Source organism: Bacillus cereus group sp. MYBK14-1 (genome assembly GCF_051916885.1).
In the GTDB taxonomy this organism is placed as follows: Bacteria; Bacillota; Bacilli; order Bacillales; family Bacillaceae_G; genus Bacillus_A; species Bacillus_A cereus.
In genome coordinates, this window is record NZ_JBQAHM010000001.1 from 1 (window position 1) to 57,671 (window position 57,671).

Sequence of the window (57,671 nt, forward strand, 5' to 3'; positions counted from 1 at the left end):
GCAGATGACAGATGGAGAGCCGGATACATGGAGACGTGTAAGTCCGGTTCGGAGAGGAGCATTTGGAAACCTATCACAGAAACGTGGAAAGGCGCTGGATGCTTACTCTACACATATGCCACAAAGGTAAATGAAAAAACAAAACTTATTGAAGAACTTCTTCGAAATGTACATAGCTCTTCTAAATAAGTTGCAGAATAAAATATAATGATACCGTCAGTTAATAATAATAATAATAGCTAAGAAAAAACTACTTCCTTTCTTAATTCACATAATTTTCAAAAATAAATCCTGTGGATGTTAATATTTGTTATATAATATATTTGTCAAAGCATTACCCCTAAAGTTTCTACAGTCAATCTGTAAGATAGTTTGTTTGGCTCGTATATTCACCTTAAAACAAAAAGAACTTGTAGAGAGTCCTACAAGTTCTTTTTGTTTTAAGGGTTAAATGTGGATTTAAAATATAGTTGCAATTTTTTGAGGGGGAAAAGTAAATGTTTATAAAAACAGAAAGATTATTAATACGGAAATTTGAGTTCAAAGATTGGCAAGCTGTTCATGAGTATACATCAGATATCAATGTTATGAAATACATACCTGAAGGGGTTTTTACTGAAGAAAATACAAGAAACTTTGTGAATGAAAACATTGGTGAAAACGCTAAGAACTTTCCTGTAGTATTAATTCATAAAGATATTCTGATTGGTCATATAGTTTTTCATAAATATTTTGGTGAGCATACATATGAGATTGGTTGGGTGTTCAATCCTAAATATTTCAATAAAGGATATGCTTCTGAAGCAGCACAAGCTACATTGGAATATGGATTTAAGGAAATGAAATTACATAGGATTATAGCTACATGTCAGCCACAAAATACCCCATCATATCGAGTAATGGAGAAGATTGGAATGAGAAGAGAAGGCTATTTCAGGAAGTGTATACCACATGGGAATGAATGGTGGGATGAATATTATTACGCTATTTTAGAAGAAGAGTAGTGTTTCAGAATGCATTATTTAAATTGACACTCTTATTCCTAAATAGGCAAGTTGACTATCTTTATTGGGGATTCTTGCTACTAAAGGCGAAGTTTATTTCCGGTATCGCTGACGTGCAAAACTTTGTATAATCTGATCTTATCTCTAAATCACAACTGTTACCCCATCACCATCAAGTTAAAGTTTCGTTTTATTTTGCTAACTTGATGGTGATGTGACGTAACCTTAATTATTTAAAAATTTTAAAAAGGCCCATTAGTCATGTTAAAGGGACCTTGATCACGCAAATGATCTGTAAACCAATTCATTTTTGATATACAGATCATTTGTATAATAATTTTTATAAATAATTGCTAAATAGTGAATTTACATAAATGCTTTTAGTAGTTCTTGAATTAATGGGATTGCTCCACCTATAAATTTTAAAACTGCCATTGCGATTTCCATATTATTCTCTCCTCTTTTTCGTATTAAGATGTAATAAATCTTTATAACTTTATTATAGTAAGCGCTTACAATAATAACAATACATTTCCGTATGCAATATTGCATATTTATACATTAGATCTCTATTATTCATTTTTTAATGGTACTATAGCGAGGTGAGAGTCTTTAAGGGTTCTCCTTAATAGGAGGAAATATGGAAAGAGTGCAAGCGATTTACAGTAATCAAAAATTTAAGAGTTGGGTTAAACAGGTATTAGCTGTAGGAGGAGTAATAGGGTGCTGTTATTTGGTGTTATATGTTTTCTGTTTCTTAGTTATCATGTAAATAGTATACAACTAAACTAGTAGAGTCTTGCCTAGAGAGGTAAGGCTCTTTTATTGTAGTACCTGGAGATGAGCAAACTACATACAATATCTCTCAGGTTTTTCAAATCACTTTGTACGGTTTCTTGTTTAGAACACTAATTCCTATCATTGAAAACAGAATTCTATGGATAAAAAATATGTTTTTACTAGATACATATTAAAAAGACAAGCATAAATTATATTAGATTTTGACAAAGTCTTTTTGATTTCGAAAAGGATTTAAATCTTACTTATAGATTTGATTCCTTTTTATATAATATAATCCTTATATTGATACGTAAATATAATACAGTAATAATGATTTAAAAGCAAGAATTTTAGTAGCGGTACGTTCACACATCCATCAACTTAAGATTTTAAAGTAGCTCTTAAACAAAAAAAATTCTTTTTTTAATTGATTAATAGTAAACAAGAAAGATTGGCAAATTAACAAATAAAGAGATTTATTCAGGTAAAATCTATCAAAAGGTCCTTTACAAAATTTATACATAATTCAATTACAAAATAATGTAAAAATTATGCATTTTTGTAAAAGAAATTCATTGACACTTGTGTATATAAGTAACTATACTCGTTACATTAAATTGAATGCGTGATAATACGATTTTATTATTATTACAAACATGTAAATATAAAAATAGAAAATTTCAATTTGATAAATACAATGGTAGAGGTGTTTATTTTAATGAAGCATAAATTAATTGCAACAGGTATCCTTGCAGGAGTTATATTATCCTATTCTTCTAATATTTTAGCAGATACTCATAAATTCCCTGATGTTCCTACATGGGCTGATAAATCCGTTAACTATTTAGTTGATAAACAGGTATTAAATGGTTATCCAGATGGAACTTTTGGTTCAAATGATTCCTTAGACAGAGCTTCGGCTACAAAGATTATGACAAAAGTTTTAGGGATACAAATTGACCCTAATGCAAAACCATCTTTTACAGATTCACAAAATCACTGGGCTACTCCTTATATTGCTGCTGCTGAAAAAGCTGGGATTGTTAAAGGTGAAGGTAATGGAATCTTCAATCCATCCGGAAAAGTAACTCGCGCTGCTATGGCTACGATGCTAGTAAATGCATATAAACTACAAAGCACACCAAATCATAATGATCAGGTTAGATTTGAAGATTTAAAAGGTCATTGGGGAGAAAAATATGCCAATATTTTAATAGATTTAAAAATCTCTAATGGTACCGAGAACGGTTGGCAACCAAATAGATTTATAACACGTGCTGAAGCTGCTCAACTTACTGCAAAAACAGATATGTTACAACAAAATTTAAACGATGAAAAAGAGATTACTACTGCTACCTCATATGAAGATTTAAATTTAACAGTGGCTTCGAAAATTACAGCTCAAGAGATTGATAGTTTTATTGCAAAATATCATTCAGATAGTCCCTTAGTTGGACATGGACAAGATTTTATCAATGCGCAAAATCAATATGGCGTGAGTGCTCATTATTTAGCGGCGCATGCGATTTTAGAATCTGGATACGGAAAATCAGAAATTGCATATCAAAAACATAATTTATTCGGTCTACGTGCATATGATGGAGACCCGTTTAAATATGCGAAATATTTACCAAGCTACGGCGATAGCATTGCTTATAACGCTAATTATGTACGAGAAAGATATTTAGAAGAAAGTGGTATGTATTATAACGGGTCAACATTAACTGGCATGAACGTGAAATATGCATCAGATAAAGGCTGGGCTAAGAAAATTGCGGGTATTATGGAACGTATTAAACCGTTTCGTGTAGAAGACTATACATATGCAAAAAAATTACCAAAGAATCCTGAAACATTAGATGTCGACGCGTTATCTAATGAAATTCCATATAAAATGTATGCAGGCGGTTCAAGCTCAAATGTTGTATCATCAGCTACTTACTATCAGGTACCTTATCCATTTAAATTAAAAATTAAAAGTAGACCAGATGTAGCTGTCGAGGAGAATAAAGTTGGTACAGTAACTCCTGGAACAACCATCTTTATTTATCGTGAAGATCCGAATGGATGGGTAGAATTCTCTTTTGAAGCTAATGGAGAAAAATATTGGACATTAAAAAATAAATTAAGTATGTAATTAAAAAGATCTATTTCACTAGTTTTAAAAGTATGGGATTGGACAATTGATTCTCTAGATTGGAAATACAATAAATTACCCGTTGATGTAGCAGCTGCAAAGATTATTCAAAATGTCTTAGCAGGTGCGACATCCGCATACTTTTTCGGGAAAATGTTGCGCAAAGTAGGTTCATTTTCAACACTATCTCCTGGTTCACCGTAATCTTCAATGATGTAATATTCCTTATCTTTAATGTATATATTGAATATACAAATATATTGTGTTATGATGTGAATTAGAAACTCGCGTGTTTCAAATACAACATTTTTATCTTTTTGATGACCTCTTATCTTTCCGTAAGAGGTCCTTTTTTATCCCTCCGTATTGCATAGCCGCTAAAATACTATGAAAAGATACTAGAGACTACTACAATGTGATATTCTCTAGTATTTTTTCTTTATCCATATTATCTATTGTTGGGTAATTGATGAATTATTAATTTTTGTATAATTTTCACAAAATAACTTTGAACCATTATTTATTTCAATATAAAATAATAAAGGTATATATATGAATAGGTATGTCCTTTTTATGTGATGATAATGCGAATTGAAGCGTAATACTGAAACGGTAAACGAGAAGAATCAGGGCCGAAACAGATAGTAAGGAGCAGACAATACTTATAATGAAAACGTTCATAATGGACTGTCTATGGATGGAGAAAAAATACGAAAAGATAAAAGGGGCAAATGAATATGAACAGAGCCTTTAAAGGTACCGTATTAGCAGGGATAAGTGTGGGTTTCTTGCTAGCTGGTTGTACAATAGAAACATATGTCCTAACGCAGTCCAGAATATAAGCAAGTAGATTAAGTATTCTAAGCAGATAAATGAAGACTATAGCGATGAAGAAATTGAAAGACAACTAAGAGGTATAGCATCCTGACTTTCTAAATAACATGAGTGTTTCTATAGAATGAATCCTTAGGAGGGCTATTGTGGAACCTTTAATCAATGCTATTTTATACTTTGTATTTTTATTTGGAGCACTGTTTCTTATACTGGGTACTGCATTGGTTTTATTAATCGTGGCTGCATTACCAGTAATCTGGAAGAAAAATCTATCATTCCTAATGATTAGCTTAGGTATAAATATACTTGTCATTCCATTGTCTTTTTTTATTGGCGGGATGGCAACAGATTCCCCTGGTAGTACGATGCACGATTTTTGGGAAGTATTTTTGTTTATTCAGATATTTCCGTTTCCCCTAGTACTGCTATCTTTAGTTTGGTGGCTTGTGCGTCGAAAAAAAGAAAAAGTTCATGTGTAGCGTTTTTAATGCAAATAAGCTGTCCGTTTGGGCAGCTTATTATATTTATTACTAAGCGTGATTATTTCCAAAATGAATGCAATACCACTATACAGTTAAATTGAAGGTGAACCATATTGAAATCTTATCAAACTTTAGCCCACTTGTATGCATTAGGACTAGGCTGCGGACTTTGGAATAGAGAGGAGGTTATTTCATGGTGCGATAGGTTGATTGAAGCAAATGATCACCCGCCATATGAAATTATGGAGATATCTTTAATGTCTAAAGCAAAGCTGATATATATAGAATCGGCTTTACTGTCATATAGCCGCATAGTTGATGAAAACCCCTCGGTAAACATCCTTCTTTCAGTCTTAAATGAAAAGTTAGTAGCTCAGAAATGGAATATTAAACAAGCTATTACTTGCTCTACTCGATTACTAGTAAATAGAGGCCTGTATTGGGAAGAAGAATATTTTGATTTATACAGCCTTAATGATAGCTATGACTTAGCACAGGAAGGTATCCATTTTAATGAAAAAGATGTGATTTCTGCTTATATCGATACATTAGGTGTTTTTCGCGTCCATTTTAACGAGTTTGAAGATCTCTATTTACAAGTCATGAAACAGAAGTGGCAAGGGTAGAAGGCAGGAAAAAGAATCATTGAATCGTAAGAGTTACTTCCTGTATTTATCACCAAATTTATCTAGCCAAGACAAATCTGTCTTGGCTAGATAAATTTTTGTCTCTTAATAACTTAATGCTATCGTTTTTATTTTTTCCGACAGCAAGCTAAGTTAGCATGTTTAATGCATAATGAGACGCCTGTAAATGAGCATTACTATTTAAATTTTTACCAGAGAGTAATTTAGTTAATTAGTAGAAAAAGGAAGGGGCCTATTTGGCTCCTTCCTTTTTCTCATACATACATAACGCTTGTTGACAACTTATGAAATAATAGCATTCATCGCTATTAAAATATAACATTAAAAGCAATTAATTAGATATGTAATTTTGCATATATTGTACTATTTCATGAATAGGAACAAAACTATTTATCTCTTTCTGTATGGAGACAAATAGATTTAGGTTTACTTAAGTTAAGAAGATCTGATCATTGATTACTGGTTAAACCATATTTCTACGTATTTGAAAAAAATTATATTTGATGACGGATCTATTGTCTTTAAGACGGGAGATAAAGTAACAGAAGAAAAAATTAAGAGATTATATTGGGCAGCCAAGGAAGTAAAAGCACAATATCACCGTGTAATTGGAAATGATAAAGCACTAGAACCGGGTAATGCTGATGATGTACTAACAATAGTAATTTATAATAATCCAGATGAATATCAATTAAATAGACAATTATATGGATATGAAACAAACAACGGTGGAATTTATATTGAAGAGAAGGGGACTTTCTTTACATATGAGCGTACGCCAAAGCAGAGTATTTATAGTTTAGAAGAGTTGTTCCGTCATGAATTCACTCATTATTTACAAGGAAGATATGAGGTTCCTGGTTTATTTGGAAGCGGAGAAATGTATCAAAATGAACGGTTAACTTGGTTCCAAGAAGGGAATGCAGAATTTTTTGCAGGATCTACACGTACAAACAATGTTGTTCCACGTAAAAGTATAATAAGTGGCTTATCATCTGATCCAGCAAGCCGTTATACAGCAAAGCAAACTTTGTTCGCCAAATATGGATCTTGGGACTTTTATAAGTATTCCTTTACACTACAGTCTTATTTGTATAATCATCAATTTGATACATTTGATAAGCTTCAAGATTTAATCCGTGCAAACGATGTGAAAAATTATGATGCGTATCGTGAATTATTAAGCAAAAATACACAATTGAATGCAGAATATCAAGCATATATGCAGCAGTTGACTGATAATCAAGATAAATATAATGTACCTCAAGTAACAAATGATTATTTAATTCAACACGCACCAAAGCCGTTAGCTGAAGTGAAAAACGAAATTGTAGATGTAGCAAATATAAAAGATGCCAAAATTACAAAATATGAGTCACAATTCTTTAATACATTTACCGTGGAAGGCAAGTACACAGGTGGTACATCAAAAGGTGAGTCTGAAGATTGGAAAGCGATGAGTAAACAAGTAAACCAAACTTTAGAGCAGTTATCCCAAAAAGGGTGGAGCGGTTATAAAACAGTTACAGCCTATTTTGTAAACTATCGTGTGAATGCAGCTAATCAATTTGAATATGATATTGTTTTCCATGGTGTTGCGACAGAGGAAAAAGAAAAAACGACTACTATAGTAAATATGAATGGACCATACAGCGGGATAGTAAATGAAGAAATTCAATTCCATAGCAATGGTACAACAAGTGAAAATGGAAAAGTTATTTCTTATCTATGGAACTTTGGGGATGGTATAACAAGTACAAAAGCGAATCCTACCCACATATATGGAGAAAAAGGAACATATACTGTGGAACTAACTGTGAAAGATAGTAGAGGAAAAGAAAGTATAGAACAGACAAAAGTTACTGTAAAACAAGATCCGCAAACAGGCGGGTCCCTTGAAGAAGAGAAGATACTCCCGTTTAATACGCTTGTAAAAGGAAATCTGGTTACTCCTGATCAAACAGATGTTTATACGTTTAATGTTACAGATCCAAAAGAAGTAGAGATTTTTGTGGTAAATGAACAAAATATTGGGATGACATGGGTACTTTATCATGAATCAGATATGCAAAATTATGTAGCTTGTGGTGAAGATGAAGGAAATACTATAAAGGGAAAATTCGTAGCGAAACCAGGGAAATATTATCTGAATGTGTATAAATTTGATGATAAAAATGGTGAATATTCACTATTAGTAAAATAAATTCATTTCCGATATGTATACGAGAGTTGTATTTTAGGAGGAGTCTGTCACGATAGGCTCCCCCTATTTTTTTATTTATAAGGATGAAACTAAGCTTCCAACCTGTGTTCCGATTGGGAGGCATACAGGTGACACTCCAGGATTTAGTACTTTTGCTGAAGTACACTTGACGGAGAACGCATGCTTGTTATCAGGTTTGAGTAATACGAAAAGCGCTAACAGTCAAGATTCTTCTTCCATTTGGTGAAAAGGAAAAAATTTCCACGTAACAATAATTTCTCAAGTAGAATATTTTGTTATGTGGAAAATAAAGTAAAATGAATATTTACGTTATAGAAGAAGCGCTGTAAAATATTGTTTATATTAAGATTTTTTGTATATTTCAATAATTAATTCTATTGGCTTTCATTCCAATCAAAAAACTGTCATAAAAAAAAGAGGGGGAAGACATTGTTTGCTAAAATTTGTTTGTAAAAGCTTTTAACCTGTTAAGAGCAATCCTAAGGTAGACTATTAATTTCTTTAATAATTTTTGCTTTCCTTTAGTACTTGGCATAATGCATTAAAAAGTTTAAATTTTGAAAGGAGAATTTGACATTTTATATATATAGTATTTTTTATTGTATTCCTAACCATTCAAAGAGAAGGGGATGTGATTAAGGTGAATAATACATATAATGAAAAGACGCATACATTGATTAAACAATTATTAAAAAAGTTTTCACCAAAAGTTCCTGGCTTTGCATATATGGCCAGTTTTGATAGCGGAGTAACGTATAAAGGTGCAGTTGGCTTAGCTTCTATAGAGGAAAATCTACCGATAACCACAAAGAGCGTTTTTAATATCGCTTCAGTTTCTAAACAATTTACAGCGTTTTCTATATTACTCTTAGAACAAGAGGGAAGATTGAGTTTAGATGATTCAATTGTAAAGTTTGCCCCTTCTATAGGAACATTTGAGGCATCTAATTCATCATACTGGCGGACTAGTTGATTATATGGAATTGGCTCAAGCAGAAAATATTAAATTTACTGATATATTAACTGTGGAACAATCGCTAAAACACCTTAATGGTCATCAAATTGCAAGGTTCCCTGTTGGCACAAAATTTGAGTATAGCAATACAGGATATTTTTTATTGTCATTGGTGGTAGAGAAGGTAAGCGGGAAGTCTTTACGTCAGTTTGCAAAAGAACGTATTTTTGATTCTTTAAATATGAAAGACACAACAATTGTAGATTGGTACCCAACTACTATATCAATTGCTAGGGGGTATTCAAAGAATGAACAAGGAGCATATATGGTCTATGAAAGCCCTTCGGAACATACAGGTGATGGGGCAGTTCATGCAACAGTCGAAGACCTGGTAAAGTGGGGAGAAAATTTAACTACAGGTACCGTTGGCGGAAAAGAACTTGTTAAAAGAATGAGCGAAATAGGTCCGGAAATTTCTCCAACTGGGGAAACAATTATTGACAATGAAGATTATGCTTTTGGGCTAAGGCTTGCAGAAGGTTTTAACTGTCGATACTTGGAACATTCAGGTAGCTGGGCAAGTTATCGTTCATACTTCATGCGGTTTCCAAAAGAATATTTGACTGTTGTAGTACTAAGTAACTATGATGGATTTGACTCTAAAAAATATGCTAATGAAATAGCGGGAATTATTTTAGAAAAGTAAAAAATAGAGTGTAGGAGAGTATCTGGATTTGGTTAACCACAAGTTGTTTTAGGTGTAATTGATTTTGGGAACGGAAGGCAGGCATATATTTATGCCTGCTTTTTTGTATTAAAATGAACATAGATATTAATTTTTTTGTAAATATGGAACAATGTCATTACTTACAATGTCTATTAAGCGTTGAAACATTTTTTATTTAATAAATTAAGAAAGGAATAATGATTTTTAATTAAGGGAGAAGATTGAATTGAAAAAATTATGGATGCTGTTTTTCATTTGTTTCGCAGTTATGTTGGTAGGATGTAATAAAAACGAACCACCAAAACAAGCATTTGAAGAATATATCAATTTATGGAATGATAGAAAATTTGCAAATATGTATGATCATTTATCAGACCATGCCAAAAAATCGATTTCTAAAAAAGAATTCACAGAAAAATATCAAAAAATCTATGAGGGGATTGGAGCTAATAATTTAAAAGTTAAAATGAAAGGAGAGAATACGAAAGATAAAGAACTTTTTCTTTTTGAAGTTAAGATGGATACGGATGTAGGACCAGTTTCATTCATCCATGAAGCAAAACTTGTGAAAGATAAAGAGTCTTGGGAAATAGATTGGACACCAGACTTCATCTTCCCAGGTATGAAAAAAGATTACAAAGTACGTATGCAAATAGAGCAAGGAAAACGCGGAGAAATATATGATCGAAATGGAAAAGGGCTTGCAACGAATGGTAAAGCGACTGAGGTTGGAATTATTCCAGAGAAACTAGGCGAAACAGCAGCGCAAACGAAAGAAATAGTAGCACAATTACTTGATATGTCTATAGAAGAGGTCGAACAAAAGCTCACAGCGAAATGGATAAAACCAGACTCCTTTGTACCAATTGGCATTTTAAAAGAGGGAACTAGACAGAATGATTATATTGAATTAGAAGGAGTTTCATCTCACCCAGTAAATATTCGTACGTATCCATTAGGTGAAGCAGCGGCACACTTAACTGGATATATAGGAAAGGTGAATGCGGAGGAGTTAAAATCACTTCAAAAACAAGGTTATCAAGCAGATGATTTAGTAGGTAAGACTGGTTTAGAGAAAGTGTTAGAAAATAAATTGCGTGGTGAAAAGGGTGGACGCGTATTTATAGAAGATGAGAAGGGGAAAGAGATTAAAAACGTAGCAAAAAAAGAAGCAAAAGAAGGAGAAAATGTTACGTTAACAATTGATGCTGCAATTCAAGAAAAAATCTTTAATGAGATGAAAACTGAAGCAGGGTCTAGTGCAGCGGTCAATCCTAAAACAGGTGAAACAATCGCACTTGTAAGTAGCCCTGCTTATAATCCAAATATAATAGTTAGAGGAGCATCGAAAGCCCAACGAGAAGCATGGAGTAACGACTCGAAACTACCAATGACGAATCGCTTTACACAAGCATTTGTACCAGGTTCCGTATTTAAAACGATCACAGGTGCAATTGGTTTGGAAACAAACACAATAAATCCGAAGGAAGAATTTAAAATTCAAGGATTGAAGTGGACAAAAGATTCATCTTGGGGAAATTACTATGTAACGCGTGTAAAGGATGCAAGTCCAATTGATTTTGATAAGGCAATGAAGTATTCTGATAATATTTATTTTGCTCAACAAGCTTTGAAAATGGGAAAAGATCAGTATGTAAAGGAATTTAAAAAGTACGGATTTTATGAAAAATTACCAATCGAATACGAATTTCCTATTTCAATCATTGCAAAAGATGGGATAAAAAACGATATTCAACTAGCAGACACAGGCTATGGACAAGGACAAGTATTAATGACACCACTTCATTTAGCATTAACATATGCACCGATTGTGAATGAAGGGAATATTCCGTCGCCACATCTTTTAAAAGAAGCAAAAGTAGCAGGGAATTGGAAAGAAAATGTGGTTTCTAAAAAGAATCAAGAAATATTAAAGAGTGCATTAATCAAAGTCATTAATGACCCTGATGGTGCAGGGAGAATTGCAAAGGTTGATGGTGTAACGCTTGCTGGTAAAACTGGTACAGCAGAACTGAAAGAGTCGAAAGAAGCAGACGGAAAAGAACTGGGATGGTTCGCAGCTTTCGATGCAAATGCGCCAGACATGATTGTTACAATGATGATTGAAGATGTAAAAGGAAGAGGAGGAAGTAACGTTCCAGGTGAAAAAGTAAAACATGTATTTCAGAAATAATACTTAATTATATGGTGAATTTTTTGACTAAATTTATTACAGGTTTGCTTAACTCAAAGATATAAATTGGGGAAAATATAGAACAATTAAATTTCAAAAAAGCATTCTCGATTAGAAAGAATGCTTTTTTGCTGTGATTCTAGAAAAGTTGACATTGTTAATGGCAAATAGAAGGAGATAGCAAATTGAAATGGACAAGTGGAGTGTTACGTTAAATTCAAAAAACAGATTTTCATGAGTAGAATTTTATCATTGTATGCTTTACTTGTTTTTTAGTAGTATTATTCTGCCTGAAAAAAGATAAACAATGGAACAAATGAAACTTGTATTTTGTCTATATATTGAAACCATAATAAAAAAGTGAGGGCAGTTTTATGTTTATTCAAATAAGTTTGAGGTGTGGAAATGGAACAGACGTTTATTGAAAAGTGTAATCATGATGAGCTGGACTATGTTATAAAAGACTATTGGCAAGATGTATGGAATTATTCATTTATTATTACGAAAGATCCACACTTATCAGATGATATCACGCAAGATGTATTTATAAAGGTGTTTAAAAATTGGAATTCATTTCGAAAGGAGTCATCTATTAAAACGTGGATTTTAAAAATCACAAGAAATACGGCAATAAACTATTTGAAATCCTCCTATTTTAAAAGGATATCTTTAATAGGATTTTTTAGTGACGATAAGCAATCCTTGTCAGCAGAACAAGAATTTTTTAAGCAAGAAGAAATGAATGATGTGTGGAAGGTGGTATTAGAACTACCTAAAAAGCACCGTGAAATAATTATATTGGATGCAAAATATGAATTATCTTATGAAGAAATGGCTGAAACATTAGGAGTATCCATTGGAACTGTAAAATCGAGATTAAGTAGAGCGAGAAGTAAGGTTTCAAAATTAATAGGGGAGGGTAGTAGTGATGAACAATAAACAAAATCCTGACTGGTATAGAAAAATAAAAAAAGGCCCAATGGAGAATCGTAAAGATGAAGAAGAATTTATTTCTAAAATAAAGCAGTCTATATATGAAAATAATGAAGTGGATTTTGAAAAACATAAAAGACCATTTCGTAAAAAAGCATTACCTATTGTAGTTGTTTTGGTTTGTACAATGTTATTTTTCATTGTTCAACAACCTTGGCTTGATGATAATAAATCGCCGGTACAAAGTAGTACTCAAATTAAGCCTAAAACAAAAGATGAGTCTGCTCAAGATCCATCATTAAAACAATTTATGAATGAACTATATCAAAGTACGAACTCAAAAAATGAAAATAACTTGTACAAAGCGTTAAATGATGAAGTTCTATTTAAAGGAAAGAGTTATAGGAAGGATGAACTGAAGTTTGATGAAGATATCTTTCATGAGTTGCAAGTCGCCCTTACAATGGGAGGAGAGTTTGCAAAAGATACAAAGCAAGTATATAAAGTACCAAGTGGATTGACAGAAAGTAACCAACCAAACCAAGCGCATTTTATATATGCAACTGTTACTGGAAATAAAACGAAAATTTTAGCTGAACCAAAGCGAGAATCACAAGTTTTATATGAAGTATCTAATGAAATGGTAAAAGCTTGGATTCCAGAAAAAGTACAGAATAATGGATATATAAAAATATCTACAATTAACGGTAATACTGGATATGTACAGAAAGAGTATGTTTTAACTGATATTAAATATTCATTTATGTTCGAAAAGAATAATGAAGGTATATGGAAAATAATAAATATAGATTCTATATGGTAAAAGAGGAAGGTTCATTAAAGTGAACCTTCCTCTTTATTTTTATTTTCGTTTTGAAGAGTATTCCAGTACTCTAAAATTTCTGATGTAACGAGAGCGGCAATGTTTTTTTCTGAATTACTACCAGGGATAACGACAGAAACGGCAATTTGTGGATCTTCCGTAGGAGCATATGCAATGAAAAGAGAGTGATTTATCATTCTTGCTTGCTCATTTGGAAAACCTGTAATACCTGTTTTACCTGCGACGTCAAAGGGCAACTTTTTAATTTCCTCTATATTTTGACTCATCCCACCTTGCACGACACTCCAAAAGTTCATCGGGTAACGATTTGAACTTTCTAAAATGGGTTTAAACTTTTTGGTTTCCTTACCATCTTGACCAATAATCGCACTTACGATTTGAGGTTTATATTTGTCGCCTTTACTTGCCAAAGTTGCTGCATATTGAGCGAGTTGAAGAGGAGTATGCACTTCATTTCCTCCCCAAGAGGCATTTAATAAAGCTGAAATCCCATTTTCAAATTTATTAGATGGATGGAATTCATATTGTCCGTCTTCTTCAAAGGGTAAATCAATCCCGGTTTTAGAACGTAGGCCGAATTGCATTAAATAATCTGTCCATATATGTGCCACTTTTTCTATATTCCCATTATTTTGGTTGAATAGGGGCAGAGCTACTTTTGCTGTCATAAATGTGTTAGATGAATTAATGATAGCCTGCCTCGGTGTAATCTCACCTGTTGGCGTTCCAGGTGCATTCGTAATGTTATTTTGATTATCATACTGAAAAGTCCCTTTATCTAAATAAGTATCTTCGGGTTGGAAAAGCTTTTCGTTTAATCCAATTAAAATAGTGAGTGGTTTTATAGTAGAAGCCATATTTACATAAGATTCACCATACTTTAATTTTTGAATTGCTTTATTTTGCGAAAGAGAGTTAATGTTTTCTTTTCTAGAAGATACACGTGTATTTAATATATTTGGATCAAAAACTGCCGTGTTGGCCATAGTTAAAATTGCGCCAGTTTTTGCATCGCTTACTACAGCATAACCAGCTTTAGCATCAGGTGTTTTCTTAATTTGCGATCTTAATGCTTCTTCTGCCTTTTGCTGCAACTCAGAGTCTAAAGCTAGCCGTACATCTTTTCCTTTTTGTACTTTTTGAATGTTCCATAAGAACTTTTTATTATTCAATTTAAAAATAAGAGTTTTACCTGGTTTTCCTTTTAAATCATTTTCATATTGCAGCTCAATCCCGCTTTTTCCAACAGCCTTATGCTTTGAATTAAGGTCATTTTCTACATACCCAATTACTTGTGAACCAATTTCGTGTTTAGGATAATATCGAATCCATTCATCTTTAATTATTACATTATTGGGTTTGTTTTTGTTTATGAATGCAAGTTCATTCTCAGTTATATCAGAGTATAACGGTATATCATTCATAGTCTGCTTTTTACAAGATTGTTGTAATTGAGATTTTATGTTCTCTGTAGAAATATCATGTTGAAACTGGCTTGAAAATTGATTAAAAAAAGCTAATGTGTTTGATGTATCTTGTTTCGATAGCTTTTCGTCATTAGAAGTGCAATATAGAGACTTAACTTTTTTATTTGTAGCTAGTATTACACCATTTTGATCAAAAATCTTTCCTCTTTCAGCTGAAGAAGTTGCGATAGTAATTGAAATGAAGTTGATTTTTAATAAAATTAGTAAAATCAAACCTACGATAGAAAAAACCGCAAAAAATCTCCATCTTTTTGTATGTAACATATAACCCTCCCTTATGTAGCCTATTTCATCTTATATTTAATTATTTTTTTTGTAAATGTGGAACAACTGTATTGTTTAGGTTGTCTATTAAGTATTACAGCATGAAGAAAGGAATAATTAGCATGAAAATTTACTAGCAAGTTTATATGTAAGTTTAATAAGAGTCATTATACAGTTTAGCACTTCTCATGCAAGTGGCAAAAAAATAGAGAGAAAACAGGAAGGGAGAGTTATTAATTCCGTAGCTAAACGAAAAGGAATGGTTGCTTACAAGGATTAAGCAAAAAATTGAGGCGATATTTATAACCGATTATCGGTATCTAATATAGAAGGAATGCTTTTAGTATTTGTAGCAATTTCTGAAAGGATTAAATGGAGGATTTATGAAAGAACAAAAAGGCAAGAAGCAGAAGACATATATATCTATTCGATTAAATATAATGTTCCTTTGTATATTTGTACTATTCTCAGCTATTATTATGCAGCTAGGAAAAGTACAAATCGTTGAGGGAGAGGCTTATAAGAACCAAGTGGAAAGTAGTCAAAATGCACTAACTAGTATTCCAGTTCCGCGTGGACAAATTTTAGATCGAGAAGGGAAAACAGTCGTTAATAATAAATCTCTTCGCACAATTACGTATACAAGGGTAAAGGGGATTACGAATGAAGATATTTTAAAAACAGCAAATGACTTGGCGAAAGTACTTGAAATGCCTGAACAAGATATAAATAAATTAACAGATATCGATAAAAAAGATTTTTGGATGCAGTTGAATTCGAAACGTGCGGAGACAAAGATTACTAAGAAAGATATAGAAAAGTTTAAAGAAAAGGGTATAGAGGGGAAAGAGTTAGATAAAAAAATAGAAGACTTAAGACGAGGTCGCGTTACAGAGGTAGAATTAGCAGAATTAACAGCACAAGATTTAAAGGTGTTAGCTATTAAAAGTAAAATGAGTTCAGGTTATCAACTAACACCACAAATTATAAAAAAAGATGTAACAGATGAAGAGTATGCGCGGATAAGCGAAAATCTTGGAGATTTTCCAGGAGTAGATGCCACTGTTGATTGGGAACGTAATTATGTAAATGGTAATTTATTTCGTTCTATATTAGGAAATATTACGAGTAGTGAAGAAGGATTACCGAAAGAAAATTTAGATTCTTATTTAGTACGTGGATATAACCGTAATGATCGTGTTGGAAAAAGTTATATTGAACAACGATATGAAGATGTATTACACGGCACAAAAGAAGAAGTGAAAAATATTACTGATAAATCAGGAAACATTGTTAGCACAGAAGTAATCTCTAAAGGAAAAAGTGGTAATAGTTTAACATTAACGATTGATATGGAATTACAAAAGAAAGTGGAAGAAAGTATAGAGAAAAACTTGAGAGCTTTTAAGAGTTCAGAGCCACTGCTCGATCGAGCTTTTGTTGTCATGACAAATCCAAATAACGGACAAATTTTATCTATGGCAGGCAAAAAGATTGTAGAAAAAGAAGGGAAAATAGAGGTTGAGGATTTGGCGTTAGGTAACATGACAACTTCGTATGAGCTAGGGTCAGCTGTAAAAGGTGCTACTTTATTAACTGGATATGAGACAGGGGCAATACATCCAGGAGATCAATTTTATGACGCGCCGATGAAATTTAAAGGTACACAAGCTAAAAAATCGTGGAATGTATCCGGATTTGGTAATATTAATGATTTACGAGCTTTACAAGTATCTTCGAATGTATACATGTTCCAGACAGCTTTAAAAATTGCGGGAGTTAATTACGTACCAAATGGCTCATTGGATATTAAACAAGGAGCATTTGATACGATGCGCTATTATTTCAAGCAATTTGGTTTAGGTGTCCCAACAGGTATTGATTTACCGAATGAAATAATTGGACAAACGAGAAAAGTAGATAGTCAACCTGGTTTTTTACTAGATTTTTCTATCGGTCAGTATGATACGTATACGCCGTTGCAATTAGCGCAATATATTTCAACGATTGCGAATGGTGGTTATAGAATGCAACCTCAAATTGTACAAGAAATACGAGAACAATCAATAAAAGAAGAGGTTGGCAAAGTTATACGTTCCATAGAGCCTGTCGTATTAAATCGAATTGATATGAAGAAAGAACATATTGATCGGATAAAAGAAGGGTTTAGATGGGTATTCCAAGAAGGTGATGGAACTGGCGTGAAATATTTCAAAAACGCGCCATATAAACCAGCAGGAAAGACAGGAACAGCCCAAACTGTATATGGTGGAGATGACCCGATTGGTAGAAATGCAAAAGGAGAACGTATGGAATGCTACAACTTAACGTTAGTTGGATATGCTCCATATGATAATCCAGAAGTAGCATTTTCCGTAGTAGTTCCATGGCTTCATGATGATAAAAATGGAATTAATTCTATAATTGGAAAGGAAGTTTTAGATGTATACTTTGATTTAAAACAGCAACGTATACATGGTGAAGCTACTAGTACAGGTAGTTCTAAGCAAAATTAAGATACTTTTCTCAGGGAAGAGAACCTGTTTGTATAAAGCCATTTATAAGAAAAAATGAAATGTGAAATAAGAGATAGCGGCGATCATAGCTACTATCTCTTATTTTGTTAATAACTCTCATACTAGCTATAAAATTTTTTTCAGTTTATGGAACAAATTTGGTTCGGTGATTGTCTATTATGTGTACGTATAAAAAGGTACTAAAAATTTGGAAGGAATGATGATTTTGAAAAATAAGAGGATGCTAAAAATAGGAATATGCGTTGGTATATTAGGTTTAAGTATTACAAGCCTAGAAGCTTTTACAGGAGGGGCACTGCAAGTTGAAGCGAAAGAAAAGACTGGACAAGTGAAACATAAAAATCAGGCGACGCATAAAGAGTTCTCTCAACTTGAGAAAAAATTTGATGCTCGATTAGGTGTATATGCGATTGATACTGGTATAAATCAAACAATCTCTTATCGATCTAACGAAAGATTTGCCTTCGCATCAACCTACAAGGCTTTAGCAGCAGGAGTATTACTACAGCAAAACTCAATTGATTCATTAAATGAAGTAATCACATATACGAAAGAAGACTTAGTGGATTATTCACCTGTTACAGAGAAACATGTAGATACTGGAATGAAACTAGGAGAAATTGCTGAGGCAGCTGTTCGTTCAAGTGATAATACTGCAGGGAACATTTTATTTAATAAAATAGGAGGACCTAAAGGATATGAAAAAGCGCTTAGGCATATGGGGGATCGGATTACTATGTCTGATCGCTTTGAAACAGAATTAAACGAAGCTATTCCAGGAGACATTCGTGACACTAGTACAGCGAAAGCTATTGCTACGAATCTTAAAGCTTTTACGGTCGGAAATGCACTTCCTGCTGAAAAACGTAAAATTCTTACAGAGTGGATGAAAGGAAATGCTACAGGAGACAAACTTATTCGTGCAGGCGTACCAACTGACTGGGTAGTTGGAGATAAATCAGGTGCTGGCAGTTACGGGACAAGAAATGATATTGCTATCGTTTGGCCTCCAAATAGAGCACCAATTATCATCGCAATTTTATCTAGTAAAGATGAGAAAGAGGCTACCTATGATAATCAACTCATTGCAGAGGCAACGGAAGTTATAGTTAAGGCTCTTAAGTAATAATCTTTCAATTCTTTATGTAATATAATTAAAAATAAAAACTTGGAAAGCGATTCTTTTTAATGTGAAAAGAATCGCTTTTTTTATAAGCATGTAAACTATTTATACCTATGTATTATAAAGATATAATTAATGTAGAAAAGAGGGTGAATAGTTATGGAGAATGACAATCAAGTCTTTTGGAGAACAGATTGTCTTGTTTTGAGAAGGTTTAGTATGGATGACACTAACTACTTTCATTTTTATCGTTCTAATCCAGAAGTGGCTAAATTTCAGTCATGGGTTAATTATCAATATCATGAGGCTAAAACGTTTGTAAATGAACAAGTTAAAAATAATCCTAATCTACCAGGTACTTGGTTCCAGTTCGCAATTGCTTTAACTGAAAATAACAAAATAATTGGAGATTGTGCACTTCACACACTTGTAAATGAACCTCGCATCGTAGAAATCGGATTTACTCTTTCTCCAGAATATCAGGGAAAAGGCTATGCAACTGAAGCTGTTTGTGCCTTATTGAGTTACATATTTCATTCATTAGGAAAACATAAGGTGATTGCATTTTCGGACGTTCGAAATAATAAGTCTATTTCTGTACTAGAACGAGTGGGGATGAGGAGAGAAGGTCATTTATTGCAGAATTACATGCTAAAAGGCCAGTGGATTGATGAATATCAATATTCAATATTGAAGTCTGAATGGAAGGACGCTACATAATTATAAAATTTAGAAACAATGAAGGAACTTATTCATGAAATTGATGAAAATGCCTTTGTCAATGTATATGATGTTGCGGAAGTACAAGGCGGAAACTTTAAAAAGCATGATATCCATTAAGGGTATTAACTAACTTAAATATTTTATACATAGTTGATTATTGAAAAAGATAAAAACCTCACCACATATAGATATACAACTGATATGTACTAAGTTGTATAACTGCAAGGTACATAGAACTAAAACTAAGATATTCATACGAACTCAAAAAGCTGAAATTCCTTAACTTGGGAATTTCGGCTTTAATGTTATATGATAGAGTTACGATTAGAACAGAACCGGGCATGTTTACTTCAACAGAGTGATATAAGTTCTTCAGTTCCTAAAATTAGAAACTTGTACTTGATTATCGTAGTTAAATCGATTTCACTTTAAAAGAGAACCGTTAGATAAAAAGAATAATCTATTGAAATGTTTTTGAGAATTGTAGTATTGATGAAGATTTTAGGAGGGAATATGAGCAAGAAGATTAAAAGAAGTATATTACTTATTGCTACATTAGTAGGTTGTAGTATCTTTTTATTTTTACAGAACAATTTAATAAGTATAACTGAGATTAAAATAACCTCTAGTAAAATACCATCCTCTTTTAAAGGGTATAAAATTCTACAAATTTCAGACTTACACAATAAAAAATTTGGCGATAATCAAGATGTGTTAATTCAAAAAATGAAAAGTATAGACCCAGATATTATTGCAATTACGGGTGATTTAATTGACAGTAAATCATACGATGCAGAAGTTAGTATGCAATTAATACGAGAAATGGTAAAGAAGTATCCTGTATATTTTGTGACAGGAAACCATGAACAATGGTCTGGAAAGTATAACAGTTTAGAAAAAGAGTTGAAGAAATATGGTGTCAATGTTTTAAGGAATGAACATGTAGGCATTCGAAAGGGTGAGCAAGAGATAAACTTGCTAGGTATTGATGATCCAGAGTTTGGTACTGGAAACCGTGATGAAGGAAATATTATAATAGATGAAATTAAAAAAGCAAAAATTGAAATGCAGCCAGATAGATATAATGTATTATTATCCCACAGGCCTGAATTTATAAAGGAATATACGAATGAGCGGTTGGATTTGGTTTTATCGGGACATGCTCATGGAGGGCAAGTTAGATTGCCATTTATCGGTGGATTAGTTGCTCCAAATCAAGGTGTTTTACCTAAATATACAGCGGGTTTATATGTAGAACAAAATACATCAATGGTAATGAGTAGAGGATTAGGAAATAGTATCATTCCGCAAAGGATTTTGAATAGGCCAGAAATTGTAGTCGTGCAGCTAAATTAAGCTGTACGATTTTTTTTATACAAAAATGAGTAAAGGGGCTTTCTGTATTTTGCAGGAGTAAACATTACAATTTTGTTAAAAATTTTCTACGTTACATAAAGTAACAAAATTTGACCCTCAGTGTTTGTTATAGTGTAAATAATCAAAAAACTTAAAATTTGTCGAGTGAAAATTGTGATAAGTAATTCATATAAAAAACTTAAAGGGGTGTACACATGCATAAAGAATATGAAATTGAAGAATACACGGCGATTGAGGAACAAATCCATTATTATTGTAAATGTTTATTAGTAAGTCATCCTGATCAAATAATAAAGTATTTAGAAAAAAGGTTAGAAAAATATGCAGAAACATTACAATATGCACATTTATATCCTGACACAGTTATTTTACCGTTACAGCAATTAGTTATCGAATATTCTTTAGACGTTGCTAGAATTCGGAAGTATATGAATTTAAAAACGTAAAGTGAAATTTATAGTTTAAATGAAACAGAGTCGACTTTAGGAAATGAAATTCTAATGTCGACTCTGTTTCATTGTTTAATATCGGTGATTGAACATACATACTAATCAACGAAGTTTGACATATAATTAAGCAAGAGTAAAATAAAAGTGAGTACTCACTCATTTTTATTGGAAAAGGAGGATGAAACGTGCAACAACCTTCAATTATTTTACAGACTGTATCAAAAAGTTTTGGAAAAAAAGAAGTGTTACACAATCTTTCATTGCAAGTTGAAAAAGCAGAGATTTTTGGTTTTGTTGGACCTTCTGGATCGGGGAAAACAACGCTCATTAAAATGATTGCAGGTATTAATGAGGCAACGAAAGGTGAAGTGCTTGTTAATAATACTAATATGCCTAATTTAAATGAGATGAAACGAATTGGTTATATGGCCCAGGCGGATGCATTATACGAAGAATTATCAGCATATGAAAATGCAGATTTTATAGCAACGATGTTTGGACTAAAGGGAAAACGTAAAAAGACAAGAATTGCAGAGGTTTTTGAACTTGTACAATTGTCACAGTATATGAAAAAGCAAGTACAACAATTTTCAGGTGGAATGAAAAAACGCTTATCATTAGCAATAGCGCTCCTTCACGAACCAGAAATATTAATTTTAGATGAGCCTACAGTGGGGATAGATCCGCTTCTTAGAAAAACGATTTGGGAAAAATTTTATGATCTTAAAAAGAAAGGCACAACGATTATTGTAACGACGCACATTATGGATGAAGCTGAATTTTGTGAGCGTCTAGGGTTAATTAGAGAAGGGAAACTAGTTGCGGTTGGAACAACTGAAGAATTGAAAAAACGCGTGTCATCTGGACGGATTGAAGATGTCTTTTTGCTAGAAGAGGTGGTGCCATCATGAGAGTTACTGGTGTAATCATACGTATTATTCGTCAATTTTTTCGAGATAAGCGTTCGTTAGCAATGATGTTTGGAGCACCGATGTTATTACTTTGGCTTTTGTCACTAGTGTTTACACAGAAAGACTATATACCGCAAATTGCTGTTGTTGATATGCCCGCTCAAATAGTAAAAGTGATGAAAAATCAAGAAGCGTCAATTTATGAATACAGTAAGGAAAAGGCGATTTCTGAGTTGGAAAAACAAAAGGTAGATGCAGTATTTCGAATAGAGAATGGAAAAATGAAACTTCTGTTGGAAGGTAGTGATTCGTCAAAAAATCGTGCTGTACTTCAAGTATTGCAAAAAAGCACAGAGAAGAATGATGTATCGATTATGAAACCTGAAGTAAATTATTTACATGGCTCTAAAGACTTTACGATGTTTGATGGGCTTGGTCCTGTATTAATTGGTTTCTTTACATTTTTCTTTGTATTTATATTATCAGGTGTATCTTTCGTAAGAGAACGTTTAAGTGGTACGCTAGAAAGGTTATTATCCACCCCAGTAAGAAGATGGGAAATAGTCGCAGGTTATATTATTGGTTTTGGAATCTTTGCCTTTATACAATCCATTATTATCGTAAGTTTTTCCGTTTATATTTTAGATTTATACGTAGCTGGCTCCATATGGCTAACGTTACTTATTACATGTATGCTCTCTTTAACTGCACTAACATTAGGTACGTTTTTATCGGCATACGCAAATAATGAGTTTCAAATGATTCAATTTATACCGCTTGTTATTGTGCCACAAATCTTCTTTTCTGGATTGTTTCCAATGGAATCTATGAACAAGTGGCTACAAATGTTAGGGAAAGTATTTCCACTCACATACGGCGCTGACGCAATGAGACAAGTGATGATTCGGAATCAAGGGTTTACAGAGATTGCATTAGATCTTACTGTGTTATTACTTTTTGCAATATTATTTGCAGTAGGAAATGTATTTGCTTTAAAGAAACATCGCAAAATATAATAATGACAAAAAGGAGCTTTATAAATGCAGAAGGATTGGCTGGAGGAATTAATAGCTGCAGCTAATACGGATAAACGAAATGAACGTCAAATGCGTATATTAGAGGCGGCTGTTGATATGTTTGGAGAAAAAGGATACGCTTCAACTTCAACAAGTGAAATTGCAAAGCGTGCTGGTGTAGCGGAAGGAACCATCTTCCGCTACTATAAAACAAAAAAAGATTTATTACTAGCGGTCGTAATGCCAACTTTAACTAAGTTCGCTGCACCATTTTTCGTACAAACCTTTGCAAAAGAAATATTTAAATCGGATTATGAATCATACGAAGGACTTTTAAGGGTTGTAATTCATAATAGGTTTAAATTTGCTCAAAAACACTTTCCTATGATAAAAATATTAATTCAAGAGGTGCCATTCCAACCAGAACTGAAAAATGAAATACAGCAATTAGTAGAAACAGAACTGTTTTCACATTTCAAAAAGTTGATTGTGAAATTTCAAGAAGAAGGGGAAATTATTGAGATACCACCATCTTCCGTACTACGTCTTACTTTATCAGCTGTATTAGGTTTATTATTAACACGATTTTTATTATTGCCTGAAGAAAAATGGAATGATGAAGCGGAAATTGAAAATACGATTCAATTTATATTGTATGGATTAACTCCACGATTTTAATCGTTGAAGTGTGAATTACATACATTACTTTTAAGTAAAAATAAATCGCCTTTAAAAAGGCGATTTATTTTCATTATATATTTTTGATAAATAAGTACTTGTTTACTAAAAACATTCTAAATCAGCGTGTTTCTTTGTCTCTTCTTCTAAGACCTAATAATCCTGCTAGTCCTAATAAACCAAGCCAAGCCCAATTATTATTTTTATCACGATTATCATTTAAATCATTTGTTGTATTTACATTTCGAGTTCTTACATCATTATTAACTCTGTCTAAGTTATTGTCATTTACTCGAGTTGAAATATCAGTGTTATTAACTCTATTCATATTATTTCCATCGTATTCAGCTTGCGTAGATGTACCTAAAAACATAATAGATAGTGCTAAAACACTTAAAATAGATGATAATTTCTTTTTCATAACAATCCCTCCTTTCTTAATCATTAATTTCTCCGAAGCATGTGTGTATTATTCATTTCACAATATCTAAACCCTCATTAATAGGGCGCACATTTATAGAAAATAGAGTTGAATGATTGTTAATATATCATTGGATATATATTTCTCATAAAAATAACTGAATCAAACTTTGCTTAAAATGTTAATCTTAGTACAATTTATATTATACGGGCTAGCAATAAGGAGGTAATAAGATGCGACAATTTGCAAAACCTACAATCGTCGTAAGTAAATGTTTAGAATTTGATGCTTGTCGTTATAATGGAGAGATGATTCCAGATGTAACAATACGAAATTTGCAGCCATTTGTTACATTTATACCTGTTTGTCCAGAAGTGGAGATTGGATTGGGGACTCCTCGTGAAACGATACGAATTGTAGAAGAAAATGGTGAGAATAGACTTGTGCAACCGTCGACACGAGAAGATGTAACTGAAAAAATGGAGCAGTTTTCAAATGACTTTTTACAAACGATACCGGATGTGGATGGTTTTATTTTAAAGAATCGTTCACCAAGTTGTGGTACGCGTGATGTGAAAATTTATTCTGGTTTTGAAAAAGCGCCAGCAAAGGGAAAAGGAGCTGGCTTATTTGGCGGAGCAGTAGTAAAAAAATTTTCGCATCTTCCTATTGAAGAGGAAGGTAGATTGTCGAATTTTATTATTAGAGAGCATTTCTTTACAAGGTTATTTACAATCGCATATTACAAAATGATTAAACACAATAAAAATATGAAAGAACTTGTATCGTTTCAGTCGGACAATAAATATTTATTTATGGCATATAATCAGGTGAAACAAAAGGAATTAGGTCGTATAATTGCAAATCAAAAAAATGAAAAGATTGAAGTGGTATTTGAAAACTATGAGAAGACTTTATATGAATTATTTATGCGTGCGCCCCGTTATACATCGAATGTAAATGTATGCGAGCACATTTTTGGATATTTTAAAACAAAGTTAAAAAAACAAGAAAAAGATCATTTTATAGAACTGTTACAAAAGTATGCAGAAAAGAAAATACCACTTAGTAGTTTACTTACAATATTAAAATCATGGGCTATTCGATTTGATGAAAAGTATTTATTAAGACAAACGTATTTCGAACCATACCCTGAAGCATTAGTAGAAATTTCTGATTCGGGAAAAGGTAGAGATTATTAAACAATAAATTACATAATTCGACACAAAATCTCCTATGTTGTTGTAGAACAATGTAGGAATTTTTTTGTGCATTAGTACAGAATCTGTTTTAAAATTAAGTTATGACAGAATTGTAGCAATTGTCTAACTAATATTCTTGTCTTTTAAGTTGTTATGTTTGTAGTAGAAACTCGCACGCTGTCGAAACTCAATATTCGATAAGGGGTGTGTAGCGGAATGGAATTTACTCTAACTCGCGAAAAACAAATGATTAAAGAAATGGTACGTGACTTTGCTGAAAAGGAAATCGCACCGAAAGCTGTATATTATGACAAAACTGCAGAGTTTCCATATGAAACATTTCAAAAAATGGGCGAACTAGGATTATTAGGCATCCCATTCCCAGAAGAATATGGAGGTTCAGGTGGCGATACGGTATCGTATGCGTTAGCAGTTGAAGAAATTGGTCGCGCTTGTGGTGGCACCGGTTTAAGCTATGCTGCAACAATTTCATTAGGTGCTTCTCCAATTTATTATTTCGGTACAGAAGAACAAAAACAAAAGTATTTAGTTCCAATGGCGTCAGGTAAAACATTAGGTGCCTTCGGATTAACGGAGCCGAATGCTGGATCAGATGCAGGTGGTACTCAAACGAAAGCGGTATTAGATGGTGATGAGTATGTAATCAGTGGTGAGAAGTGTTGGATTACAAACGCAGAGTATGCAAATACAATTATTGTAACCGCTGTCAACGGTATTGAAGAGAATGGTAGAAAACGTATTTCTGCATTTATCGTGCCTACTACGAGTGAAGGATTAACGATTTCAAGTCCTTACGATAAGATGGGTGTTCGCGCTTCTAATACTTGTGAAATCGTACTTGATGGCGTTCGTGTACCGAAAGAAAATATTCTTGGTGATGTAAATAAAGGCTTTAAACAATTTTTATATACACTTGATGGAGGGCGTATTTCAATCGCAGCATTGGCAGTTGGTATTGCGCAATCAGCCTTTGAACGTGCATTACAATATGCGAAAGAACGTCAACAATTTGGAAAGTCAATCTCTAATTTCCAAGCGATTCAATTTAAATTAGCTGATATGGCGACTGAAGTAGAGCTAGCACGCAATTTAGTACATAAAGCAGCTTGGTTAAAAGATAACGATAAACCTTTCGGCAAAGAAGCGGCAATGGCAAAACTATTTGCATCGGAAGCAGCAAGCCGTATTGCGAATCAAGCAGTACAGATTCATGGTGGATATGGTTATATGCGTGAATATGAAGTTGAACGACATATTCGTGATGCGAAACTATTAGAAATTGGTGAAGGAACTTCTGAAATTCAACGTCTCGTAATTGCTAGACATTTAGGATGTAGATAAAAGGGAGGAATCACTATGTTTCAAAAAATATTAATTGCGAATCGCGGGGAAATCGCTGTTCGTATTATGAAAACTTGTCAAAAACTTGGCATTCGCACTGTTGCTATTTATTCTGAAGCAGATGAAAATGCCCTTCATGTGAAAATGGCAAATGAAGCTTACTTAGTAGGTGGACCGCGTGTTCAAGAAAGCTATTTAAACCTTGAAAAAATTATTGAAATAGCTAAGAAGACAAATGCAGAAGCCATTCATCCGGGTTATGGTTTATTATCAGAGAATCCGTCTTTTCCGGTTCGCTGCAAAGAAGAAGGAATCGTATTTATCGGTCCTTCAGAAGAAATCATTACGAAGATGGGAAGTAAAATTGAATCACGTATCGCAATGCAAGCAGCAGATGTCCCAGTAGTCCCAGGTATTACTACAAATATTGAAACTGCTGAAGAAGCAATTGAAATTGCAAAACAAATTGGTTATCCATTAATGCTTAAGGCATCCGCAGGCGGCGGAGGCATTGGTATGCAGTTGATGGAAACTGAGCAAACGCTCACCAAAGCGTTTGAAAGTAATAAAACAAGAGCGCAAAACTTCTTCGGTAACGGAGAAATGTATTTAGAGCGATATATAGCAGATGCGCATCATATTGAAATTCAGCTTTTAGCAGATACACATGGTAACACAGTGTATTTATGGGAGCGTGAATGTTCGGTACAGCGCCGAAATCAAAAAGTAATCGAAGAAGCACCTTCACCATTTTTAGATGAAGGTACACGAAAGGCGATGGGAGAAGTTGCTGTACAAGCTGCCAAAGCACTTGGCTATACAAATGCAGGTACAGTTGAGTTTCTTGTAGATAATCAGAAAAATTTCTATTTCTTAGAAATGAATACGAGATTACAAGTAGAGCATCCAGTGACAGAAGAAATTACGGGATTAGACCTTGTAGAACAGCAACTCCTTATCGCAAGTGGAGAGAAACTATCATTTACTCAGGATGATGTAAAACGTAGTGGTCATGCCATTGAAGCTCGTATTTATGCAGAGGATCCGAAAACATTCTTCCCGTCACCTGGGAAAATTACAGATTTAACATTACCGTCAAATGTACGAATTGATCACTTCTTAGAAAATCATGTAACGATTACACCTTTCTATGATCCAATGATTGCGAAAGTCATTGCACATGGCGAGACTCGTGAAGAAGCAATTTCGAAATTACATGATGCTCTAGAAGAATTGAAAGTAGAAGGTATTAAAACGAACACGCCAATGCTACTGCAAGTTTTGGAAGACGAAGTGTTCAAAGCGGGTATTTATACAACGGGTTTTGTAACGAAACAACTCGTTAAAAAATAAGATCTAACAATATTAAGGGGGAAAAAATGATGACGAAAGTATACGCATCGATGGCAGGAAACGTTTGGAAGATTGTTGTAGGAGTAGGAGATACAGTAGAGGAAGAGCAGGATGTCGTCATTTTAGAATCTATGAAAATGGAAATTCCAATCATTTCAGAAGAAGCCGGCACAGTTATGAAAATTAATGTGCAAGAAGGCGATTTTGTAAATGAAGGAGATGTATTATTAGAAATTGAATAGGGAGATATAGGGGGAAGCGAATTGAAACTACCTAATTTTGCTGTCATTAAAGAAGTAGGACCACGTGATGGTTTACAAAATGAAAAAAAGATTGTTGGCACAAAAGATAAAGTAAAATGGATTCAACTACTTACAGAAGCAGGATTGTCGTATGTTGAAGTTTCCTCATTCGTTCACCCAAAATGGGTCCCAGCATTAGCGGATGCAAATGATGTGTTTTCTGAGCTGAAAAGAGATCCAAATGTTACATATGCTGCGCTTGTTCCGAACCAAAATGGTTTGGAACGAGCTTTTTTGCAAAATGTAGATGAGGTGAATGTTTTTTTATCAGCAAGTGAATCTCATAATAAAAGTAATATTAATAAATCGATTAAAGAAGCGTTAGTTGTAATCGAAGATATAACAAAACAGGCATTATTCGAAGGGAAAAAGGTAAGAGGCTATGTTTCTACTGTATTTGGATGTCCTTATGAAGGGGATATAAGTGTCACAGCAGTTGACGAATTATGTAATCAACTATTTTCATACGGCATTTATGAAGTTTCTCTTGGGGATACAATCGGTGTAGCGAATCCATTACAAGTAGAACAAGTATTAGAACATCTATTAAAGAAGTATGATGCTTCGCAGTTTGCCATGCATTTTCATAATACGTATGGAATGGCTCTAGCAAATGTAGTTAAATCATTAGAATACGGTATTACAACATTTGATAGTTCTTGTGGTGGACTCGGGGGCTGCCCTTATGCACCAGGAGCATCAGGTAATGTTGCTACTGATGACCTAGTACATATGCTCCATAAATTAGGAGTTCAAACGAATATAGACGAAGAAAAGTTATTGCGAGCTAGTCAATTTATTCAAAGCAAGCTAAATATCCAATTACCGAGTCATGTGTATAGAGCGCTTCAACATAAAACGATAAGTAGGTGAGAAGATGCTACAATTACAAAACATTTCAGTTGATTATGTAACACCTCACGTTGTAAAGATTTCGTTATATCGTGAAAGACAAGCAAACTCATTATCTTTAGCGTTATTAGAAGAGTTACAAAACATATTAACTCAAATAAGTGAAGAGTCCAATACGCGTGTAGTTATTCTAACAGGTGCTGGTGAAAAAGCATTTTGTGCTGGTGCTGATTTAAAAGAACGTGCTGGTATGAATGAGGAACAAGTTCGCCATGCTGTTAGTATGATTCGCACGACTATGGAGATGGTTGAACAATTACCACAGCCAGTTATTGCTGCTATAAATGGAATCGCACTTGGTGGTGGTACGGAATTAAGTTTAGCTTGTGATTTTAGAATTGCTGCTGAATCTGCAAGTCTTGGTCTTACTGAAACGACACTTGCAATTATACCAGGAGCGGGTGGTACACAGCGCTTACCGAGATTAATTGGTGTTGGTAGAGCGAAAGAATTAATTTATACAGGTAGACGTATTTCAGCGCAAGAAGCAAAAGAATATGGTTTAGTAGAATTTGTTGTACCAGCTAATTTACTTGAAGAGAAAGCGATTGAAATAGCAGAGAAAATTGCTAGTAATGGACCTATTGCTGTTCGATTAGCAAAAGAGGCAATTTCAAATGGTATTCAAGTTGATTTACATACCGGATTACAAATGGAAAAACAAGCGTATGAAGGTGTAATCCATACGAAAGATAGATTAGAAGGATTACAAGCATTCAAGGAAAAACGCACACCAACGTATAAGGGGGAGTAAATATGTTAGATCAAAAACAACAATCTAATTCATTTGAAGAACGAGTTGAAACGATTAAACAAGGCGGCGCACCAAAGTATCATGAACAAAATAAAGCAAAAGGAAAATTATTTGTTCGAGATCGTTTAGCGCTTCTATTTGATAATGGCGAATATGTAGAAGATGCATTATTTGCTAACTGTGAACAAACAGGCTTACCTGCGGACGGCGTTGTAACGGCAACGGGTAAAATACATGGTCGTACTGCATGTGTAATGGCCAATGATTCTACTGTAAAAGCTGGATCATGGGGATCACGCACAGTTGAAAAGATTTTACGTATTCAAGAAACAGCTGAAAAACTACGTGTTCCGTTATTTTATTTAGTCGACTCTGCTGGAGCGCGCATTACAGATCAAGTAGAAATGTTCCCAGGGCGCCGTGGTGCAGGAAGAATCTTCTATAATCAAGTGAAATTATCAGGTAAAGTTCCTCAAGTATGCTTATTATTTGGACCTTCTGCAGCTGGTGGTGCCTATATTCCAGCCTTTTGCGACGTTGTAATGATGGTAGAAGGAAATGCATCTATGTATTTAGGATCTCCTCGTATGGCTGAGATGGTTATCGGTGAGAAGGTAACTTTAGAAGAGATGGGCGGAGCTCGTATGCATTGCTCTGTATCAGGATGCGGAGATGTTTTATGCAAGACAGAAGAAGATGCGATTACACAAGCAAGACAATACATTTCATATTTTCCAAATAACTACTTAGAAAAGACTCCATTGGTTACACCTCAAGAACCGAAACAATTCGATAAAACGTTAGAACAAATCATTCCAGAAAATCAAAATGCTCCTTTCAATATGAAAGATCTCATTAATAGAGTTATTGATGAAGGTTCATTCTATGAAGTGAAAAAATTATTTGCTCAAGAGCTAATTACAGGCTTAGCACGTATTGATGGTAAGCCTGTTGGTATTATTGCAAATCAGCCGCGTATGAAGGGCGGCGTATTATTCCATGATTCAGCTGATAAAGCTGCTAAGTTTATTAATTTATGTGATGCATATCATATTCCATTATTATTCCTTGCGGATGTACCAGGATTTATGATTGGAACAAAAGTAGAGCGTGCTGGTATTATTCGCCATGGTGCAAAAATGATTTCTGCAATGAGTGAAGCAACTGTACCGAAGATTTCTATCGTTGTTCGTAAAGCATATGGTGCTGGTTTATATGCGATGGCAGGTCCAGCATTTGAACCAGATTGTTGCCTGGCATTACCGACAGCCTCTATTGCGGTAATGGGTCCAGAAGCTGCGGTTAATGCTGTATATGCAAATAAAATTGCAGCTTTACCAGAAGAAGAGCGTGCTAGCTTCATTGCTGAAAAACGTGAAGAGTATAAGAAAGATATTGATATTTATCATTTAGCATCAGAGATGGTGATTGATGGTATTGTTCATCCAAACAATTTACGTGAAGAATTAAAAGGACGTTTCGAAATGTATATGAGTAAATATCAAGTATTCACGGATCGTAAACATCCTGTATATCCAGTTTAAAAGCCCTATTTAGGGCTTTCTTGCTCAAAAAGTTAAGGAGGGGAAAACATTGAAACAAGCAGTTTGGTTTCCAACAGAAGAGTACAAGGAAAAAACACGTTTATATGGTTGGATGAAATCATTGGGATATGAAGATTATGAAACTTTTTATAATAAATCTATCGAGGAAACAGCTTGGTTTTGGGGAGAGGCAGAAAAGGCAGTAGGCTATCAATGGATGAAACCTTATACAGACGTGTTAGATTTAGAAAATGGTACACCGTTTGCACAGTGGTATAATGGCGGAACATGTAACGTTGTAGAATCAGCTTTATCCCGCTGGCTTGCGGATGAAGAGACGAGAATACAGCCAGCACTTCAGTACGAAGGGGAAAATGGAACTTCAAAATCATTTACATATGAAGAGCTTGACAACTGGGTAAGTCGTGTTGCAAATGGTTTGAAACACGCGGGTATTGAGAAAGGTGACCGTGTAACAATTTATATGCCGATGATTCCAGAAACAGTTGTTGCGATGCTAGCTGTAATGAAAATCGGAGCAATTATTTCACCAATATTCTCAGGCTTTGCGTCTGATGCAGTCATGACACGTGTGCAAGCGGCAGGTTCAAAAATGATTATTACCGCAGATGGATTTTCACGCCGCGGTAAAATTGTTTCTTTAAAAGATGAAGTAGATAAAGCTTGTGAACATTGCCCAACTGTTGAAAAAGTTGTTATCGTTCGTCATGCAGGAAATGATTTTACACCACATAACTATGACTTTTCGTGGAGTACGCTAGAAAAAGAAAAACCATTCATACATGCCGAGGAAATGCAAAGTGATGATCCATTAATGCTCATTTATACATCAGGAACGACTGGTAAGCCGAAAGGAACAGTACACACGCATGCAGGATTTCCTTTGAAAGCAGCTTTTGATGCAGGATTTGGAATGAATATTAAACAAGGTGATCGTGTATTATGGGTAACTGATATGGGCTGGATGATGGGGCCGTTTCTATTATTCGGTTCACTCATTAATGGAGCAACGATGGTTATGTACGAAGGTGTTCCAGACTTCCCAGAAGCAGACCGGTTATGGGAGACAGTTGATAAATATGAGATTACTCATCTAGGTATTTCGCCAACGTTAATCCGAGCATTGATGGCAAAAGGTGATGAGTATGTCAATAAACATTCTTTAAAGAGTTTGGAAGTATTCGCATCAACAGGAGAACCTTGGAATCCTGATCCATGGATGTGGCTGTTTGAAACGGTTGGAAAAGGAAATGTCCCAATCTGTAACTACTCAGGTGGAACTGAAATCTCTGGTGGGATTTTCGGTAATGTTCTTATTAAGCCAATAGCACCGATTAGTTTTAACGCATCTTTACCAGGAATGGCAGCTGTCGTACTGGATGATCAAGGTAAACCAATTCGAGATGAAGTCGGAGAATTATGCTTAGAGAAACCTTGGGTAGGTATGACGAAAAGCTTCTGGGAAGATGATGAACGTTACGTAAACACATATTGGTCGCGTTTTGAAAATAAATGGGTCCACGGTGACTGGGTCATTTACGATGGTGAACAATATATCATCACAGGGCGTTCAGACGATACGTTAAATATTGCAGGTAAACGTATTGGACCTGCTGAATATGAATCTATTCTTGTGAAACATAACGATGTAATCGAAGCTGCTGCAATTGGTGTACCTGACGAAGTAAAAGGTGAAGTTTGTCATTGTTTTGTAGTGTTAAGAGATCATGTAACATTCACAGGAGAATTAAAGAAAGAATTAATGAGTTTAGTAAACTCTCATATTGGAAAAGCGTTGTGTCCTAAAGACATCCACGTTGTAGAAGATTTACCGAAAACACGTAATTCTAAAGTAATGCGCCGTGTTATTAAAGCAGCTTACTTAGGAAAAGAATTAGGTGATTTATCATCGCTTGTAAATCCTGAGGTAGTTCCGTTTATTCAGGGGTTACAGTCTAGTAAATTATAAAGTTAGAAAGGATCTCTATATAAATAGAGATCCTTTTTTTTATGTTTATAAAAAGAAAAGAAGTGAATTTGATGAAGAAGAAAAATTTTACTATTAGTGTTAAGTATGTTTTTTAGTTTTAATCAAAATACGATATTATGGAATGTCTATTCAATGTAGAAATACTAATTTACAACAACAAGGTGATGACAAAGCGTGACTGCTTATATGTCTGTTTAAACCTTTACGTGTTAATATATAAAAAGCTGACTATAAGCAGTCAGCTTTTTATATATTACATTCTAGTATTTGCCGGGCAGTAATGCCCCCATCTAAAAATTCAGCAAAAGCAAGGAAGTAGGTGAGGGATCAACTTTCCGGAAAAGCCCGATTGGTTCCAAAAGACATATTCTTTCCTTTACGTTGACATTAAAAATATTACCAATTTTTTCTTTTACAATGGCAACAAATAAAGAAACATTTACAACGACACTTATTTCGTTTAGAACTCCAATCATCATCACGATGACACTTTTCTTTAGATTTCCACCAATCATCATTACAATGTTTTTCCTGAGAACTCCAATCGTCATCACAATGACACTTTTCTTTAGATTTCCACCAATCATCATTACAATGCTTTTTCTGAGAACTCCAATTATCATCACAATGATGCTTTTCTTTAGATTTCCACCAATCATCACAACAATGCTTTTTCTGAGAACTCCAGCAATCATTTTTCCAGGACATTTATTTCTACCTCCTTTCAATAGTGTTCATATTATTCTATGTTTTAATAAAAAAATGGCTTGTTTATTAACCTACTATTTTATCTTTATATGATAGAGTGTCTTCTACTCGATATAGAATTCATACAAACTATGCTAATTTTTAAGAGAAAGTGGAGAGAACTACTACTAGTTATGGTATTTTTCAATAAACACTTGTTGAAGAAAATGTTCTGATTACAAATAATATCTTATTTTCGAGTACGCTTTTTAAATGTATATTTCACAATGAAAAATGGGAAATCCACAAATAAAGTCTATGTATATGTGAGTTAATGGGGAAATCTAGTGTGTTTTTAAGGGGCGTCTTATTTAAAAGAAAAAAGGTTTGTTTTAGAAAGTGGTGTCTAAACATTAAATGGAGTAGGACTAAATTCACGGCCGCTCATTAAAAAGCTTTTAATTAGGAGAAGTCTGTTTTTATAATGAATAATGAAAAGAAAGTTTGGTACAATTGTTTGTTTTTTTCTTTTTATGTGTTTGCCTCGTACCCTTTTAAGCTAGTGGACATACTTTACTAATAGAAAGGATTAGGGGGTGAGGTATTGGGTTCTCGATTTAATAATTGTAAAAAGAAGTGTACATGTAAACAAGATGATTGTTGGGAAGTATTCGAAGAGTGTAAAAAAGAACAGCATGAGAAATGTGATAATTCTTGTGTACAAGGAATTAGAGATGAACTTAAGAAATTAATTAATCGAACAGTTCAAATTAATACAGAGGGACGTACTTATGTAGGTACTGTTTCGTCTGTAAGTTGTGATGTAGTTAGGCTTGCGGCTATTCCTGGATCGGTTGGAGTAATTATTTCCATTTGCAAAATTGAAGCAATTTTCCCACCGGTTACAACGGTTACTGCTGACTTTGATTTTAATGGTATTGATGTAGCAAACAAAGCATAATTATGCTGCTTTTTTGTAAAGCCATTCACATGAATGGCTTTATTTTAATTTTATATAAAAGGAGAATATATTCTTTATATAGAAATAAGTTTGAGGTTATAAAGCATGATGTACGAAAGGAGCAAGGAAGTGATTAAACTAGAAAGCTTTAAGAAATCTGATTTTAAACAATTAATAAATTGGATTAATTCCGAAGAATTTCTAATACAATGGTCAGGAAATGCATTCACATTTCCTTTAGATGAACAGCAATTAGAGAAGTATATAGAAAGTGCAAATACACTCGCTTTCAAAGTGGTAGATGAAGAGACTTCAGACGTTATTGGACATATTTCGCTTGGCCAAATAGATAATATTAATAAGTCCGCTAGAATTGGAAAAGTATTAGTTGGTAATACGAAGATGAGAGGACGTTCTATAGGAAAACATATGATGAAAGCAGTACTTCATATTGCTTTTGACGAATTAAAACTACATAGAGTAACTCTTGGTGTGTATGATTTTAATACATCGGCCATTTCATGTTACGAAAAAATAGGGTTTGTAAAAGAAGGCTTATTAAGAGAGTCAAAAAGAGTAGGAGAAACGTATTGGAATTTATGGGAAATGAGTATGTTAGAATATGAATGGAAGAAGTAGCAACGATAGTAATTTATAATTATATTATGTTAATAAAGGGGTTTGGTGGGTATAGTGGATAATAAAACAAAAATAATTTCAATTGCAGCTGTTTCGGGAGGAGGTAAAACTACAATTACAGAAAGATTAAAGCATAAGTTTAAAAACTCAAAAGCTCTATATTTTGATAGTTATACATTTGATAACTCTCCTGCTGATATTTGTAAATGGATTGATGATGGGGCGAATTACGACGAGTGGGTATTAACACCATTAATTCATGATATTGAGCAACTTATACAAAATAATACCTTAGACTATATTATTGTAGATTATCCTTTTGCATACTTAAATAGTGAGATGCGAAAATTCATTGATGTAACTATATTTATTGATACGCCTTTAGATATTGCGATGGCTAGAAGGATTTTGCGAGATTTTAAGGAAGGTACAATAGGTGAAATACATAATGATTTGGAACATTACATGACATATGCGAGAAAAGCTTATTTAGAGGCAATTCATACTGTTAAGCCGAATTCAGATATCATATTGGATGGTTCTTTATCTGTAAGTGAAATAATTAATCACGCTGTAGAGGAACTTGGCCGAAGAGAAGTGATTGTCAATGGTTAAATGTATAACAGATGCTGTTAGGTGGATAATTGAAGTAAGAGAGAGATAAATGTGTACACTTTATTTCAATATAATTGGCAAGTAAGAGATGATTGGTTTAAGTGGTGTGAACAACTTTCAGAGGAAGATTTACTTTGCAAACTGGGGGTATTTTAGAAACATTATTTCATATTGTAGATGTAGAGTATAGTTGGATTAGTGCTTTTCAAGAAGAAGATAGAGAACCGCAATTTAAAGATTATCAATCGATTCAAAAAGTGAAAGCGTTATCTGATTTATATAAACGGGAACTTGAAGTTTTTTTGCAGTCATGATCATCTAGCCTAGAATGCTAGCACACTTAAAATAAGCCGTATAAAAAGTTAATCATTGGTGCTTTGATTATATAACGTCGGCGAAATAAATAGTGTGAGGGACAGCTATTCTAACAAGTATTTTATGTAACGTTCGTATATTTAAATTTTCTTGTAATTAATCGAATTCTAATTTTTTAGAAACGGATAATGAGGTATGGGTGGAGCTCTTTTTTATTGAATAAAATGGGTTAATTTTTCGGATTTTCATTACAATATAAAAAATAAAATTTAAATTTTGTTTGTTTTTAAGAAAAGGTGAGAAGAAAATAAAAAAAGAGGGCTAATGCCCTCTTTTTTTATTAATTTGGTAATTAATCACAGATTGGTATCCCAAGCACTCTTAGAGCTAATGCTACTTGAAGGGAAATCTCTAATCTAGCAATTTCAATACCAGCTACTGAAAGAACTAAAAAAGGTTGTCCGTTTACAAATACAACACAACTATCCATAGTTAAGCCTCCTTTCTAGTAATCTACTATAGTATATGAGTAGAACTTTAAAGTGTAATAGTTCGATTGTTGGATTTAATAGAATTAATAGATTAACCCATTTAAACTAAACAAACGAACACAACGAAAGGAAACAGAGATGGATGTATGCCTCAAAAAATATAGGTTTTAAGACATGTAATGGGATATGAAATTCATCATATTGGTCAGTTATCTATATGGGCGAGAGAGTTAAACTTGCAACTAGTTTCAGCAAACTTGATTGGAAGAGGATGATAGAATTAAAAACCGACTTGCATCTCAAGCGCAAGTCGGTTCTATATATAAGAAGATTTCTTAATTGAAATCCTCGGATTTTTTCTGACGTATATGTAAAAACATTAAGGTGGTAATGATTAAAAAAATCATTATAGTTTGTATAATTAAATTTTTAAACTGAAGCAATATTGTCCAAGATGTAAGGGCGTCTTTAAAAGCTTGGAGTGCAGAGTACGAGGAAGGATCAAAACCATACTGTAGCAACTTTTTTGTTTCAATAAATGAAATGTTTTCTTCATCTGCATCTAATATTACTGAAATTAGTCTAGTATCTCCAAGTTTTGCTGTACTGACAAAACTATAATTACCGTTAGTTGAAAAACTAGTTTGTAAGCCATCAACACCTTGAAGTTTAATGTTTTCATTAAGGGAATATATCATTTTATTCGTATTGAAAACCTGGGAATCTTTGAAGGTAAATTGGTAAGAGGTTAGTTTCGTAATATTCAATACATCTGGAAAATCTTTTACTAATCGTGCTGCTAGTTTAGCTGCGTCTATCGCTGTTGTAGTTGATTGTTTATTTGTATTATTATTAATTCCAGTAGAGTTTAGAAATGGAGATGGTTGTAATAACTTTAGTTCTTTTGCTTTTTTATTCATTAATACTGTAAAGTTATCTTCATTTCCAGCAATGTGTTCTGCTAGAGCGAGTGCAGAACGATTATTCCCTGCCAGTAGCAATGCATGAAGTAAATCACGAACCGTTGTTTTATCATTCGATGTTACTTGTATAGGGCTTGTTTCTACTCGGAAAACTTCGTTACTTATTTGTACGAAGTCATCTAACTGTATCTTTTTATCATTTAGTTGCTCCAATACGATATATTCTGTCATTAATTTAGATAAAGCAGCTGATTGTACTGGGGTTTCTTCATTTTTTTTATAAACAATTTCACCTGAATTAGCATTTATTAAAATAGCTGATTTAGCTTGAATAATCGGACCATTTACATAAAGATAAAAATATAAAACGATAAGTGCAGTAATAAAAAAAGATAATAATAAAATAGCGAATTTCTTTAAGAATTGCATAAGCGATCCTCCTATTATGACATCAATAATAGTATTGTAAAAAGGAATGCTTAATTAGGAAGAAAGAAAAGGTAAAGAATTTCTAAAGAATTATAAAGGATTATTAAATTTAGGGTAATTATGGAAAAAGTTCAATTTCTTATATGGTAAGAAATTGAACTTTTTATTTGTAATATTAACATTTGTATGGGAGTAGTTTTACAGTGAATGTTGTTTTTTCGTCATCACTATATACTTCAATTGTTCCTTTATGCAATTCGACTATACTTTTTGCAATTGCTAATCCAAGTCCAGATCCACCAGTGTTTGTAGAGCGAGATTTCTCAACGCGATAAAAACGTTCAAAAATATGAGGTAAATCCGTACTAGGAATAGGTTGTCCGTAATTTGTTATATCAATTGTAATCATATTATTACTTTCATAAGCAGTAAGGTCAATATAGCGACCTTCGCTTCCATAAGCGATAGCGTTTATAATAAGATTTTCAAACACACGCACTAATTTGTCACCATCAGCTAATACCATGAGCTTTTGAGACGGGAAAGAAGGCCGACATTCTATATTAGCTTCTTGAACCTGTATGCGGAATTGAACAGTTAATTGTCCAAGTAACTCTACAATATCAATAGGAACAGAATACAAGCTTAATTCTTTATTTTGAACACGTGTATATTCGAACAAGTCATTCATTAATGCATTAAGACGAGTTACTTTATCGTAAATGACTTGAATATAGTATCGCAATTCCACTTCATCTCTATAATTATCATGATGGATTAAATTTACGTATCCAACTATAGAAGTAAGGGGAGTGCGTAAGTCATGTGATACATTTGTAATAAGTTCACTTTTTGCTTGTTCCGCTTGTCTTTCTTCATCAATTGAGACTTTTAATTGTTCAACAATTTCATTGACCCCGATTGCTAATTCTTCTAGATAATTATGATTTACAATAGAAACTTTATGATTGAAGTTTCCATTTGCAATATAACGAATTTCTTCTATCATTTTTTTTATACAAGTTTCATAATAAAGTTTTTTCTCGTGACGATAAAAAATGTAAAGATAGGATGAAAAAATAGAAAATAAAAACAAATAAGATACAATCATCATCCATAAAGACTCTTTAATCCCTTTATACTTTTCATAACCAAAAATTCGAATGAATTCTTTACCGAGTTCGGTTAGAGTAAGTGAACTTTCAATTACACTCGTAACGAGGCGATAAATAATTAGTTCAGTAATAGGAGTGAGTGTGATAGCTAATAAAAGCCAAAAAATAAGTTTCCATTTAGGAATATCTTTTAATATATCAAATGCTTCATTTCTCAATTTTATAGCCAACTCCCCAAACAGTATGAATAAATTTTTCTCCATTTATTACTGTTTCAAGTTTATCTCGTAAGTTGCTAATATGGACCATTACCGTCTTATTTGAACCATAACCATCTTCATTCCAAACGCGTTCGAAAATTTCTTCTGAACTAAATACTCTTCCTGTATTACTCGCAAGTAAATATAAAATATCGAATTCAATAGAGGTTAGTTTAATGTACTCTCCATTTACTTTAACTGTATGATTATGTTTGTGTATTTCAACAGAGCGAATACGAATAATACCATCTTCATTCTTTTGCGAAGTAGCATTTTGGAAAGAGGATCTTCGTAATAAAGCTTTCACTCTAGCTACTAATTCTAATGGATTGAATGGTTTGATCATATAATCATCAGCACCTGTCATAAGGCCTAATATCTTATCCATATCTTCTGCTTTTGCACTAAGCATTAGAATTGGTACAGTATTATTTTCACGCACTTCCTGACAAACTTCTAATCCGTTTCGTTTTGGCATCATAATATCCAAAATCATAAGGTCAACTTCATATGTAGAAACCTTTTGCAATGCTTCATCGCCATCATAAGCTTTATAAATGTTATAGCCTTCATTTCGCAAATAAACAGCAAGTAATTCAACAATTTCTTTATCATCATCAATAATTAATATATTTTTATTCATTGTGTAGTTCCTTTCCTTACAAATCATCAACATTACTATAATATCAAACATTTATGTACTTGTAGCGATGATTATGTATAAAATTTCATGTAACGTATTAAAAAGGAGTAAAAAGATTAATAACGAATATAAAATAACAAGGATATTTAGATTCTACATTATAATGAAAGTTAGTTATAAGGGGGATTTTCTATGTTATGTAATGATATATATTCATTTACTCCAACTGGAAAAATAGACAATGATATTAAAGCTTTTCTACTAAAATATAATAAAGAGTTTACATATAAACATTCAATTCGTGTGGCAAATGAGGCAAAAAAGATTGCAGAAAAGTTTCACGTAGATAAAGAAAAAGCAGCAATTGCAGGATATTTACATGATATTAGTGGCATTTTTCCAAACGAGGAGCGGATTGCAGTTGCTGAAGAATTTGGTGTAGCAATAGTGGAAGCGGAAAGAAAGTTTCCTATGATTATTCATCAAAAATTATCGAGGGTAATCGCAAAAGAAATATTTAAAGTCGAAGATGAAGAGATTTTAAATGCAATTTGTTGCCATACAACGTTGCGTAAACATGCAACGAAGATGGATTTAGTATTATTTGTTGCAGATAAAATAGAATGGGATCAAAAAGGGACACCACCATATTTAATAGAAATAAAAAAAGAATTGGGAAAATCTTTGGAAAAAGCAGCTTTTGTATATATTTCATATTTGTGGGAAAGGAAAGATACATTGAAAGTTATACATCCGTGGCTAGAAGAAGCATATTGGGATTTAAAAAGAATTGTACAGTAGAAAGGACAAGGAAATGCAATTAAAAGAATATATGAATCAAACATTTCCAGGAGTTACATTAGGATCCTACTTATATTCTCAGTGGGAAAATCATTTACATTTTGATTTCGGAAAAGATAAATATCAAATTGTAGAAGGAACCGACGATTTAAATATGGAATACTTTTCTCAACTTTGAAGACATATTTTCAAAAGAAGATGTAGTGTTTGTAGTGACAAATGTTTATAGATTTAAAAAGGAAAACATAAAAACTTCACAGAAAATAAATATATACAATAAATATATTAAGCAAAGAGATTTAAGATTTTATATAAGATAAGAAACGTTACCGTTTTTATTTGAAGATGAAGAAGCAGATTTATCCCGCTATTTGCCGGGCAGTAAGACCCCCCACTGATTAAAGTTTCACTTTATATTGTACATATCAATTTTCTTTTAAATGTCTTGCGGAAGATATTAAATATGAACCGCTGATACAAGCTGCTAATCATGAGGATTTTTCTGATCTGTATCTTCGATTTGGACGAAAAAAAGAAATCTCTTATCCAGATGTATTTCTCATAAATGCAAAGAAAGATATTGTGATGTTTATGTATGATGATAGAGGATGTGAAGTAATTGCGAAGAATAAAGAAATAATACGAGATTCATATAAGAAATACAAAGAATGGATTCCAGATTATGAACGAGAAAGTATAGATAACTTATTTAAATGACAATAGGGGAAGTGAAGCGTGTAATGAAACGTATTGCAATTGTATCTGCATGGGAACCAGAACTGACGTATTTGCATCAACATTATCCGAGTGAACGTGTTGAAAAAAGAGCAGCTTGGGAATTTCATTTTCATACTATTAATGAGCTGGAAATTATATCAGTTGTTACTGGTGTCGGTAAAGTAAGCTGCGCTAGTTGTGTACAATTGTTAATTAGTGAGTTTCAGCCAGATGAGTTGTTTATGACAGGAATATGCGGAAGTTTATCAAACAAGGTGAAAAACGGTCATATTGTAGTGGCACTAAACGCAATACAACACGATGTTACTGCAGCTGGCTCAGGGGAAGATGTTTTTAATTTATATAACGGTAGAACAGCACCTATTGAAACAACAAAATCACTTGTAAGAAGAATAAAAAAAATACGATCATATGATCCAATACATTTCGGTACATTTTTATCCGGAGATCAACGTATTCATAGTTCAGAAATGAGATATTTACTCCATACCGTATATGGAGCATTGGCAGTTGATCAAGAAGTAGCAGCTTTCGCCTATGTGTGTCAAATAAATAAAAAACCATTTCTCTGTTTAAAAGCTGCTTCAGATCAAGCAAATGATAAAACGAAAGAAGAACAAAAAATCTTTAAAATGCTAGCATGCGAAAGAGCATGTGAGCATTTAATTGCCTTTTTACGTGTTTATGAGATTAATGTAGTAAATAATAGATAGTTAGAGGGTTTTAACATAAGTAATTGGAGGCATAATTATATTATGATTCAATATAAAAGGTGTAGTGATGTAAATATTGATTTAGTATATGAAGCTTTTAAAGTTGGATTTTCAGATTACATTATTAAAATGGAAGTTTCAAAAGGGGATTTTATACAACGTTTTTTGGGACCAGAAGGTAATTTGCTAGAACATTCTTTTCTTGCTTTAGAAGAAGGCAAACCTGTTGGCGTAATACTAGGTGGTATAAAGGATTATGAAAGTATTAAGACTATGCGCTGTGGAACATTAGCGGTTCATCCTAATTACCGCGGTATTGGTGTGAGTCAAAAATTATTTGAACTGCATAAAGAAGAGGCGATTCAACATGGATGTAAGCAACTTTTTCTCGAAGTCATTGTAGGAAATGACCGAGCGATTCATTTTTATAATAAGTTGGGCTATGAAAAAGTGTACGATCTTTCTTATTATAATTTAAATGATTTGACTAAAATAATGAATAAAGATTGTAAGGATATTGAAGTAAAACAATTAGAATTTCCAACTTTTAAAGATGAAATTCAGAAATTGTTAAACTTCCATATAAATTGGCAAAATGATATTGATTATATCAAAAAAACAAATAATGTATTTTATGGTGCATATGTCGATAATGACTTAAAAGGCTCTCTATGTGTAAATAAACAAGGTAAAATTAGTTTTATTTTCGTAGACAAAGATTATAGAAATATTGGTGTTGGGATGAAATTATTACAAATAGCAAGAGAAGAATTAAATTTATCAAGTTTATCAATTGGGTTTCCTAACAATAATTTACTGGAAGGTTTTCTTAAGAAATGTGGATTTGAAAAGAATTCTTTAGCGCAATATGAAATGTATTTATTACTCTAAGAGCGGAAAGATTTATTCTTTTCGCTTTTTATTTTGCTGTTACGTTGGTAAATGCTCCGCAACTATAATTTATAATGAGAGGGATTTTGTTTATCCTTAAGTTATTTTTTAAATTGTCAATTTCATGCTAATAATTTTCTTTGTATAATATTCTAATTTTATGTAGAATAGATACGATGGGAGGGGATGAAATGAATAATGGATTAAAGTTTAAGATTTTTGAATTGCATTGTCTCGTTCAAAAGACTTATTCTGATATTAAAATAGCGTGTGATATTGCTATTTATCAAGAAAACACTTCTAAATATTTAATTTCATTAGGATTTTTAAATAAATCATATATGACTTATATAGAAGCAAAAAGATTCTATCGCGAAAATGAAGAGCTTGTAAGTGTAGAATTTGATAATTTCTTTGATATGTATGATAAATTAGAAAACGAATTAAAACAAGTTATTTCAACTGAAGATAAAAATCCTTCATTGTTACATAGCAGACTTGATCAGTTTCAGCAGAAAGTTGAAAATATAAATGACCTAATAAAAGTATTGCAAAATGCTCGTTAATGAATGCTTTTTTCTGTTCGTATAGAAATTATGTATTAAAAACATTTTAGGGATATTACATATTGAAGAGGTGGCTTTTGTAGATTACAAAAGTCATCTTTTTATGTTAGGAATAGATTGTATACATTTTAGCAGTTTCATATAAATAATAGAAATTTATACGAGGTAAATATCATGGGAAATAAAAAAGAAATAGCTATAGTTGCATTAACAACAGGATTCGTTTTAACAAGTGTAACACCATATGGAGTAGGTCATGCAGAGGAACCTGGTCAAATGCAAGTTGAAATTCAAGAGGATTCGTTCCGTACAGGTGATCTGACACAACCATCAAAAAAGGCACCAGAGAATGTAGTGAAAGATGCACTTAAGGAAAATACGGAGCATGCTTTGTCTCCAAAACAAGTTAGTGCAGAAACAGGAGTAGATTACAAGGTTCTTCAAAAACGTGGTTCTTATGATGGAACTACACTTGTGCGCATGCAACAAATATATGAAGGAAAAGAAGTATATGGCCACCAGTTGACTGCTCACGTAGATAAAAAAGGTATTATTAAAAGCATTTCAGGAGCTAGCGCACAAAATTTAACACAAGAAGATTTAAAGAAACCTATTAATTTATCAAAAGAAGAAGCAAAACAATATATTTATAAAAAGTACGGAAACGATACTAAATTTATTTCTGAGCCAGAAGTTAAGGCAGTTATTTTTGTTGATGAAAATCATGGGCAGGCTAGCAATGCATATCAAGTTACATTTGCTGCTACAACACCAAATTATGTATCTGGAACTTATTTAGTGAATGCTCATAATGGTGAAATGTTAAAAGATATGGTACAAGAATCAAGTTTGAAAATAAGTGAAGAGTATGTTGAATCCGTTAAGGAAAATAAAACTAGCAATTTTACATCATTAACTGGAACAGGAAAAGATGATTTAGGCGTAACTCGTACATTTGGTATTTCTAAACAGACCAGTGGGAATTATGCGCTTGCTGATTACACAAGAGGACAAGGAATTGAGACATATGATGTAAATTATAGAGATATTACAAATGAAGAAAGTTATTATCCTGGTATACTAGCAACTAGTGTTTCAACAACATTTAATGATCCAAAGGCGGTAAGCGCTCATTTCTTAGCAACAAAGGTATACGATTTTTATAAAGAAAAATATAAGCGTAATAGTTTTGATAATAAAGGAAAAAAAGTAGTTTCAGTTGTACATGCATGGGATTCTGGAGGAACAAATGATCCTGAAAATTGGGAGAATGCATTTAGTACTAATATTAATAACATTAGTATGCTTTTATATGGAGATCCCATGGTAAAAGCGTTCGATATAGCCGGTCATGAATTTACACACGCAGTTACATCAAGTGAATCTAACCTTGAATTTTCAGGAGAATCTGGGGCAATTAACGAGGCATTATCTGATATTATGGGAACGGCTATAGAGAAATACATAAATAATGGGGAATTTAACTGGACAATAGGAGAACAAACTGGATCGACTTTTCGTAATATGAAAAATCCAACTGCAATTAATTTTTCAGAAGGACTACCGTATCCGGATGATTATAGTAAATATAATGATTTAAATGGAGAGGATTATGGAGGCGTTCATTTTAACTCAAGTATTATTAATAAAGTTGCGTATTTAATGGCACAAGGTGGTACTCATAACGGTGTAAATGTAAATGGTATTGGTGAAGATAGAATGTTTGATATTTTCTATTATGCAAATACTGATGAATTAAATATGACTTCTAATTTCTCTGAATTGAAATTGGCATGCCTTAAAGTGGCAACTAATAAATATGGAGCGAACTCAATTGAAGTTCAAGCAGTCCAAAATGCTTTTGATGCGGCAAAAATTACAGGAACGGTGAAAGAGAACGAAAAAACAGCAGAAAACCAAGCTCCAGAGTTAACTGTACCGTTTACGATTACACTACGTGTAGGTGATACGTTTGATCCAATGAGAAATGTAAAAGCTGTTGATAAAGAAGATGGTGATTTAACAAATAAAGTAAAGCATAAAGGCGATGTAGATACTTCAAAACCAGGTACATACATTGTGGAATACATGGTTGTTGATTCTCAAGGGCGGAATGCAACGGCAACACAGACTGTAATTGTAGAGGGAAATGGAGAAACATCAGATTTAGAACCTAAATTAACAGTGCCTGTTGGAGCGACAATTCATGTAGGAGATTCATTTGTTCCAATGGCAGAAGTATTAGCTATCGATAAAGAAGACGGTGATCTCACTTCTAAAATCAAAGTTGATGGTGAAGTAGATACAACTAAAGCCGGTACTTACGTATTAACGTACACGGTTACAGATTCTAAAGGTCATGAAGTAACGGCGAAGCAAACTGTAACGGTCAAAGTTAGAGAAGAAGTTAAAAATGATAAACCAATACTAAAAGTACCTGCTACAACTTCAATTACTGAGGGTGATCAATTTGATCCATTGGTAGGGGTATCAGCTACGGATAAAGAGGACGGTGACCTTATTTCTAAAGTAGCGTATGAAGGAACTATAGATACAACTAAAGCTGGTACTTATGAAATAATATATAGTGTTAGAGATTCCGTGGGTAATGAGGTAAATGCAATACAAAAAGTATTAGTGAAAGATAAAGAAACTAGCAAAGCTAATGGCCTTGCTAATAAGGAAAATAAGAGTAATATCTCAAACAACAGTAATAGCGATAAAAAAGAATATACATATAAGGAGCTTCCAAAGACGGGTGTAAGTACAACTAACAGTGCAGCAATCGGCATATTGATGATTATTACAGGCACAGTACTCACTTTTGTTCGCAAATTTAGAAAGATACAAAAATAATAGTAGGGATCATTCGTTTGAAGAAAAGAGTTCATTATTCAAAAGAAATAAAGTAGAAAGTAAGTAAAACAAAATATGGATTTTTTACTTAATAAGATTTTAGTAGTTAAGCGGTGCATTTGGCTTCTATAAAAATTTGTAGTTGAATCATGTTCTGTCTACAAAACTACATTACATAAAAAACACGTTACTATTCTCATTAAAATAAAAGAATAGTAACGTGTTTTTTGGTTTGGAAAAAGCATAAATCCTATAGTTCATGAATCTGGGAGTGCTTCTAATCTGCCATTGATGAGTTACTGAAAACATTTTGTTTTAATGGAAGTTTCACTCTAAATGACAACATGAGATTTCCGATATTTACCAAGTGTTTCATTGGTGAATTTTTTAAAAATTTTAGTGAAATAACTTTGATCGCTAAAATTAAGCGAAGCGCATATGTCTGATAAAGGATAGGTGGTGAAAGTTAATAATTTCTTTGCTTCTTCGATTCGTTCACGTTGAATGTACTCAATTAATGAAATACCGACTTCTTTTTTTAATAATATAGATAAATAATCTGAATTCACATTTGCAAATTTAGCAAGTTGTTTAACAGATATTGGATTGTAAATATTTTTAAAAATGTAGTTTTTGCAAATAGCAATAGTCTGTGAATGTTGCTGTGCTTTTTGTGCCTTTACACGGTCTGCAAAGGTACAAAAAGCATTTTTTAATAAATCCCAAACAGATTCTTTGTCTTTTAAATCTTCTGTTCTTTGAATATGTAAATCATAAATTTTGTAAGCAATCCCAGATGGAAGTCCCCCTTTTATCGCATATCTAGTAGCGAGCGTGATGGATGAAATACAAATGTTTTTATGACGTCTTAATTGATGGAATGAAGATAAAGATGAAAGAGTCTCTTGTTGGAATTCGTAATAATATTTGAGTACGGTTTCTTTATCCCCGTGTTCTATAGAACTAAGTAGTTGCTGCTCTATATATAAATTATGATAAACGGATTCGTCTTTTTGCATTGAAATATATACATCTTCGTTTAAGATGCTGCTATGACTTATATGAAGTGAGTCACTGTTATTTGAAAAGGTGCTTACATCTGAATTTTTTTTATAGAGAATGTTATAGAACAATATCGCTATATTTACAAAGAAATTTTGATCTTTGACTGACAATGAAAAATAATGGTCTCTTGTTCTTTTATAATTTGGAATAAAATTAAGGTTACTATCCGCTTTACTTGTAGAAAAATTCACATGTGTCAAGGGCCCAATAATAACAGTACCGTTCACCATATAATCGCTCTTTATGTGAATTAAAATAAAGTGCCCTAGATATTCGTGAGTTCTGAAGATGGGGGAATTATATGTATCATTTCTCTGAAAAAGCATATGTAACTGTTCTATTTTTGATGTATATAACGAATGTGAATCATTTTTTGATTTAAATTCTAAAAGAATATTTTTGTTACAATCTAAAAAACAAACTGGAATTTCGAAAGATTGAAAAAACATATTGCAAATATACTCTATCTCAACTAGACTGAGCTTTTTAGTCATATTCTTCCTCCTTACAGTTATGCGTAATAGTTAAATAAACATATATTCCTTTTTTCATAAGTAGAAACGGAAAATCTTTATTAATAAAAAATATAAATAAAAGTTATAAACTTCTAAGAATAATACCATAATTTAACATGAATAGCACATATTATTTGAATATACAGGTAATAGTTTTGGACAGTAGCGTAAAATATGAATCGTCACACTTATTTGTTGGTTATTACTTATATGTATTAAAAAATGATTAAGATTGGATTTTAAATAGGGATAGGAAGTGAGAAATTAATAGATTGACAGTAAGTGACTAGTCGAAATTAGTAGTGAAAGCTATTGTGTAACAAATGTAATGATTCTTGAAATAGGGATATAAGTGTAATTTAGGGGAGAAAATTACATATATCATGTGGAGAGACAACGTAATAATAGAAGATAAGAAAAGTGAATAAGTGATTGTAAACAATGGATTGTTGGACGACTATGTTTTATGTTATTCGTTTAAATCTGATACTTGGCACACTATTGCTTTTAAGAAGGTAATAGTAATAAAGAGATTTTTAAAATGATAGAAGTAGTAAAGGGGATAAGAGAAATGAAAAAAATATTTAGTGCGCTTTTAGTGTTATTCTTAACATTTTCTACATGGTCTAGTGTATTAGTAAAGGCAGATTCACCATCTAAAGGTACTTTAACGATTCATAAGTATGAACAAGAAAAAGATGGAGCGCAGGGACTAGAAGGTGACGGTTCTGCAAATCAAGAGGTGCCAAAAGATGTGAAACCATTAAAAGGTGTAACGTTTGAAGTGAAAAGGGTTGCTTCTTTTGAAAAAATTTCAAACGATGGGAAAATCGTAAAAGAAGACGTGAAACCTGTAATGGGAGCCACTCCAAATCAAGTAGTAACAGATGATAACGGACAAGCTGTATTAAAAGATCTTCCGCTAGGACGTTATGAGGTGAAAGAAGTCGCAGGACCTCCACATGTTAATCTAAATCCCAATACGTATACAGTGGATATTCCATTAACAAATAAAGAGGGTAAGGTGCTAAACTATGATGTTCACATGTATCCTAAAAATGAGATTAAACGTGGTGCAGTGGATTTAATAAAAACTGGTGTAAATGAAAAAGCATTAGCAGGTGCAGTATTCTCTTTATTTAAAAAAGACGGTACAGAAGTGAAAAAAGAGTTAGTAACAGATGCTAATGGTCATATTCGCGTGCAAGGATTGGTGTATGGAGAATACTATTTCCAAGAAACAAAAGCTCCGAAAGGCTATGTAATAGATCCAACTAAACGTGAGTTTTTTGTTAAGAACTCCGGAACAATTAATGAAGATGGAACTATTACTTCTGGTACAGTAGTTAAATTAGAAGTGAAAAACTATGAAGAACCAACAATTGATAAAAAGATTAACGGAAAATTGGAAGCGTTACCAATCAATCCGTTAACTAATTATAATTATGATATTAAAACATTAATTCCAGAAGACATTAAGGAATATAAAAAATATTTGGTAACAGATACTTTGGATAATCGTTTAGTGATTCAAGGAAAGCCAATCGTGAAAATTGATGGAGCAGAAGTAAATGCAAGCATTGTAGAGGTAGCTATAGAAGGTCAAAAGGTAACAGCTACAGTAAAAGATTTCACAAAATTAGATGGTAAAAAAGAATTTCATTTGCAAATTAAATCTCAAGTAAAAGAAGGAGTACCATCTGGTTCGGAAATTTTCAATACAGCAAAAATACATTTTTCAAATAAAAATGATGTAATTGGAGAAAAGGAATCTAAACCCGTAGTTGTTATTCCGACAACTGGAATAATTGAGTTAACAAAAATTGATGGTGCTAATAAGAATAAATTAAAAGGTGCAGAGTTTGTACTTAAAGATAATAATGGAAAAATAGTTGTCGTAGCAGGAAAAGAAGTAACAGGTGTATCAGATGAAAATGGTGTTATTAAATGGTCTAACATTCCATATGGAGACTATCAAATTTTTGAAACGAAAGCACCAACATATACAAAAGAAGATGGTACAAAAGCATCTTATCAATTATTAAAAGACCCCATTGATGTAAAGATTAGTGAAAATAATCAAACGATTAAATTGACGATTGAAAATAATAAAAGTGGATGGATTCTTCCGGTAACGGGTGGTATAGGAACGACTCTTTTTACTGTAATAGGCCTTACTTTAATGCTTACAGCGGCATTTGTTTTCTTTAGAAAAAAGTTTGCTAGAAATTAAGATTTTAGGAACATGTAACCATATGAAAAGGGGAGAAGCAAAATGCTTTCCTCTTTTCGATATTTAAGCGTATACAGAGGTGGAAATATGAAACGAAATCTTGTTTTGGGAGGTATTTTCTTATTTGGATTAGGTATTTTTTTATATCCTACTATTAGTAATTGGTTGGCGACCCGTGCACATTATTCTGAGATTAGCTCTTACGATAAGAAGATTAAAGCATTACAAAAGAAAGAAGTCGAACGTAGGGAAAAAGAAGCAGCCGAATATAATAAACAAGTTCAAACTTCTGCGAAAACATTTACAGATCCATTTTCTGAAAAAAAAAGTAATCATCAAGCGTATGCTGATGCGTTAAATTTAGGAGATGTAATAGGGTATATTGAAATATCGAAAATTAATATAAAACTGCCAATCTATCAAGGGACCTCTGAGGAAGTATTGGGTCGCGGGATAGGTCATTTAGATTTTTCTTCGCTCCCGGTAGGTGGAGAAAATACGCACACTATTTTAACAGGGCATCGTGGTTTACCATCAGCAAAATTATTTACAGATTTAGATAAGTTGAGTGAAGGAGATCTTTTTTATATTCATTCTTTAGACAAAGTTCTTGCTTATAAAGTAGATCAAATTAAAGTAGTGTTACCACACGAAATGGAAGATCTACAAATTGTAGAAAATAAAGATTATACAACTTTAATTACGTGTACGCCTTATGGAGTAAACACCAATAGATTGCTAGTTCGAGGTGAGCGTGTGGAGTTAAACGAGAAAGAAAAACAAAAAGTGAGTACAGAGATATTTATGTTTAATAAGTGGACTGTAATAGTTCCACTCCTATTGTTATGTGTGTTTCTAGTCGTAATTTATAAGAAAAGGTTTACTCGATAGAATGTATGTATTTATCCTGCATTAATGGGAAGTGGGACCGGAAATTCAGAGATAAGTAAAGAAGGTATATAGGGGATTGAAGTAAATCATCATTAATAAAAATTTCATTTTATTCGACTATAGAAAAAATACGGTAAAGGTGGGAACAAAGGAATTGAGGCTACGATTAAAGCTGGTAAGTATTCATTTTATTGTTTTGTTAATGTTAAGTGTAAGTTTTGTCGTATATGTATCAAAAGAAGCATATGGATCCACGACAAACCTAGAAAGTCTAGGTGATATATCGCGTTATAATGCTGTTGTCTTTGGTAACCATAAAGCAATAGGTGGCGACATTGAAGGAGCAATTGCAGTTCAAGGTGATATGGATGCATCGGGGTATACAATTGTAGGTGCTGCAGCGGGAACATCTAATATAGTAGGTGAAAAATGGGTTGATGAGGGATATCCGTCCTTGTTATTGTCTGGAAAATTTAAGAAATCAAGAGAAGAATCTTTTATCATTCAAAACGGAATAGTAGTAATGACAAAAGAGAGTGATCCAGATCGCATCATACAATCCTCTTATGATCGTATCGTTTATAAAGAAAAACTAGAAATTGACGCGAAATTTAATGAATTTCGCAATATAGTGAACCAAGTCAGTAAAAATGCAGGTCAATATAAAACAAATACCCCAATTCCAAATATGAGTCATGGAATCGGAAAAGATATAAACAATCCTAATATTTATGTTTCATCAGAATTGACAGGGAAAATTAATTTAGATATAAGAGATGTATTTTTACCAAATGCTAAGGACAAAGATTTTATTGTTATGTATTCGGATGCAACAGAGGTTACATTTAAAAATGGATCTATTCTATATGACACGAACAATATTGGAAGGGCTACAGATATAGTTCCTACATCACAACCATATTCTCCTAATTCCTCGTTTACTGAGCTATACGGGAAAGTGATTTGGGTTTTTCAAAATGCGAAAAAAATTACAACAGAGGGATATGGTGTCGTTGGGAGTGTGTTTGCCCCAAATGCTGTATTAGAAACAAAAGGCGGCTCGATTAATGGACAAGCATTTGTCGGCGCGGTACAACAAACTGGTGGATTTGAATTTCACAATTTCAAATTTAACTGGCAACATTGGAACAAGCCTAGTACTGGAAAAGTAAAAATAAAAAAAGTTGATAGTAATAATGATAATAAAAAATTGGTGGGAGCAAAGTTTCATATAGAAGATTCAAAAGGAAAAATAGTTGGAGAACTAGTAACAAATAAAGGAGGAGAAGCGATATCAAAAGACTTACCAAAAGGAAACTATACCCTTGTAGAAATAGAAGCGCCAAAAGACTATGAATTATTAAAAGATAAAATAGCTGTAAAAGTAGAAAAAGATGCAGTAGTAGAAATTAAAATAGGAAATAAGAAATTGCCAGATCCAATGGGAAAAATGAAGTTAGTGAAAGTAGACATAAGTGATAAAAATAAAAAACTAGCAGGAGCAAAGTTTAAAATTGAAGATTTAAATGGGAAAATAGTTGGAGAACTAGTAACAAATGAAGAAGGAGAAGCGATATCAAAAGACTTACCAATAGGAAACTATACCGTAGTGGAAGTAGAAGCACCTAAAGGTTACGAATTATTAAAAGAAAAAATAACTGTAAAAATAGAAAAAGATGTAGTAGTAGAAATTAAAATAGGAAATAAGAAATTGCCAGATCCGACTGGGCAATTTGAAATTGAAAAAGTTGATGATATGGATAGTGAATTAAAGCTAAAAGGCGCTGTATTTCAAGTGTTAGATAAAGAAGGGAAAGAAGTTAGTAGATTAATAACGGATGAAAAAGGAAAGGTGATTTCCAACCAATTAGCAATTGGAAAGTATACGATTAAAGAAATAAAAGCACCGAACGGATACATGTTACTTAGAGATCCAATAGAAATAGAAATTACAGAAGCAGTAAAGACACAAAAAATAACAGTGAAAAATGCGAAGAATAACTGGGTAATTCCTAATACTGGTGGGAGCGGAACAACAATTTTTTACGTAATTGGTATTATGCTAATGTTTGCTGTGCTATATTTCTATAAGAAAAATCGTATATTATGAACTAATTTTATAGAGTTAGACAGATCGTTGCGTTAGAGAGTTTTTAGGACATGAGTTCGGTATTGTACTGGACTCATGTTACTAAATTTGTTGAAGGAGGAAGGATAATAGTAAACATAGAATATGTTAATGAATTAAAATATTCAAGAGGTGAACATGGTGGCAATAAAACAAGACGAAATTAAAGTAGTTGTAGGAGCTGGAGTGTTTAATAATAATCCAGGTTGGATTCAAACGCAAGAAGATGAACTTAACTTACTAGATAAAGCTACGTGGGAAGGAAGATTTGAATACAACTCTATTTCAGCTATTTTAGCTGAGCATGTATGGGAACACCTTACTTTTGAAGAAGGTGTAAGAGCAGCTGAAATTTGTTATGAATTTTTAAAACCATCTGGTCATATTCGGTGCGGAGTCCCTGATGCATTCTTTCAGGATGAGGCATATCAAAATATAGTTCAAATAGGGGCCCCGGTCCGAAAGATCATCCAGCAGCAAGTCATAAAATCGTTCATAATTATATAACATTAACGAAAATGTTTGAAACTGCTGGATTCGAGGTAGTTTTACTTGAATATTGTGATGAAAATGGTCGGTTTTATTACAACGAATGGGATGCAAACGACGGTGTTATTTTCCGTTCGAAAAGGTATGATTCTAGAAATAAAGGCGATAAACTTGGTTTTCCATCGCTAATTGTCGATGCAATTAAGCGTTAATCATTAATCATTCCACAAAAACAGGAGTTAATCCTATGATTTCATAAGTCGCAAATGCGGCTTTTTTTATTTGTACGTAAATCTATATTTAATTTTCAATATTATATAACTCGATTTAGAAAATATTTAAGTTTTTCTCAGCACCATTCACTTTAAATTAACACTTCGTTGTTATAAATATTTATTTTATATTTATATTCGTGTAAAATGAAGTGAGAACATACATTCTATATAAGGAGGCAATCAAAATGATAGCTGAAATTGGGAAACTAACTGATGGATATATTGTAAAATTTGAACGCAAATTTCCATATACGGTAGAGGAAGTTTGGTCTGTATTAACAGAAAACAGTAAGCTGAAAAAATGGATGTCCAATTTACAGATTGAAAGCCTTAAAACTGGTGGAATAATAAAGTTCGACATGATGGACGGTTCATTCATAAACATTGATATTTTAGAGTGTAAACTAAACTCAGTACTTGAATTTACTTGGGATAAAGACCGTGTCCGATTTGAAATACATAAAGAGGAGAATGGTACTTTGTTACTTCTTAAAGAGTACATTCATGAATTAACAGATCATACACCGAGAGATATAGCTGGTTGGCATATTTGTTTAAATCTTTTTTCTTACGTTTTAAAAGGAGAAGAGAAAGAATTTTCTAAAGATGAATGGCAACAATGGTTTGAAATATACAAGGATAAGATTACATGAAGTAAGAGGATAATTGCATAATAGGTAATATTCATTATGTAATTATTATATTGTAAAAATGCTTTTGTGAATAAATAAGAATAGAGGTTAATATGAAAGTAAATCAATTAATTGCTAATAACATAAATAAATTAGATGCAACTATACCGTTTAATAAATCGTTTGGAATTGCTGGTTTATCTGGATCGGGTAAAACAACTTTTTGCCAAACAATTGGTGAAGAATCAAAAAAACGATTAGTTTCTTTATTACCAAAGGCTGAATATCAATATTTATTTCCTAACATTATGGAAACAAATTTTAGTGCCATTAAGATGGAAGAAATGCCTTTAGTACTTTTTCTAGGAAAATCATCGATTTCGTCTAATCCGCGTTCAACGATTGGTACTCATACTGGTGTTTTTACAGAGGTTCGGGAAAAACTTGCTGAAGTTTTTAATCTTTCTCCAGAGGTCTTTTCATTTAATAATCAATTAGGCTGGTGTACTGGTTGTAAAGGCCGTGGTACTACAAAAAATGTTGAGTGTAAAAAATGTAAGGGAAAACGTTATAGTGAAGAAATTGAACAATATGAAATTGATTTGTTGGCCAAGCCACATTCAATTTCAAATATTAATGATTTAAGTGTTGAATCTATTCTTTCACTAGCAAAAGAATTAAATATTAGTGAAGAAAAACAGCATATACTGCAAAATATTATTAATATGAACATTGGTTATTTAACATTAAATCGAATTATGGGTACGTTGTCAGGTGGAGAGTTAACACGACTTTATTTGGCTGAATTCATGGCAGTAAGTGAAAATGCTGTAATTATTATTGATGAGATTTCAGTTGGACTTGATCATGAAACATTATTACAAATTTTAGAAGAGATAAAACGATTAGGGTGTAAAAATCAAATTTGGCTTATTGATCATTCAGATACGGTACTAGATACAACTGATGAGCAATTGTTCTTTGGACCTGGTAGCGGAAAATATGGCGGGAAAATTGTGAAAGAATCACCAAGACCAAAGTCAATACTGTGGGATCGAAATAAAGAAATACCAACAGAATATTATACATTCTATGATTTATATTGCCGTAATATCCAAATGGAGGAGTTTCAAATTCCTAAAAACAGGCTTGTAACGGTTACAGGAGAATCAGGATGTGGGAAATCTACACTTGTCAATGAATGTCTAGCTACAGATTTCTTGAAAAGATATCCAAAAGATAAATTAGTTATGGTGGGACAAGACCGAAATCAATCAATTACAAGTCGATCAACTGTAGCAACTTTCCTAGATATTAAAAAGAAACTAACAAAGTATAGTGAAGACATTGATGATATTTTTGAGCGCTCGATTGAGGATATTATTGATGAACTTCCAAATGAAGATATCGCTTATAAACGTTTGAGCCTACTAATTAAATTAGGACTTGGCTATTTAACATTAGAGAGAAAAACACAAACATTATCGACAGGTGAGTTTCAATGTGTTCATTTAGTTTCGGAATTATTTGCAAACACTAGAAATCCACATACATTATTCATTTTTGATGAGCCTTCAAAAGGTTTATCACAAAATATTTTAAATCAATTTATC

The 57,671-nt window shown here is 32.8% G+C and carries 43 protein-coding genes and 12 pseudogenes (1 of these 55 running past the window's edge); 45 read left to right on the top strand and 10 right to left on the bottom strand.

The genetic code is table 11. The features are described from left to right. Positions 1 to 108: 108 nt before the first annotated feature. A pseudogene (locus ACTFR3_RS00005) lies at positions 109 to 189 on the top strand (lysozyme family protein); the annotation flags it as partial. A gap of 308 nt (positions 190 to 497) precedes the next feature. Beyond that, entirely contained in the window at positions 498 to 1,004 is a 507-nt protein-coding gene (locus ACTFR3_RS00010) for a GNAT family N-acetyltransferase (RefSeq protein WP_000470150.1), read from the top strand. A 366-nt stretch (positions 1,005 to 1,370) separates the two neighbouring features. On the opposite strand, the gene ACTFR3_RS00015 is transcribed toward ACTFR3_RS00010, so the two are convergent. Further along, positions 1,371 to 1,556: a hypothetical protein gene (locus ACTFR3_RS00015; protein WP_001987408.1), complete on the bottom strand. Its 186-nt coding sequence runs from the start codon at positions 1,554 to 1,556 to the stop codon at positions 1,371 to 1,373. A 946-nt stretch (positions 1,557 to 2,502) separates the two neighbouring features. On the opposite strand from ACTFR3_RS00015, the gene ACTFR3_RS00020 reads away from it, so the two are divergent. Both ACTFR3_RS00020 and ACTFR3_RS00025 read left to right on the top strand, forming a co-directional pair. Continuing rightward, the gene (locus ACTFR3_RS00020) at positions 2,503 to 3,921 is read left to right on the top strand and encodes an S-layer homology domain-containing protein (RefSeq protein ID WP_074047716.1); all 1,419 of its coding nucleotides are present in this window, start codon (positions 2,503 to 2,505) and stop codon (positions 3,919 to 3,921) included. Between the two features lie 24 nt (positions 3,922 to 3,945). Further along, positions 3,946 to 4,059: pseudogene (locus tag ACTFR3_RS00025) on the top strand (polysaccharide deacetylase); the annotation flags it as partial. Here the strand turns inward: ACTFR3_RS00025 and ACTFR3_RS00030 are convergent. Next, positions 4,047 to 4,154: pseudogene (locus tag ACTFR3_RS00030) on the bottom strand (peptidase M56); the annotation flags it as partial. The pseudogenes ACTFR3_RS00025 and ACTFR3_RS00030 sit on opposite strands and share 13 nt — an antisense overlap. 747 nt (positions 4,155 to 4,901) lie before the next feature. On the opposite strand from ACTFR3_RS00030, the gene ACTFR3_RS00035 reads away from it, so the two are divergent. From ACTFR3_RS00035 to ACTFR3_RS00065, 7 genes and pseudogenes are all read left to right on the top strand, one after another. Continuing rightward, positions 4,902 to 5,234: a hypothetical protein gene (locus ACTFR3_RS00035; protein WP_000433525.1), complete on the top strand. Its 333-nt coding sequence runs from the start codon at positions 4,902 to 4,904 to the stop codon at positions 5,232 to 5,234. A 116-nt stretch (positions 5,235 to 5,350) separates the two neighbouring features. Beyond that, positions 5,351 to 5,863: a hypothetical protein gene (locus ACTFR3_RS00040; protein ID WP_000844534.1), complete on the top strand. Its 513-nt coding sequence runs from the start codon at positions 5,351 to 5,353 to the stop codon at positions 5,861 to 5,863. 508 nt (positions 5,864 to 6,371) lie between these two features. After that, a pseudogene (gene colA / locus ACTFR3_RS00045) lies at positions 6,372 to 8,087 on the top strand (collagenase ColA); the annotation flags it as partial. A gap of 661 nt (positions 8,088 to 8,748) precedes the next feature. Next, positions 8,749 to 9,769: pseudogene (locus ACTFR3_RS00050) on the top strand (serine hydrolase domain-containing protein). Positions 9,770 to 10,016: 247 nt separating this feature from the next. Continuing rightward, positions 10,017 to 11,984, top strand: a complete 1,968-nt coding sequence (locus ACTFR3_RS00055) for a penicillin-binding transpeptidase domain-containing protein (protein WP_440044030.1) — start codon at positions 10,017 to 10,019, stop codon at positions 11,982 to 11,984. Positions 11,985 to 12,389: 405 nt separating this feature from the next. After that, positions 12,390 to 12,923, top strand: coding sequence for an RNA polymerase sigma factor (locus ACTFR3_RS00060; protein WP_000438327.1), 534 nt, complete (start codon positions 12,390 to 12,392; stop codon positions 12,921 to 12,923). Further along, positions 12,913 to 13,740 carry an SH3 domain-containing protein gene (locus ACTFR3_RS00065; RefSeq protein ID WP_001060751.1) on the top strand — a complete coding sequence of 276 codons (828 nt, stop codon included), beginning with the start codon at positions 12,913 to 12,915 and terminating at the stop codon, positions 13,738 to 13,740. Before ACTFR3_RS00060 ends, ACTFR3_RS00065 begins: the two co-directional genes overlap by 11 nt. Before the next feature lie 14 nt (positions 13,741 to 13,754). Here ACTFR3_RS00065 and ACTFR3_RS00070 read toward each other — a convergent pair whose 3' ends face one another. Further along, positions 13,755 to 15,512: a peptidoglycan D,D-transpeptidase FtsI family protein gene (locus ACTFR3_RS00070; RefSeq protein WP_440044031.1), complete on the bottom strand. Its 1,758-nt coding sequence runs from the start codon at positions 15,510 to 15,512 to the stop codon at positions 13,755 to 13,757. A gap of 383 nt (positions 15,513 to 15,895) precedes the next feature. Here ACTFR3_RS00070 and ACTFR3_RS00075 point away from each other — a divergent pair, with 383 nt between their 5' ends. The 9 genes and pseudogenes from ACTFR3_RS00075 to ACTFR3_RS00115 all read left to right on the top strand — a co-directional run bounded on the left by ACTFR3_RS00075 (position 15,896) and on the right by ACTFR3_RS00115 (position 24,326). Beyond that, the gene (locus ACTFR3_RS00075) at positions 15,896 to 18,028 is read left to right on the top strand and encodes a peptidoglycan D,D-transpeptidase FtsI family protein (protein ID WP_440044032.1); all 2,133 of its coding nucleotides are present in this window, start codon (positions 15,896 to 15,898) and stop codon (positions 18,026 to 18,028) included. A gap of 220 nt (positions 18,029 to 18,248) precedes the next feature. Continuing rightward, the gene (bla, locus tag ACTFR3_RS00080) at positions 18,249 to 19,175 is read left to right on the top strand and encodes a class A beta-lactamase Bla1 (RefSeq protein ID WP_440044034.1); all 927 of its coding nucleotides are present in this window, start codon (positions 18,249 to 18,251) and stop codon (positions 19,173 to 19,175) included. Positions 19,176 to 19,331: 156 nt separating this feature from the next. After that, on the top strand, positions 19,332 to 19,892 hold the full coding sequence (locus ACTFR3_RS00085; protein ID WP_017656373.1) for a GNAT family N-acetyltransferase: 561 nt from the start codon (positions 19,332 to 19,334) through the stop codon (positions 19,890 to 19,892). Positions 19,893 to 19,910: 18 nt separating this feature from the next. Beyond that, positions 19,911 to 20,012 (top strand): annotated as a pseudogene (locus tag ACTFR3_RS00090) (DUF2179 domain-containing protein); the annotation flags it as partial. Between the two features lie 396 nt (positions 20,013 to 20,408). After that, positions 20,409 to 21,251, top strand: coding sequence for a metallophosphoesterase (locus tag ACTFR3_RS00095; protein ID WP_440044036.1), 843 nt, complete (start codon positions 20,409 to 20,411; stop codon positions 21,249 to 21,251). A gap of 215 nt (positions 21,252 to 21,466) precedes the next feature. After that, on the top strand, positions 21,467 to 21,718 hold the full coding sequence (locus ACTFR3_RS00100) for a hypothetical protein (RefSeq protein ID WP_000548621.1): 252 nt from the start codon (positions 21,467 to 21,469) through the stop codon (positions 21,716 to 21,718). Positions 21,719 to 21,906: 188 nt separating this feature from the next. Then, the gene (locus ACTFR3_RS00105; protein ID WP_440044037.1) at positions 21,907 to 22,632 is read left to right on the top strand and encodes an ABC transporter ATP-binding protein; all 726 of its coding nucleotides are present in this window, start codon (positions 21,907 to 21,909) and stop codon (positions 22,630 to 22,632) included. Further along, the gene (locus ACTFR3_RS00110; RefSeq protein ID WP_001266727.1) at positions 22,629 to 23,648 is read left to right on the top strand and encodes an ABC transporter permease; all 1,020 of its coding nucleotides are present in this window, start codon (positions 22,629 to 22,631) and stop codon (positions 23,646 to 23,648) included. Before ACTFR3_RS00105 ends, ACTFR3_RS00110 begins: the two co-directional genes overlap by 4 nt. A gap of 24 nt (positions 23,649 to 23,672) precedes the next feature. Then, on the top strand, positions 23,673 to 24,326 hold the full coding sequence (locus ACTFR3_RS00115) for a TetR/AcrR family transcriptional regulator (protein ID WP_440044038.1): 654 nt from the start codon (positions 23,673 to 23,675) through the stop codon (positions 24,324 to 24,326). A gap of 121 nt (positions 24,327 to 24,447) precedes the next feature. On the opposite strand, the gene ACTFR3_RS00120 is transcribed toward ACTFR3_RS00115, so the two are convergent. Then, entirely contained in the window at positions 24,448 to 24,747 is a 300-nt protein-coding gene (locus ACTFR3_RS00120) for a WGxxGxxG family protein (RefSeq protein ID WP_000728157.1), read from the bottom strand. A gap of 233 nt (positions 24,748 to 24,980) precedes the next feature. Here ACTFR3_RS00120 and ACTFR3_RS00125 point away from each other — a divergent pair, with 233 nt between their 5' ends. The 8 genes from ACTFR3_RS00125 (at position 24,981) to ACTFR3_RS00160 (ending at position 34,166) form a co-directional block, all read left to right on the top strand. Then, entirely contained in the window at positions 24,981 to 25,949 is a 969-nt protein-coding gene (locus ACTFR3_RS00125; RefSeq protein ID WP_001248638.1) for a YbgA family protein, read from the top strand. Between the two features lie 216 nt (positions 25,950 to 26,165). Further along, complete coding sequence (locus ACTFR3_RS00130; protein ID WP_000397279.1) at positions 26,166 to 27,311, top strand: acyl-CoA dehydrogenase; 1,146 nt, start codon at positions 26,166 to 26,168, stop codon at positions 27,309 to 27,311. A gap of 15 nt (positions 27,312 to 27,326) precedes the next feature. Then, positions 27,327 to 28,664, top strand: coding sequence for an acetyl-CoA carboxylase biotin carboxylase subunit (locus ACTFR3_RS00135; protein WP_000486749.1), 1,338 nt, complete (start codon positions 27,327 to 27,329; stop codon positions 28,662 to 28,664). 26 nt (positions 28,665 to 28,690) lie between these two features. Then, the gene (locus ACTFR3_RS00140; RefSeq protein WP_001987345.1) at positions 28,691 to 28,906 is read left to right on the top strand and encodes an acetyl-CoA carboxylase biotin carboxyl carrier protein subunit; all 216 of its coding nucleotides are present in this window, start codon (positions 28,691 to 28,693) and stop codon (positions 28,904 to 28,906) included. A gap of 21 nt (positions 28,907 to 28,927) precedes the next feature. Further along, positions 28,928 to 29,839 carry a hydroxymethylglutaryl-CoA lyase gene (gene mvaB / locus ACTFR3_RS00145; protein WP_000775436.1) on the top strand — a complete coding sequence of 304 codons (912 nt, stop codon included), beginning with the start codon at positions 28,928 to 28,930 and terminating at the stop codon, positions 29,837 to 29,839. Between the two features lie 4 nt (positions 29,840 to 29,843). Beyond that, the gene (locus ACTFR3_RS00150) at positions 29,844 to 30,632 is read left to right on the top strand and encodes an enoyl-CoA hydratase (protein WP_000939818.1); all 789 of its coding nucleotides are present in this window, start codon (positions 29,844 to 29,846) and stop codon (positions 30,630 to 30,632) included. 2 nt (positions 30,633 to 30,634) lie between these two features. Further along, entirely contained in the window at positions 30,635 to 32,176 is a 1,542-nt protein-coding gene (locus ACTFR3_RS00155) for an acyl-CoA carboxylase subunit beta (protein ID WP_000886744.1), read from the top strand. 49 nt (positions 32,177 to 32,225) lie between these two features. Continuing rightward, a complete protein-coding gene (locus tag ACTFR3_RS00160) occupies positions 32,226 to 34,166 on the top strand; it encodes an AMP-binding protein (RefSeq protein WP_000806472.1) in 1,941 nt (646 codons plus the stop codon). A 311-nt stretch (positions 34,167 to 34,477) separates the two neighbouring features. Here ACTFR3_RS00160 and ACTFR3_RS00165 read toward each other — a convergent pair whose 3' ends face one another. Beyond that, positions 34,478 to 34,915 carry a hypothetical protein gene (locus tag ACTFR3_RS00165; protein ID WP_170879447.1) on the bottom strand — a complete coding sequence of 146 codons (438 nt, stop codon included), beginning with the start codon at positions 34,913 to 34,915 and terminating at the stop codon, positions 34,478 to 34,480. A 563-nt stretch (positions 34,916 to 35,478) separates the two neighbouring features. Between ACTFR3_RS00165 and ACTFR3_RS00170 the strand changes: the two genes are divergently transcribed. The 4 genes and pseudogenes from ACTFR3_RS00170 to ACTFR3_RS00185 all read left to right on the top strand — a co-directional run. Beyond that, positions 35,479 to 35,835 carry a hypothetical protein gene (locus tag ACTFR3_RS00170; RefSeq protein WP_000535577.1) on the top strand — a complete coding sequence of 119 codons (357 nt, stop codon included), beginning with the start codon at positions 35,479 to 35,481 and terminating at the stop codon, positions 35,833 to 35,835. A 105-nt stretch (positions 35,836 to 35,940) separates the two neighbouring features. After that, positions 35,941 to 36,474 (top strand): GNAT family N-acetyltransferase, encoded by a 534-nt coding sequence (locus ACTFR3_RS00175; protein ID WP_000990082.1) that lies wholly within the window; start codon positions 35,941 to 35,943, stop codon positions 36,472 to 36,474. 45 nt (positions 36,475 to 36,519) lie between these two features. Further along, complete coding sequence (locus tag ACTFR3_RS00180) at positions 36,520 to 37,089, top strand: hypothetical protein (protein ID WP_440044039.1); 570 nt, start codon at positions 36,520 to 36,522, stop codon at positions 37,087 to 37,089. A gap of 51 nt (positions 37,090 to 37,140) precedes the next feature. Continuing rightward, positions 37,141 to 37,397, top strand: a pseudogene (locus ACTFR3_RS00185) (DinB family protein); the annotation flags it as partial. 359 nt (positions 37,398 to 37,756) lie between these two features. Here ACTFR3_RS00185 and ACTFR3_RS00190 read toward each other — a convergent pair. Then, entirely contained in the window at positions 37,757 to 37,894 is a 138-nt protein-coding gene (locus ACTFR3_RS00190; RefSeq protein WP_000376554.1) for a DUF3956 domain-containing protein, read from the bottom strand. Positions 37,895 to 38,059: 165 nt separating this feature from the next. Between ACTFR3_RS00190 and ACTFR3_RS00195 the strand changes: the two are divergent. Further along, positions 38,060 to 38,170, top strand: a pseudogene (locus tag ACTFR3_RS00195) (DinB family protein); the annotation flags it as partial. A 60-nt stretch (positions 38,171 to 38,230) separates the two neighbouring features. Here the strand turns inward: ACTFR3_RS00195 and ACTFR3_RS00200 are convergent. The 3 genes from ACTFR3_RS00200 to ACTFR3_RS00210 all read right to left on the bottom strand — a co-directional run bounded on the left by ACTFR3_RS00200 (position 38,231) and on the right by ACTFR3_RS00210 (position 41,265). Further along, positions 38,231 to 39,247, bottom strand: a complete 1,017-nt coding sequence (locus tag ACTFR3_RS00200; protein ID WP_001160045.1) for a D-alanyl-D-alanine carboxypeptidase family protein — start codon at positions 39,245 to 39,247, stop codon at positions 38,231 to 38,233. A 175-nt stretch (positions 39,248 to 39,422) separates the two neighbouring features. Then, entirely contained in the window at positions 39,423 to 40,580 is a 1,158-nt protein-coding gene (locus ACTFR3_RS00205) for a sensor histidine kinase (RefSeq protein WP_001243312.1), read from the bottom strand. Then, positions 40,570 to 41,265: a response regulator transcription factor gene (locus ACTFR3_RS00210; protein WP_001038807.1), complete on the bottom strand. Its 696-nt coding sequence runs from the start codon at positions 41,263 to 41,265 to the stop codon at positions 40,570 to 40,572. Before ACTFR3_RS00210 ends, ACTFR3_RS00205 begins: the two co-directional genes overlap by 11 nt. A gap of 192 nt (positions 41,266 to 41,457) precedes the next feature. Between ACTFR3_RS00210 and yqeK the strand changes: the two genes are divergently transcribed. The 6 genes and pseudogenes from yqeK (at position 41,458) to ACTFR3_RS00240 (ending at position 47,830) form a co-directional block, all read left to right on the top strand. Continuing rightward, entirely contained in the window at positions 41,458 to 42,066 is a 609-nt protein-coding gene (yqeK, locus tag ACTFR3_RS00215; protein ID WP_025689453.1) for a bis(5'-nucleosyl)-tetraphosphatase (symmetrical) YqeK, read from the top strand. 13 nt (positions 42,067 to 42,079) lie between these two features. Continuing rightward, positions 42,080 to 42,783: pseudogene (locus tag ACTFR3_RS00220) on the top strand (DUF3885 domain-containing protein). Next, a complete protein-coding gene (mtnN, locus tag ACTFR3_RS00225; RefSeq protein WP_440044040.1) occupies positions 42,780 to 43,517 on the top strand; it encodes a 5'-methylthioadenosine/S-adenosylhomocysteine nucleosidase in 738 nt (245 codons plus the stop codon). Before ACTFR3_RS00220 ends, mtnN begins: the two are co-directional and overlap by 4 nt. Before the next feature lie 42 nt (positions 43,518 to 43,559). After that, on the top strand, positions 43,560 to 44,408 hold the full coding sequence (locus ACTFR3_RS00230) for a GNAT family N-acetyltransferase (RefSeq protein WP_440044042.1): 849 nt from the start codon (positions 43,560 to 43,562) through the stop codon (positions 44,406 to 44,408). 191 nt (positions 44,409 to 44,599) lie between these two features. Next, on the top strand, positions 44,600 to 44,974 hold the full coding sequence (locus ACTFR3_RS00235) for a hypothetical protein (RefSeq protein ID WP_001059022.1): 375 nt from the start codon (positions 44,600 to 44,602) through the stop codon (positions 44,972 to 44,974). Positions 44,975 to 45,148: 174 nt separating this feature from the next. Further along, entirely contained in the window at positions 45,149 to 47,830 is a 2,682-nt protein-coding gene (locus tag ACTFR3_RS00240) for a M4 family metallopeptidase (RefSeq protein WP_000527066.1), read from the top strand. 332 nt (positions 47,831 to 48,162) lie between these two features. Here the strand turns inward: ACTFR3_RS00240 and ACTFR3_RS00245 are convergent, their stop codons facing one another. Beyond that, on the bottom strand, positions 48,163 to 49,389 hold the full coding sequence (locus ACTFR3_RS00245; RefSeq protein WP_440044043.1) for a helix-turn-helix transcriptional regulator: 1,227 nt from the start codon (positions 49,387 to 49,389) through the stop codon (positions 48,163 to 48,165). Between the two features lie 592 nt (positions 49,390 to 49,981). Here ACTFR3_RS00245 and ACTFR3_RS00250 point away from each other — a divergent pair. The 6 genes and pseudogenes from ACTFR3_RS00250 to ACTFR3_RS00275 all read left to right on the top strand — a co-directional run. Beyond that, the gene (locus tag ACTFR3_RS00250) at positions 49,982 to 51,643 is read left to right on the top strand and encodes a SpaA isopeptide-forming pilin-related protein (protein ID WP_440044044.1); all 1,662 of its coding nucleotides are present in this window, start codon (positions 49,982 to 49,984) and stop codon (positions 51,641 to 51,643) included. A gap of 87 nt (positions 51,644 to 51,730) precedes the next feature. Further along, positions 51,731 to 52,534, top strand: coding sequence for a class C sortase (locus ACTFR3_RS00255; protein ID WP_440044045.1), 804 nt, complete (start codon positions 51,731 to 51,733; stop codon positions 52,532 to 52,534). Between the two features lie 154 nt (positions 52,535 to 52,688). After that, positions 52,689 to 54,644: a SpaA isopeptide-forming pilin-related protein gene (locus ACTFR3_RS00260; protein WP_440044046.1), complete on the top strand. Its 1,956-nt coding sequence runs from the start codon at positions 52,689 to 52,691 to the stop codon at positions 54,642 to 54,644. A gap of 159 nt (positions 54,645 to 54,803) precedes the next feature. Continuing rightward, positions 54,804 to 55,363: pseudogene (locus tag ACTFR3_RS00265) on the top strand (class I SAM-dependent methyltransferase). A 248-nt stretch (positions 55,364 to 55,611) separates the two neighbouring features. Further along, a pseudogene (locus ACTFR3_RS00270) lies at positions 55,612 to 56,092 on the top strand (SRPBCC family protein). Between the two features lie 79 nt (positions 56,093 to 56,171). Continuing rightward, positions 56,172 to 57,671, top strand: a pseudogene (locus ACTFR3_RS00275) (ATP-binding cassette domain-containing protein); it runs 1,678 nt beyond the window's last position.

What these genes read in the sequence shown, in the direction of transcription:
- ACTFR3_RS00135 (WP_000486749.1), top strand. Translation starts at nt 27,327, where the DNA reads ATGTTTCAAAAAATATTAATTGCGAATCGCGGGGAAATCGCTGTTCGT.
- ACTFR3_RS00015 (WP_001987408.1), bottom strand. Translation starts at nt 1,556, where the DNA reads ATGCAATATTGCATACGGAAATGTATTGTTATTATTGTAAGCGCTTAC.
- ACTFR3_RS00245 (WP_440044043.1), bottom strand. Translation starts at nt 49,389, where the DNA reads ATGACTAAAAAGCTCAGTCTAGTTGAGATAGAGTATATTTGCAATATG.
- ACTFR3_RS00115 (WP_440044038.1), top strand. Translation starts at nt 23,673, where the DNA reads ATGCAGAAGGATTGGCTGGAGGAATTAATAGCTGCAGCTAATACGGAT.
- ACTFR3_RS00155 (WP_000886744.1), top strand. Translation starts at nt 30,635, where the DNA reads ATGTTAGATCAAAAACAACAATCTAATTCATTTGAAGAACGAGTTGAA.
- ACTFR3_RS00070 (WP_440044031.1), bottom strand. Translation starts at nt 15,512, where the DNA reads ATGTTACATACAAAAAGATGGAGATTTTTTGCGGTTTTTTCTATCGTA.
- ACTFR3_RS00150 (WP_000939818.1), top strand. Translation starts at nt 29,844, where the DNA reads ATGCTACAATTACAAAACATTTCAGTTGATTATGTAACACCTCACGTT.
- ACTFR3_RS00230 (WP_440044042.1), top strand. Translation starts at nt 43,560, where the DNA reads ATGATTCAATATAAAAGGTGTAGTGATGTAAATATTGATTTAGTATAT.
- ACTFR3_RS00100 (WP_000548621.1), top strand. Translation starts at nt 21,467, where the DNA reads ATGCATAAAGAATATGAAATTGAAGAATACACGGCGATTGAGGAACAA.
- ACTFR3_RS00200 (WP_001160045.1), bottom strand. Translation starts at nt 39,247, where the DNA reads ATGCAATTCTTAAAGAAATTCGCTATTTTATTATTATCTTTTTTTATT.
- yqeK (WP_025689453.1), top strand. Translation starts at nt 41,458, where the DNA reads ATGTTATGTAATGATATATATTCATTTACTCCAACTGGAAAAATAGAC.
- ACTFR3_RS00010 (WP_000470150.1), top strand. Translation starts at nt 498, where the DNA reads ATGTTTATAAAAACAGAAAGATTATTAATACGGAAATTTGAGTTCAAA.
- ACTFR3_RS00255 (WP_440044045.1), top strand. Translation starts at nt 51,731, where the DNA reads ATGAAACGAAATCTTGTTTTGGGAGGTATTTTCTTATTTGGATTAGGT.
- ACTFR3_RS00085 (WP_017656373.1), top strand. Translation starts at nt 19,332, where the DNA reads ATGGAGAATGACAATCAAGTCTTTTGGAGAACAGATTGTCTTGTTTTG.
- bla (WP_440044034.1), top strand. Translation starts at nt 18,249, where the DNA reads ATGATTTTGAAAAATAAGAGGATGCTAAAAATAGGAATATGCGTTGGT.
- ACTFR3_RS00130 (WP_000397279.1), top strand. Translation starts at nt 26,166, where the DNA reads ATGGAATTTACTCTAACTCGCGAAAAACAAATGATTAAAGAAATGGTA.
- ACTFR3_RS00240 (WP_000527066.1), top strand. Translation starts at nt 45,149, where the DNA reads ATGGGAAATAAAAAAGAAATAGCTATAGTTGCATTAACAACAGGATTC.
- ACTFR3_RS00140 (WP_001987345.1), top strand. Translation starts at nt 28,691, where the DNA reads ATGATGACGAAAGTATACGCATCGATGGCAGGAAACGTTTGGAAGATT.
- ACTFR3_RS00110 (WP_001266727.1), top strand. Translation starts at nt 22,629, where the DNA reads ATGAGAGTTACTGGTGTAATCATACGTATTATTCGTCAATTTTTTCGA.
- ACTFR3_RS00065 (WP_001060751.1), top strand. Translation starts at nt 12,913, where the DNA reads ATGAACAATAAACAAAATCCTGACTGGTATAGAAAAATAAAAAAAGGC.
- ACTFR3_RS00235 (WP_001059022.1), top strand. Translation starts at nt 44,600, where the DNA reads ATGAATAATGGATTAAAGTTTAAGATTTTTGAATTGCATTGTCTCGTT.
- ACTFR3_RS00125 (WP_001248638.1), top strand. Translation starts at nt 24,981, where the DNA reads ATGCGACAATTTGCAAAACCTACAATCGTCGTAAGTAAATGTTTAGAA.
- ACTFR3_RS00190 (WP_000376554.1), bottom strand. Translation starts at nt 37,894, where the DNA reads ATGGATAGTTGTGTTGTATTTGTAAACGGACAACCTTTTTTAGTTCTT.
- ACTFR3_RS00020 (WP_074047716.1), top strand. Translation starts at nt 2,503, where the DNA reads ATGAAGCATAAATTAATTGCAACAGGTATCCTTGCAGGAGTTATATTA.
- ACTFR3_RS00120 (WP_000728157.1), bottom strand. Translation starts at nt 24,747, where the DNA reads ATGAAAAAGAAATTATCATCTATTTTAAGTGTTTTAGCACTATCTATT.
- ACTFR3_RS00175 (WP_000990082.1), top strand. Translation starts at nt 35,941, where the DNA reads ATGATGTACGAAAGGAGCAAGGAAGTGATTAAACTAGAAAGCTTTAAG.
- ACTFR3_RS00210 (WP_001038807.1), bottom strand. Translation starts at nt 41,265, where the DNA reads ATGAATAAAAATATATTAATTATTGATGATGATAAAGAAATTGTTGAA.
- ACTFR3_RS00075 (WP_440044032.1), top strand. Translation starts at nt 15,896, where the DNA reads ATGAAAGAACAAAAAGGCAAGAAGCAGAAGACATATATATCTATTCGA.
- mtnN (WP_440044040.1), top strand. Translation starts at nt 42,780, where the DNA reads ATGACAATAGGGGAAGTGAAGCGTGTAATGAAACGTATTGCAATTGTA.
- ACTFR3_RS00095 (WP_440044036.1), top strand. Translation starts at nt 20,409, where the DNA reads ATGAGCAAGAAGATTAAAAGAAGTATATTACTTATTGCTACATTAGTA.
- ACTFR3_RS00250 (WP_440044044.1), top strand. Translation starts at nt 49,982, where the DNA reads ATGAAAAAAATATTTAGTGCGCTTTTAGTGTTATTCTTAACATTTTCT.
- ACTFR3_RS00060 (WP_000438327.1), top strand. Translation starts at nt 12,390, where the DNA reads ATGGAACAGACGTTTATTGAAAAGTGTAATCATGATGAGCTGGACTAT.